The sequence below is a fragment of the Phenylobacterium sp. genome, from assembly GCF_035309685.1.
Taxonomy (GTDB): Bacteria; Pseudomonadota; Alphaproteobacteria; order Caulobacterales; family Caulobacteraceae; genus Phenylobacterium.
The window spans coordinates 1-54452 of sequence record NZ_DATGEX010000052.1; the positions used below are offsets into that span (position 1 = coordinate 1).

Genomic DNA, 54452 nt, shown 5'->3' on the forward strand with positions numbered 1-54452 from the left:
CGAGGCCTTCCCATGCTGCTGCACCTCTCGACCTGGCAAGAGATCGAGGACTATCTGAAGCGCGACAAGACGGTGGTGATCCCCATCGGCTCCAACGAGCAGCACGGTCCGACCGGCCTGTTGGGCACCGACTGGCTCTGTCCCGAGATCATCGCCCACCAGGCGCAGCGCCAGCACCCCGACCTGCTGGTCGCGCCCACCTTCAACATCGGCATGGCGCAGCACCACCTGGGCTTCCCGGGCACCATCGCGCTGCGCCCCTCGACCTTCATGGCGGCGATCGGCGACTGGTGCCGCAGCCTCGGCCTCGCCGGCTTCGAGAAGCTCTATTTCCTCAACGGCCACGGCGGCAATGTCGCGACCATCGACGCGGCCTTCTCCGAGCTCTACGCAGAGGCCACCTACAGCCAGCGCAACCGGGGCTTCGCCTGCAAGCAGAAGAACTGGTGGGAGCTTAGCGGCGTGCTCGCGCTCGCCAACCGCCAGTTCCCCACCGGCCACGGCAGCCACGCCACGCCGTCCGAGATCGCGGTCACCCAGTGGGCCTATCCGGACAGCATCAAGTCGGCCAACTACGCCCCGCAGATCGCGCCCACCGGCCCGATCCGCGAGGCGCTCGATTTCCGCGCCCGCTATCCCGACGGCCGCATGGGCTCCGACCCCGGCCAGGCGACCCCGGACAAGGGCGGCGAACTGGTGGCGACCGCGGTGAAGGCGCTCGTCGAGGACGTGGCGGCGTTCAGCAACGAGGCGATGCCGGGGTGATAGATGCTCCCCCTCAGGGGGAGCTGTCTGCGGAGACAGACTGAGGGGGTTAAAGCCCACCGGTCTGTCCGCCGCGGGTGAAACCCCCTCCGTCTCGCCGCTCCGCGCCGAGCCACCTCCCCCTGTCGCGCGCTAAGCGCGCTGGTGGAGGATCTTTCACGCCGTCCAGACCTCGCCCTCGCGGACTTCCACCGGCCACGCCGTCAGGCGCTCGCCGAGGCATGGCGTCGTCACGCCCTCGCCGGTCAGGCTGAACAGCGCGCCGTGGCCGGCGCAGAGGATGTGGTCGCCGGCTCGCGTCAGGTAGCGGTCGTCGAAGCCCAGCGGCCAGCCGGCGTGCGGGCACTGGTCGACGTAGCCGGCGAGAAGGTCGCCGGCGCGCACCACGAAGCCCGCGAACAACCGCGTGTCGACGCGGAACCGGAAGCCTTTCGACCCCGGGTCGGCGATCTCGTCGAGCGCGCAGAGGTGCACGCCCGCCGGCGGCCTCGCCGGATTGTCGCTAGAGCGATCCAATGGTCGCCCGGAAGCCGCGGGCCTCGACGCGCTCGAAGACGCCGGCCAGTTGATAGGGATCGGCCGCGTTGAAGGCCTTGGCGGCGGCCAGGTCCGCCACATCGAGGATGAACAGCGACCCGGCCATGGCCTCGGTCTCGTCCAGCATGGGCCCGGCGACCTTCACCGCGGCGATGTGCTCGCGGACATAGGCCAGATGCGCCTCGCGGGTGGCCATCCGCAGGTCGAGCGAATTGGGCTTGTCGAAGCAGGCCAGCATGAAGAGCGCCATGTCTATTCCTCGCGGAGCGGTCGGGAGAGCAGGCCACGGATCGCGTCGTCGACGCCGACCTCGCCGGCCAGGATGGCGGCGACAGCCTCGCAGATGGGGACGTCGACGCCGAGCTTGCGGGCCAGCTGTCGCACGGCGGGCGCGGTCGCGACGCCCTCGGCGACCGACAGCTTGCCGGAGAGCGCGTCCGCCAGCGTCTGGCCGCGCCCGAGCGCCAGGCCGACGCTCATGTTGCGCGACTGCGGGCTGGAGCAGGTCAGCACCAGGTCGCCCAGGCCGCACAGCCCGGCCACGGTCTCGGCCTGGCCGCCCAGCGCCACGGCGATCCGGGTGAGTTCGGAGAAGCCGCGGGTGATTAGGGCGGCGTGCGCGCTGCGCCCCAGGCCGCGCCCCTCGACGATGCCGCAGGCGATGGCCAGCACGTTCTTCACCGCCCCGCCAGCCTCGGCGCCGATCACGTCGGTGGCGAAGTAGGGCCGAAAGGTTGGGGTGGCGATCAGCTCGGCGAGCGCCTCGGCGCAGCCGGGGTCGGGACAGGCCAGCGTCACCGCCGTCGGCAGGCCGCGCGCCACCTCGCCGGCGAAGCTTGGGCCCGACAGCACGGCCGGGGCGGCCTGGGGGATGGTCTCGGCCAGCACCTGGGTCATCAGCTTCAGCGACCCCTGCTCGATCCCCTTGGCGCAGAGCAGGATCGGCAGGCCCTCGCGGGCGTGGGGCGCAAACGCGGTCAGGGCCGCGCGCAGATGCTGCGCCGGCGCCACCGCCAGCACCACGTCGCAGCCTTCCATGTCCACAAGGTCGGTTGTGGAAACGATTCCCGGATCGAGCTCCACGCCCGGCAGGAAGCTGGTGTTCTCGTGGCTGGTGTTGATCGAGGCCACGACGTCGGCCTCGCGGGCCCATAGGATCGTCTCCAGCCCGGCCCGCGCGCAGACCTGGGCGAGCGCCGTCCCCCAGGCGCCGCCGCCGATGACTCCGGCTCTCTGGCTCATGCTTTCGCGCCCTTGCGGCCGGGCGCATGCGTCGGGTTGGCGCTGGCCGCGGCCTCATCCAACGGCCAACGGGGTCTCGCGGGTGCATCGAGCGGATCGGACATGCCCAGCGCCAGCCGCTCGGCGCCGGCCAGAGCGATCATGGCGGCGTTGTCGGTGCAGTAGGCAAGTGGCGGCGCGGTAAAGGAAAATCCGCGCGTCTGCGCGACCGCCTGCAGCCGAACGCGCACCGCGCCGTTGGCCGCGACGCCGCCGGCCACCACGAACCGCAGGCCCTGTCCCGCATGCTCGGCCGCGTAGAGCCCCATGGCCCGGTCGCTCCGCTCGGCGAGCTGCGCGGCGATGGCCGCCTGCGCCGCCGCCGCCAGATCGGCGCGCTCGGCCTGCGTGCTCAGCCCCTCCGCGATCCGCGCCGCCGCGGTCTTCAGGCCGGAAAACGAGAAATCGCAGTCCTTCCGCCCGAGCAACATTCGAGGAAGCTCGAAATGTGCCGGATCGCCCGCTTCGGCCAGGGCCTCCAGCGCCGGGCCGCCCGGATAGGGCAGGCCGAGCGTCTTGGCGATCTTGTCGAAGGCCTCGCCGGCGGCGTCATCGATGGTCGAGCCGAGCCGCCGGCAGGCGCCGATGCCCTCGACCGCCAGCAGCTGGCAGTGCCCGCCGCTGACCAGCAGCAGCAGGAACGGATAGCCGACCTGCGCCGCCAGCCGCGCCGAGACCGCATGCCCCTCCAGATGGTTCACCGCCACCAGCGGCAGGCCGCGCGCCAGCGCGATCGCCTTGCCGAACGACAGCCCGACCATGACGCCGCCGACCAGGCCCGGCCCGGCGGTCGCGGCGACGCCGGTCAGGCCGTCGAACCCGACCCCCGCGTCAGCCAGGGCCTGGGCGGCGATGGCGTCGATGCTCTCCACATGCGCCCGCGCCGCGATCTCCGGCACCACGCCGCCGAACGGCGCGTGGGCGGCGATCTGGCTGGCGATCACCGAGGAGAGCACCTCGACGGTCCCGTCAGCGTCCAGGCGCACGACCGCGGCCGCGGTCTCGTCGCAGCTCGTCTCCAGGCCGAGGACGGTTTGGGTCTTGCTGTCGGGGGTCATCCGGTTGCCGGGGGGCGCCCGCTCCTGTAGCAGGCGCATCTTGCAGTCCGCTCCGAGGTAGCCCTCCCACCGTGCCTACGCAACCAATCCGCATCGGCGCCCGGGGCTCCAAGCTCAGCCTCGCCCAGGCCGGCCACATGCAGCGCCGCATCGCCGCCGCCCTGGGCGCCGACCCGGAAAAGCCCGGCGAGGTCGCGGCCGCCGCCCCCTTGATCGTCATCACCACCACCGGCGACCGCGTGCAGGACCGCCGGCTGCTGGAGATCGGCGGCAAGGGCATGTTCACCAAGGAGATCGAGGAGGCCCTGCTGGAGGGCCGCATCGACTGCGCGGTGCACTCGCTGAAGGACATGCCGGCGCTGCTGCCGGACGGCCTCTGCATCGCCGCCATCCCCGAGCGGGAGGACCCGCGCGACGCCTTCCTCAGCCTCAAGGCCGAGCGGCTGGAGGACCTGCCGCAGGGCGCCGTGCTCGGCACCGCCAGCCTGCGGCGCCAGGCCCAGATGCTGCATCGCCGCCCCGACCTCGACGTCCAGATGCTGCGCGGCAATGTGGATACGCGCCTGGCCAAGCTGCAGGCCGGCGACGCCGACGCGATCCTGCTGGCCTATGCGGGCTTGAAGCGCCTGGGCCTGGGCGACCGCGCCCAGAGCCTGATCGATCCGGTCGAGTGCCCGCCGGCGCCGGGCCAGGGCGCGCTCGCCATCGAGACCCGCGTGGGCGACTGCGACGCCGCCTGGGTGCAGGCGATCCGCCACGTTCCGACGGTGGTCGCTGTGGCCGCCGAACGCGGCGCCCTGGCCGCGCTCGAAGGCTCCTGCAAGACAGCCATCGGGGCGCATGCCTGGTTCGAGGGCGCGCACCTGAAGCTGATCGTCGAAGCGCTGTCGACGGACGGCGCCCGGCGTTTCCGCCACGCAGGCGAGGCCGACCTCACGGAACTCGCGGATGCCGAGGCCTCCGCTCGGGCGCTCGGCCTCTCCCTGGGCCTGGCGGTCAAGGCCGAGGCCGGCGACGCGATCGACCTCAGCTAGCGCGACATCCAGGGCTTGGACTTCGACGAGGCGTGGGCCGCGGCGGCCTGCTCGCGCTGGAACTTGCCGCCGCGGGGCGGCTTCGGCCGCGCGGCGATCTTCTCGTTCTTCAGGCGCAGGGCCCGCTGGATCGGGGTCTCTTCGGGTTTGTCAGTCATCAGAGGTCTCTGCGCGGTGCGGCCACTGCCGACCTAACACGGTTTGCAGAAGGTTAAGGCAATGGGCTCTAATTGGACCCATGGCCCGTCGTCGTCAGAAGATCTGGATCACCCGCGCCCAGCCCGGCGCCGACGCCACGGCTGAGCGGGTGCGGGCGCTGGGGCATGAGGCGGTGATCGCGCCGCTGCTGATGGTGCACGCGCTGCCGGACGTGCAGATCGACCTGCATGGGGTCGCGGCGCTGGCCTTCACCAGCGCCAATGGCGTGCGGGCCTTTTCCGACATCTCGCCGGAACGCGCGATCCGGGTGTTCGCTGTGGGCGCGGCGACCGCGCAGGCGGCGCGGGCCGCCGGGTTCAAGCTGGTGCTCTCGGCCGACGGCGATGTCGAGGCGCTCGCCGAAGGCATCGGCCAGCGGCGCGGCGAGCTGCGCGGCGCCGTGCTGCATCCGGGCGCCGTCGACCTGGCCGGCGACCTGGCTGGCGCGCTGGAGAAGCATGGCGTCGAGGCGCGGCGCCTGACGCTCTATGAAACCCTGCCGCTCAAACTGGACGCCGAGGCGGCGAGCCAGCTGGTCACCAGCGACGCGGTGCTCCTGCATTCGCCGCGCGCCGCCCAGGTGCTGGCGGCGCTTGTCAAGGCGCATCCCGCGCCGAAACTGCGCGCGCTCGGCCTCTCCAAGGCGGTGGTCAAGCCGTTGGCGCGCGCCAAGCTGGCGGCGCGGGTGTTTCCCTCCATGCCTCTCGAAGGGGCGCTGCTAAATCTGATAGACCGCACCTCATGACCTCGCCGCCCGTCCCCGAGCTCAGCCCGCCGAAGGATCCGGCCGCCTATCGGCCCAAGCCCCTGCTGGGCGCGACCTTCTGGGCGATGATGGTGCTCATGCTGCTCTGCGTGCTGGCCGGGGTCGGCATCGCCGACTTCGGGCCGAAGCTGTTCGCGCCCAAGCCCGCGCCCGCCGCGGCGAAGACCACCATCGATACGCCCGCGCCGGGCGAGCGCGAGGCCCCGGCCGCAGCCTTCCCGCCTGCGCCTGCGCCCGCCGTCGCGCCCGCGGCGCCGTCGGCCGATGTCGGCCGGCTGAGCGCCCGGGTCGCCACGCTGGAGGCGCAGGAGAGCCACGCCTCGCAGGCCGCCGCGGCGGCGCTGGCCGCCGCCGCCGTCGTCGAGGCGAGCCAGGGCACGGGCCCCTTCGCCGACGAGCTGTCCAGCCTACGCGCCATCTCGCCGCCCTCGCCGGAGCTGCAGGCCCTGGCGCGCCTCGCCCAGGCCGGCGCCCCCAGCCGCACCGCGCTCGCGGCGACCTATCCAGACTACGCCGCCCGCGCCGCCAGCGCCGCGCGCGCGCCGGGTTCCAAGGCGGGGCTTGGCGAACGGATCGTCTATGAGCTTTCCCGGGTCGTGAACCTGCGCCGGATCGGCGAGCAGGCCGGCGACAGCGTCGACGCCCTCCTGGCCCGCGCCGAGCGGCAGGTGGACGATGGCGACCTCGACAAGGCCTTGCGCACGCTGGATCGCTTGCCGCCCGGGGCGCGGGACGCCATGGCGGCCTGGCGGGCGCGCGCCGAGCGGCGCGCCGAGATCGACCGCAACGCCGAGGCGCTGCGGGCCCGCGCGCTGCAGACCCTGGCCGCGCAGGCCAGAGGCGGCGCGTGAGGACGGGCCGATGATCAGGGCCAGCCTCGTCGTCCTGTTTGTCGCCGCCGCCGCGGTCGCCGCCCTGGCGCTGACCGGCGACGCTGGGCGCGCGAGCGTGGTCTGGCTGGGCTGGCGCGCCGACATGACGGCCGCGGTGATGGTGCTGATCGTGCTCTTGGGCGCGCTCCTCACCACGGTCTTCTGGCGCACGCTATTGTGGGTCCTGGCTGCGCCGCAACGGACGGCCCGCGCCCGCGCCGAGGCGCGGCGGCGCCAAGCCAACGAGGCCCTGACCCGCGGTTTCCTGGCCGCCGCCGCCGGCGACGGCTCCGAGGCCCGCCGCCTGGCGCAGAAGGCGGCCGACCTCGCCGACGAGACGCCGGGCCTGGTCCGGGTGCTGGCCGCCCAGGCCGCCGAGGCCGCCGGCGATGTGGCCGCGACCCAGGCCGCCTATTCCGCCATGCTGGGCTTCCCGGAGATGCGGCTCGCCGGCCACAAGGGGCTGATGCAGCTGGCGCTGGCGCAGGGCGAGCGCGAGACCGCGCTGCGTCACGCCCAGGAGGCCTTCAGCGAGACCCGCAGCGCGCGCTGGGCCTGGCGCGCGCTCCTGGAAAACCGCCTCGCCGCCGCCGAATGGAGCGCGGGCCTCGAGCTGGTGAAGAACGCGCTCGACCGCAAGATCGTCCCGCCGGTCACCGCCGAGCGCGCCCGCGCCGCCCTGCTGGCGGCGCTCGCGGCGCAACAGGAGACCTCCGCCGACGCCAAGACGCGGGCGCAGGCCCTGGACAGCGCCGTCGAGGCCGCCAAGCTGCAGCCAGGCTTCGCGCCGGGCGTCGTCATGGCGGCGCGCCTCTTGGCCGCCGACGGCAAGCTCGGCCGCGCGACCCAGACCCTGGAGAACGCCTGGAAGGTCGCGCCGCACCCGGCGCTCTGGCTCGCCTACCGCGACCTGAAGACCAACGAGACCCCAGCCGAGCGGGCGCGCCGCCTGACCGACCTTGCCGCCCAGAACCCCGGCCACCGCGAGAGCCGCATCCTCAATGTCGAGCGCGCGCTGATCGTCAACGACGCCACGGGCGCCCGCGAAGCGACCGTGAGCCTGGAGACCGAGCCGCTCACCGCCCGGCTGGCGGGCCTGCATGCCCGCGTCGCCTACGCCTGCGGCCAGCCGGACGAGGCGCGGCTGTGGCTCGCTCAGGGGATGAACGCCCCGCAGGAGCCCGACTGGTCCGACCTCGACCCCGAGGGCCGCGCCTTCGCCTACCAGGCGCTGGACTGGGCGCGGCTGGTGATGACCTTCGCCGAGAGCGGCGAGCTGATCCATCCGCGCCACGAGCGCGCGGAGCGCGTGATGAACGCCCTGCCGGAGCTGCCGATCGCCTATGCGGACGCCCCGTTCCTCAGCGCCGACGGCCGCGCGCCACAGCTCTATGCGCTGGATGACGAGCGCTACGGCGAGGAGGACCAGACCACCGCCGACCCCGGTCCGGCGCCGGCGCGGCGCGGCGCAAATCGAGGCTCTGGCCGTGGCCGCTTGGCGAGTGCGCCGAGAGCCGCTAAATAGGCCCTCCTTCGCGGCGGGGGTTGTTCGCGCCGCACCAAGACCAGGCCTTCTTGGGCCGCCTTAGCTCAGCTGGTAGAGCGGCGCATTCGTAATGCGTAGGTCGGAGGTTCGAGTCCTCTAGGCGGCACCATCTTCCCGACAGCAGAAAGCCCCAGCAAAGCAAAAACCCCGGCGCCTGGCGGCGGCCGGAGCTTTGCCTATCCGCGACGACCTGGACCGAGGTCTCGGAGTCAGACGGCGGCGGGTGCCTGGCGGCGGCGGTTGCGCAGCGTCGCGCCGACGCCGCCGAAGCCCAGGATCATCAGCGCCCAGGTGGCGGGTTCGGGCACGCCCAGGTTGGCCGCGAGCGTGTCGAACTCGAAGGAGTTGCCGGCCGACCCGAAGATGATCTTGTCCACCGGGTTGGACCCGAAGTCGTAGCGGATGCGCAGGCCGATCGACTGGTCGCCGTTGCCCGGCGGCACGCCGCCCCAGATGGCGTCGCCCTGGAGCGTCCAGTCGTAGCCCCCGGGCCCGAGCAGCTCGACGCTGTTGTAGGAGTCCGGCGAGCCCAAGAAGAAGCTGAAGCTGGTCATCGGCGTCGGCGAGGTAAACACCGCCTGCTCGCCGCCCAGCACCGTCTCGTAGTTGGTCAGGTCGCCCGGCGGCGGCGCGCTGACGCTGGGGTCGAGGCCGAGCGCGCCGGAGCGCACATAGCCGCCGGCGAAGCCGAAGCCCGGCGCGTTCGGATGATCGAAGTCGACGACCGTCTGCTGGTCGACGGGCACCCCCGGGTCGGTGTGCGTCAGGTTGCTGAGCCGGGTGATGGTGGGCGCGGTCGCTGGCGGCGGGAAGGCGGCGTTCTGCAGGACGACGTTGTCCAGGAAGGCGGTCTCGTCGCTGCCGGTCAGGCCCTGGAAGCCCAGGGTGTAGCTGTCGCCCGCGGTGAGGCCGGAGAGCGTCAGGCTGTTGAAGCCGAAGTTCGAGCCGCTGACGGTGGTGAAGTTGGAGCCGACCTGCGTTCCGTTCACGGTCACGTCGTAGGTCTCCGCGCCGCCGCTGCAGCAGGCGCGGCCGGCGCTCAGCCAGCCGAGGTGCTCGGTGGACGCCGCGGCCGTGAAGCTCTGGGTGATGGTGCTCGCGCCCTGCAGGGAGGCGAACTGCACGCCGTCCTTGCCGCTGGGACCCGAGCCGCCGTACCAGGCGCTTGAGCCCGAGGCGTTGACGAGCGCCGCGCCGTTGTAGGTCCAGGCGTTGGCCACGGGGGTCGCGCCGATCGGCGAGATGGTGCCGAAGGGCAGGCCCGGATAGGTGTAGTTGCCGGTCCCGATGTTGTAGGCCTCGAAGCTGCCGTCGTTCAGCAGATTGGCGGCCTGCGCCACGCCGCCGGACAGCAGCACACCGGTCGCCGCGGCGGTCAGTAGAATCTGGTTCAGCCTACGCATCTCAACTCGATCCCCTGCAAGACAATCGCGCCGAAGCGTGCCATCTCGCCAATTGCCGCCGAATATTCGGCTGTCATCTCGGCTTGCACAGGTTTCGCGCCGGGGAGGGCTTGACCTGCAAAAGCGAGACACCGGTACATATCAGCGGTTTTTCAAAGGGGTTATTATGCGAGAATTATCAAGGGGGTTGGCAGCCCTGTCGTTGCTGGTGTTCGCCCTGCCCGCGACTGCCGCGCCACAGGCGAAAACTTCGCCTGTCGCGGGTATTGCCGGTTCGTCGGCCGTGAGCGGCGACGTCCGCTGCCTGCTGACCATGTACGCGCTCGGCCGCGACAAGCAGCGACAACAGGCCGCACTCCTCGGGGTCTACTTCTTCATCGGCCGGATCAGCGCCAGGTCCCCCGGCATCGATCTGCCGGCGGCGGTGAAGACCGAAGCCGCCAAGCTGCAGGGCAAGCCGCTGAACGACGAGGCCAAGCGCTGCGGCGCGATGGTCGAGGGCGGCATGCGCGCCCTGCAGGCCAGTTTCGGCCCTCCGCAGGCCGCGCCGGGAGCTTCCCCCAACCCTGGCGGGCCCGGTCCGGCGGCGGCGCCCACAGCGTCAGGCCTGCCGCCGGCCATCCCCCAGGCGGCGCCGCCGAAGTAGGCTAGTTGGCCGGCGCCGCGGCGGTCATCGCTGGGCCGATCTCGTCGCGCAGCACGAGGTCGGCGTAGGCGTCCAGGTCGGTGGGCTCGCGGTTGACGATGGCCAGCTTCGCGCCGTTCTGCTTGGCCATCAGCGGGAAGCCGGCCGCCGGGTGGACGACCAGCGACGAGCCCAGCACCAGGAACGTGTCGCAATCGAGCGTCGCGGCCTCGGCCCGCGCCATGGGCTCGAGCGGCATGGCCTGGCCGAAGGAGATGGTCGCGGTCTTCACCAGCCCGCCGCAGCGGCGGCAGTAGGGAATCTCGCCGGCCTTCAGGAAGCTCTCCTTCAGCTCGTCCAGTTCGTGCCGCTCGGCGCATTCCAGGCAGGTGGCGTAGCTGGCGTTGCCGTGCAGCTCGATGATCTTGTCGGCCGGCACGCCGGAGGCCTGGTGCAGGTTGTCGACGTTCTGGGTGATCACCGCGGTGGCCTTGCCCTGGGCGACCAGACGGGCGACCGCGAAATGCCCGGCGTTGGGCTCGCGGCCCACCCAGCCGGCGCGGCCGGAGAAGGCCCGCTCCCAGGCCTCGCGGCGCCTGGCCGGGTCGGAAACGAAGTCCTGGAAATAGATCGGCTTCATCTTGCTCCACACACCGCCCGGGCTGCGGAAGTCGGGAATGCCGGATTCGGTGGAGATGCCGGCGCCGGTGAACACCACGAGGCGCCGCGCGTCGGCGATCAGGCGGGCGAGGTCGGCGCGGGGCTTGGAGGTAGGCTGCGACGGGGGCTGCGACGAGGGCATGGGCGCATATTTGGCCCGGCTCCGGCGCGTCCGCTAGAGGAGAAGGGGGAGGCCGGCCCGACGCTTTGGTCGGGGGGATGCCAGGGTGTTCGCCGGGCCGGCCCATGATCTGCTCGGCGGGGGGAGGGCCGAGGGATCGCAGCCCATAACCGGCCGCCGAACGATAGGTTCCGAACGGCCTCGCGAAATCGCGCCGGGGGCCCCGTGCGCCTAGTGCAGCACCGCGATGATCGGTCCAAAGGCCAGCGGCAGCAGATAGATGCGGATGCCCTGCAGGACCAGCAGGACGATGATCGGGCTGATGTCGACGCCGCCGATCGGCGGAATGACCTTCTGCACCGGCCGCAGGATCGGCCGGGTCACCGCGTCCAGGAAGCGGGCGATGTTGTAGACGAACTGGTTGCGCAGGTTGATCACGTCGAAGGCCACCAGCCACGACAGGATCGCGCTGACGATGATCGCGATGACCAGCAGGTTCAAAAGCGCGTCGATGATGAAGAGCAGAAAGGATCCCATGACGCGGTTCTAGCGGCCTTTGCGGACCTGACAAGGCTGCGCCGTGGCCGTCTGAGGCGCCTGGGGCCTCGCGGCGGCTTGACAGAGGCGGGCGCAAAAGGGTTATTCCGCGCCTTCCTGGTCATCCCCCGTGGTTTCTAGGGGGCCGTAGCTCAGATGGTAGAGCGCCTCGTTCGCAATGAGGAGGTCAGGGGTTCGATTCCCCTCGGCTCCACCAGGACCCCCAAACTGGCCGCTAGGCGGGGCTGCTGAACGCCTGTTCCGGGCGGATCGGGCGATACCAGGCCTCAATGAAGGCGAAGGCGCCGAAGGCTGCGACGCCTAGGGAGACCAGACCCATCATCTCGTCGCCGAACGCTTGGGCGTGCAGGGCGCCGAGCGCGCCGCCGACCCCGCGCGCCTCGGTGGCGCGCTCGTGCCAGCCGGCGCGCAGCATGAAGAAGCCCACCGGCAGCATGGCCAGGCCGCGCCCCAAATAGCCGATCCGCGCCAGCCAGCAGGCCCAACTGGCCACGCTCGGCCGGCACTTGAGCGTCGAGCCGAAGTTGTCGAACGCCGCCCGCACCGCGTTGCCGACGCCGCAGGCGATGATGAACAGGCCGAGCAGGATCACCAGCTTCGGGCCGAGCGGCCAGGCCATCACCTTGGCGACCCGTTCGCTGGTCTTCTCGAGCTCGGCGTGACGCAGGTCGTGCAGGGTGTCGATGACCCCGAAGATCGACACCGCCAGGCTGCCGTAGATGAAGCCGCTCAGCGCCTGGCCCAGGCGGCTCGCCAGCGCCTTGGGGCGGGTCCCCTGATTGTCGGCGTCGAACACCGCCTGCAGGGCGCGCCAGCCGGCGAAACCGTAGAGGCCGACGCCCGTCACCCACAGCAGCAGCACGCCCAGCGGCCACCGGGCCCAGGCCTTGAGCGCGCCGATCGCGCCGTGCGGATGCGGCGTCAGGCCCATCGCGGCCAGGAGGGCGATGGCGCCGACGCTCAGGTAGACCATGCCGCGCGCCATGTAGCCGAGGCGCGCGGTCATCTCCACGGCGGCGGCCCAGGGCGAGACGGAGAAGCGGTGGCGCAGGCGCGCGAACACCCGGATACGCGGCGCCGCGTCGACAATGGCGGCCGCATTCCCATCCATCGCAGACGCTCTCCTAGTGCGCGTCGTCCCAATTGGCCGCCGCACGGGCGTCCACAACCAAGGGAACGGTCAAGGCGACCGCAGGTTCAGGCGCCTTCTCCATGATCCGCTTGGCGACCGCGATCACCGCGTCGGCTTCCGCCTCCGGCGCCTCGAAGATCAGTTCGTCGTGCACCTGCAGCAGCATCTTCGCCGTCAGGCCCGCGTCGCGCAGCGCTTGCGGCATGCGCACCATGGCGCGGCGGATCACATCGGCCGCGGCGCCCTGGATCGGGGCGTTGATCGCGGCGCGGTCGCCAAACGCCCGCTCGGCCGGGGATTTCCCCTGGGCCGCCGGGATGTAGATCTTGCGGCCGAAGATGGTGGTGACGAAGCCCTCGGCGCGCACCTGGCGCTGCATGCGGTCCATATAGGTGCGGATGCCGGGGAAGCGCTCGAAGTAGGTCTTGATGTAGGCGCCGGCTTCTTCGCGCGGGATCGACAGCTGGTTGGCGAGGCCAAAGGCCGAGATGCCGTAGACGATGCCGAAGTTGATCGCCTTGGCGCGCCGGCGCGTCTCGGCGGGCATGCCCTCCACCGGCACGCCGAACATCTCCGAGGCGGTCATGGCGTGGATGTCCAAGCCTTGGGCGAAGGCGGCCTTCAGCTGCGGGATGTCGCCGATGTGAGCGAGCAGGCGCAGTTCGATCTGGCTGTAGTCGGCGCTGATCAGCACATGGCCGGGCTCGGCGATGAAGGCCTTGCGGATCTTGCGGCCTTCCTCGGTCCGCACCGGGATGTTCTGCAGATTGGGGTCCGAGGAGGCGAGGCGGCCCGTCGTCGCCGCCGCCAGCGAGTACGACGTGTGGACACGGCTGGTCCTGGGATCGATCGCGGCGACCAGGTTGTCGGTATAGGTGCCCTTCAGCTTCGAGAGCTGGCGCCAGTCCAGCAGGATGCGCGGCAGCTCGTGGCCCTGGGCGGCCAGGTCCTCCAGCATCGAGGCGTCGGTGGACATGGCGCCGGTGGCGGTGGTCTTGCCGGACGCGATGCCCATCTCGCCGAACAGGATGTCGCCGATCTGCTTGGGCGAGCCCAGGTTGAACGGCCGGCCGGCGACGCGGTGGGCGTCCAGCTCAAGCTCGCCCATCCGCACGGCGAAGTCGTTGGAGAGCCGGCGCAGGGTCTCGGGGTCGACCTTGACGCCCGCCAGCTCCATCTCGACCAGCACCTTGGGCATCGGCCGCTCCAGGGTCTCGTAGACCGTGGTCAGCTTCTCGTGGGTCAGGCGGGGCTTGAGGTGCTCATAGATCCGAAGCGTGACGTCGGCGTCTTCCGCCGCGTAGCAGGTCGCCGCCCCCAGCTCGACGTGCTTGAAACTCTTCTGCCCCTTGCCGGTCCCGGCGACGGTCTTGAAGCTGATCGGCTCGTGGTCCAAGAGGCGTTTGGAGAGCTCGTCCATGCCGTAGCTCTTGTGCAGGCCGCCTTCGAGCGCGAAGGCGATCAGCATGGTGTCGTCGATCGGCCCGACGCTGATCCCATAGCGCGACAGCACCGCCATATCGTACTTGCCGTTCTGCGCGACCTTCAGCACGCCCGGCGCTTCCAGCAGCGGCTTCAGCTTGGCGATCACCGTCTCCAGCGGGATCTGGTCGAGGGCTGCGGGCGCGTCGAGCTGCAGGCCGCCCTCGTGCTCATGCTCGTGGCCGACGGGGATGTAGCAGGCCTCGCCGGGCGCGAGGGCGAGCGACACGCCGCAGAGGTTGGCCGCCGAGGACGAAAGCGCGTCGGTCTCGGTGTCGAAGGCCACCAGCCCCTTGGCGAAGGCCTTGGAGATCCAGGCGTCGAGGGTCTCGACATCGCGGACGCATTGGTAGGCGTTGACGTCGATGGCGCCGTGCTTCGGAGCCTCCGGCGCGGCCTTGGGCTCCGGGGTCGGCGCCGCGCTGGGCGCCGTGGCGCCGCCCAGCACCTCGGCGACGCGCCGCGCGATGGTGCGGAACTCCATCTTATCCAGGAAGGCGGCGAGCACCTCGGGGTCCGGCGGTCGAACCGCCAGCTGATCGACCGGCTCGGGCAGGGGCGTGTCGCAGTCGAGCCTCACCAGCTGCTGCGAGAGCCGGATCTGGTCGGCGAAGTCGATCAGGGTCTGGCGGCGCTTGTCCTGCTTGATCTCGCCGGCGCGGGCCAGCAGGGTCTCCAGGTCGCCGTATTCGTTGATCAGGGCCGACGCCGTCTTGATGCCGATGCCCGGCGCGCCCGGCACGTTGTCGACGCTGTCGCCGCACAGGGACTGGACGTCCACCACCTTGTCCGGCGTCACCCCGAACTTGTCGAACACCTGCGCCTCGCGGATCACCAGGTTGGGCGTCTTCATCGTATCCAGCATCGAGACGCGGGGTCCCACCAGCTGCATCAGGTCCTTGTCGGAGGAGACGATCACCACCTCGCCGCCGGCGTCGCGCACCTTGCAGGCGTAGGCGGCGATCAGGTCGTCGGCCTCATAGCCCGGCAGTTCCAGGCAGGGCACGCCGAAGGCCTTGGTGGCGTCGCGCACCAGGGGGAACTGCGGGATCAGGTCCTCCGGCGGCGGCGGACGGTGGGCCTTGTACTGATCGTAGAGCTGGTTGCGGAAGGTCTTCTCGGAATGGTCGAAGATCACCGCCAGGTGGGTTGGCGCCTCGGCCTGGGCCTTCATGTCGACCAAGAGCTTCCACAGCATGTTGCAGAAGCCAGACACCGCGCCCACCGGCAGGCCGTCCGACTTGCGGGTCAAGGGCGGCAGCGCATGGAAGGCCCGGAAGATGAACCCCGATCCGTCGACCAGATAGAGCCGCACGTTCGGCCCATCCTGCGTCGTGGCGCGGGGGATTTCGTCCAGGGTCTGTGGAGCGGTGTCGAGGGTGTCGGTCATGCGAGGAAGATAGGCGCGAGACGGGGCGAGGTCATCCCGCTACCGCGCTCAGGTCTTCACGCCGAGCACGCCCAGATATTTCGCGAACGCGCCGCCCGCGATCTGACCGGCGACCTCGAGGCGGGCGATGATATGGCCGGCCAGGTCGGGGCTGTCGTAGCAGGCGTGGGCCAGGAGCGCTGTCTTCTTCAGCAGGGTGGCGTCGAGCCCAGGGTCGATCAGGTCGCGGGCGTAGACGATGTCGGCCTCGAGCAGCTGGTTGAACGGGGTGCGGATGTCGCTGTTGCGGGTGATCGGCGACACCGACCAGCGCTTCACCTCGGTGAACCGGTGCGGGATGAAGCCGTGCGCCCGCATCCAGACGTCGATCTCCCCAAAGCTCGGCTGGCCCTCGTAGAGCGGCACGAAGGAGACCTCCAGGTGGATCATGGCGCAGCGCGCCAGGCGCGCCTGGCCGTGCTCCAGCGCCTGCAGCTCGCCGCCCTGGATGTCCATCTTCAGGAAGTCGAGGTCCGGCAGGCCGGCGACATCGTCGAGACGCGTGGTCTGCACCGGCTCCGTGCCCTGGACCTGGCCGAAGACGTCGAAGCCGTTGAAGAACTCCAGGCGCCGGGCGTCCGGCTTCAGCAGCGAGGTCATGCCGGACGCGGGCGAGGCCAGGTGCAGGGTCTGCTGCGTCCCATCGCCGATGATGTCGGTGAACAGCGCCAGCGCCTCGCCGTAGGTCGCGCGCAGCTTTTCGTGCTGGCGGACGTCGGCGTCGAAGGCGTTGAGCCGCGCCAGCCCCGCGTCCAGCAGCACGCGGTAGGGCGGCGCCTCGGCGATGTCGGCCGCGCCGATATCGGCCACCTGCAGCGGCGTATCCAGGCCGAGGATTTCGGCGAGCGCTTTCGGGTCGGCGGGCATGCGGCGACGTTAGCCGCCACCCACACTCAGTGTCATCCCGGTTTGGCGGTACGCCAAGACCGGGACCCATCGACGCGGGCTGCGGGGATTTAGATCGACCGTCGCCGCGGCGCTTCGCCTTCGGACCCGGTGTCTATGGGTCCCGGACATCGGCTGCGCCGATTCCGGGATGACACGGGAGTTAGCTTGTCCAGCTCTCGAACCGCTTGTTGAGATTGCCCAGCCGGGTCGCATCCGCCGCGAAGGCCGCCGGATCGCCGTCGCTAAGGAAGGCCGCGGTGGCGTTGGCGACATTGGCGTAGGCCATGCGGAAGGGCGCGGTGGCCGAGCTCACGCGCCGCACGCCCAGGGCCTGCAGCTGGGCGGCCTTGGCGAGCCCCGGCAGCAGCATGATGTTGAGCGGCAGCTTGATCTCGTCGGCCAGCCTGCCGATCAGGTCCGGGTCCGAGGGCCCCGGCACGAAGACGCCGCTGGCCCCGGCGTCCCGGTAGCGCTCGGCCCGGGCGACGGTCTCCACATAGGCCGCGTGGCCCTCGGCCAGGCCCTTCAGATAGACGTCGGTGCGCGCGTTGATGAACAGTGGCACGCCCGCCGCATCGGCCGCCTTTCGCGCCGCCTCGATCTTGCGGGCGTGCAGGTCCGGGGTCCGCGCGCCGTCTTCGAGATTGATGCCGACCGCGCCCGCGCCGATCACCGCCCGGACGGTTTCGGCGAGCCGGTCGAGGTCGTCGGTGTAGCCGCCCTCGATGTCGGCGGTCACAGGCGTGTCGCCGGCCGCGCGGGCCACCGCGGTGATGGTCTCCAGGAGCAGGTTGAGCGGCAGCAGGTCGCCGTCCGGATAGCCGTGGCTCCACGCCACCGCCGCCGAGGACGTCGCCACCGCCTTGGCGCCCGCGTCGGCCATCACCGCCGCGCTCGCGCCGTCCCAGGCGTTGGGCAGGATCAGGATCTCGCCGGTGTGGTGCAGGGCGGCGAACGCCTCGGCCTTGGTCTTCTGATCCATGATCCCCTCCGTCCGGTCTGCAGGCTAGACGTAGGGTGCGTGGGCCCTGTGACAACTGCTCGCCTGGCGGTTTCCGGACCTCGACGTGCTTCGCGCCGAACTGCGAAACCCTGTATGACCCCGCGGTGACCGCCCACGCCCACACTCATACGGCCCTTTCCCGCCTGACCCTGACCGACTTCCGCTCCTATGCGCGGGCGGACCTGATGCTGGATGGGCGCCCGGTCTATCTGGTCGGGCCGAACGGGGCGGGGAAGACCAACCTGCTGGAGGCGGTCAGCCTGTTCACGCCGGGGCGCGGCCTGCGCGGATCGCCCTTGGCCGAGGTCGGCCGGCGGCTGCCGGGCGAGGCCCTGGGCCGCGCCTGGACTGTGGCCGCCGTCGTGTCGGCGGACGGCGAGGAGACCCAGCTTGGCACCGGCGTCGAGACCCCCGGCGCCGCCCGGCGCACGGTCAGGATCGCCGGCGAGACCCTTCCGCCCGGAAGGCTCGCCGACCACCTGCGCCAGGTCTGGCTCACCCCGGCGCAGGACCGCCTGTTCCTGGAGGGCGCCAGCGATCGGCGCCGCTTCTTCGACCGGCTGGTGTTCGCCGCCATCCCGCGCCACGCCGCCCACGCTCAGGCCTACGAGAAGTCGCAACGGGAACGCATGCGCCTGCTGACCGATGAAGCGGGGCCGCCCGACGCGGCCTGGCTCGACGCGCTGGAGGCGAGGCTCGCCGAATCCGGCGCCCTGATGGCCGAGGCTCGCGCGACGACGCTCACGGCGCTTCAGGCTGAGATCGACGGGCGGGGCGAGCGGCCGTTCCCACAGGCGAGGCTCACGCTGACCGGCGAGTGGGAGCAGATGGCCGCGGCCGGGGCCGAGATCGCCGACATCGAGGCGAAACTGGCCGCCGCGCTCGCCGCCGCGCGGCCCCGCGACGCCGCCGCCGGCCGGGCGCTGACCGGTCCGCACCGGGGCGATCTGGCGGTGATCCACGCCGAAAAGGACCGTCCGGCCGCGGAATGTTCGACCGGCGAGCAGAAAGCGCTGATTTTGAACCTGGTCCTGGCTCAATCCGCGCGCCTTTCGCGTGCAGAATCAGCGCCAAGCCCTATATTGTTGCTGGACGAAGTCGCAGCGCATCTGGACCGCACCCGGCGGGCCGCGCTGTTCGACGAAATCGAGGCGCTCGGGCTCCAGGCCTTCCTGACCGGAACCGATGAGCACCTCTTCGAAGACCTGAAAGGACGGGCTCAGGGCGTGCGCGTAGACGCTTCAGGCCTGACTCAGCTGGATCCTAAATGAGCGAAGACATCGACGACCCCCACGGCCCCAAAATTTCAGGGGACGGCCCGACGCCCGAGAACAACGGCCAGGACGACTATGGCGCGGAGAGCATCAAGGTCCTGAAGGGCCTGGACGCGGTGCGCAAGCGGCCGGGCATGTATATCGGCGACACCGACGACGGCTCGGGCCTGCACCACATGGTCTATGAGGTGGTCGACAACGCCATCGACGAGACCCTGGCCGGCTGGGCGACGCGGGTGGAGGTGATCCTCAACGCCGACGGCTCCTGCACGGTGACCGACGACGGCCGCGGCATCCCGGTGGACATCCACGAGGGCGAGGGCATCTCGGCGGCCGAGGTCATCATGACCCAGCTGCACGCCGGCGGGAAATTCGACCAGAATTCCTACAAGGTCTCCGGCGGGCTGCACGGCGTGGGCGTATCGGTGGTCAACGCGCTCTCGCAATTCCTGAAGCTGAAGATCTATCGCGGCGGCAAGTCCTACGAGATGGAATTCCGGCACGGCGACGCGGTCGCGCCGCTCAAGGAGACCGGCGTCGCGCCGATGCGCGAGAACGGCGAGCCCCTGTCAGGGACCGAGGTCACCTTCCTGCCGTCGACCGACACCTTCGCCTTCATCGATTTCGATGTGAAGACGTTGGAGCACCGCCTGCGCGAGCTCGCCTTCCTGAACTCCGGCGTCACCATCTGGCTGAAGGACAACCGGGGCGCCCAGCCGTTCGTCGAGGTCATGCACTACGAGGGCGGCATCGAGGCCTTCGTGCGCCACCTGGACGCCGCCAAGACCTCACTGCTGAAAGAGCCGATCGTCATCCGCGGCAAGCGTGAGAACGTCGAACTCGACATGTCGCTGTGGTGGAACGACAGCTACCACGAGAACGTGCTGTGCTTCACCAACAACATCCCGCAGCGGGATGGCGGCACCCACCTGGCGGCCTTCCGCTCGGCGCTAACGCGGATCATCACCGGCTATGCCGAGAGCTCCGGCGCGGCCAAGCGCGAGAAGGTCTCGGTCGGCGGCGAGGACGCGCGCGAGGGCCTGACCTGCGTGCTTTCGGTCAAGGTGCCGGACCCCAAGTTCTCCTCCCAGACCAAGGACAAGCTGGTCTCCTCCGAGGTGCGCCCGGCCGTGGAAGGCCTGGTCGGCGAGGGCCTGGGCTCCTGGTTCGAGGAGCATCCCAACGAAGCGCGGCTGATCGTCCAGAAGATCGCCGAGGCGGCGGCGGCCCGGGAGGCGGCGCGCAAGGCCCGCGAGCTGACGCGCCGCAAGTCGGCGCTGGACATCTCATCCCTCCCCGGCAAGCTCGCCGATTGCGCCGAGAAGGACCCGGCCAAGTCGGAGATCTTCATCGTCGAGGGCGATTCCGCCGGCGGCTCGGCCAAACAGGCCCGCAACCGCGACAACCAGGCGATCCTGCCCCTGCGCGGCAAGATCCTCAACGTCGAGCGCGCCCGTTTCGACAAGATGCTGGGGTCCGAGCAGATCGGCACCCTGATCACGGCGTTGGGCGCCGGCATCGGCCGCGAAGACTTCGATATCGAGAAGATCCGCTACCACAAGATCGTCCTGATGACCGACGCCGACGTGGACGGCGCGCACATCCGGACCCTGTTGCTCACCTTCTTCTACCGGCAGATGCCGGAGGTGATCGAGCGCGGCTACCTCTATATCGCCCAGCCGCCGCTCTATAAGGCCTCGAAGGGCAAGTCGGTCCGCTACCTCAAGGACGACGCCGAGCTTGAGATCTATCTGATCGACGAAGGCGTCGACGGCGCGACGCTCGACCTCTCCGACGGCCAGAGGATCACCGGCGCGGACCTGCTCGCCATGGTGCAGACCGCGCGCGGGGCCAAGGCCAACGTCGAGCGGCTGGCCGCGCGCGCGCCGGCCTTCGCCATCGAGCAGTCGGCGCTGGCCGGCCTGCTCGCGCCCGGCGGCGATCCGATGAAGGCGGCCGCCCGCCTCGACCTCTATGCCGAGGAGGGCGACGGCCAATGGACCGGCGCGCCGGGTGAGGCCAACAGCTACGTCTTCAGCCGGGTGAAGCGCGGGGTTTCCGAGCGCATCGTGCTGGACGAACTGCTGCTGCACGCCGCCGACGCGCGCCGCCTGGCGGAACGGTCGAAGGAGCTGGCGGAGATCTTCGCCGGCCGGGCGACCTTCACGCGGCGCGACCGCGCCACCGTGGTCCGCGGCCCCATCGACCTGGTCAATGCGGTGATGGACAACGGCCGCCGCGGCCTCGCGATCCAGCGCTACAAGGGCCTGGGCGAGATGAACGCCGACCAGCTGTGGGAAACCACGCTCGACGCCGACGCGCGCACCCTGCTGCAGGTCAAGGTCAATCACCTGGACGACGCCAGCGACATGTTCAGCCGCCTGATGGGCGACCTGGTCGAGCCGCGCCGCGAGTTCATCCAGGAAAATGCGCTCGACGCGGAGGTGGACGTCTAAAACTCGCCATCAGAGGCTCCCATATTGGCTATAGCCAAGCTTGGGAGCCTTCGATGCGCCGGACCTGCATCGCCCTCATCGCCGCCGCCCAGTTCGCCGTAGCCCTGGCGACGCCGACCTTCGCCCAATCACCGACCGCGGCGCCGGCTCAGCCGCCGGCCACCGACGAGGCGCTCGCCGCGAAGCTGGCGAGCGCCGCCGAGCTCGCCGACCAGAACCGGCGCTCCAACGCGCTCAACGTCGAGGTCAATCGCAAGAACCGCGAGGTGCAGGCGCGCAACGACGCCGCCACGGCCGCCTACGCCAAATCCATGGCGGACTATCAGGCCCAGATCGCGGCCCAGAACGCGGCCAACGCCAAGTCCCAGGCGGACTACGACAGGCAGGTCGTGGCCTGGAAGGCCGACGTGGCGGCGTGCAAGGCCGGCGAGGTCAAGCGCTGCGGCCCGCCGCCCCCGCCACTGCCTTCAGCCAAGGCCGCCCAGCCCTAGGCGAAGGCCCCCACCACCTCCAGGACCGCCTCGCCGTAGCGGGCGAGCTTGCCTTCGCCGACGCCGTTGACGCGTTCCAGGGCCGCGCGGGAGCCCGGCTTCACGGCGGCGATCTCGGCCAGGGTCCGGTCGTGGAAGATGACGTAGGGCGGCACGTGCTGGCTCTTGGCCTCGCGGGAGCGCCAGGCGCGGAGCGCTTCGAACAGGGCTTGATCTGAAGGCGCGGTGACCAGCGCCTCGCGGGAGGTTTTTCTGGCCTTGCGGGTCCGGCTGGCCGGCGCCTCGTGGCGGGTCTGGATCTGCACGCGCCGCTCGCCGCGGAAGACCGCCTTCACCGCCGCCGCGTCGCCCACGCCGACCAGCGGGCGGCCGTCGTTGGGATCCTCGCGCAGCAGGCCCTCGAACAACAGCTGCTCGACCAGGTCGCGCCAGGCGTTGGCGGAAAGGTCCTGCCCGATGCCCCAGGTGGAGAGCGACGTCTCGAAGTCGGATGCGTCCTTGGTCTTGGCCAGCAGGTGGTCGACCAGCCGCCCACGCCCATAGCGCCCGCCCAGGCGATGCGCCGCCGACAGCGCCTTCTGGGCGGCCTCGGTGGCGTCGGAGAGCTCCACCTGTCCCGTGCAGAGGTCGCACTGCCCGCAGGCCTCGACGCCCTCTTCGCCGAAGTAGCGCCGCACCGTCGCCGCGCGGCAGCCGGTGCCGTCCAGCAGCGCGTAGAGCTGGCGCACCTTGCCGACCTGAACCTGCTTCACCGCCCCATCGACATCGCGCTCGGCGATGCGGCGGAGCGCCCAGCTCATGTCGGCCGCGCCGTAGAGGGTGATGCCTTCGGCGAGGTCGCCGTCGCGGCCGGCGCGGCCGATCTCCTGCCAGTAGGCCTCGATCGAGGCTGGCGGATCGGCGTGGATCACGAAGCGGACGTCGGGCTTGTCGACCCCCATGCCAAAGGCGATGGTCGCCACCATCACCGCCTCGTCGGCCTGCAGGAACTGCTCCAGGCGGTCGATGCGCAGCTGGCGGTCTAGGCCGGCGTGATAGGCCAAGGCCGGCACGCCGGCGTCGCGCAGGGCCTGGGCGAGCTTTTCGGTGTTGTCGCGGCTGCCGGCGTAGACGACGCCCGAGCGGTTCGGCCGCGCGGTCACCAGTTCGACGACGCGTTTGTGGGCTTGGCCGCGCTTGCGTTCCGCCGACAGCACCAGCTCCGGCCTGGCGAAACTGGCGACGAATTCGGCGGACTGTTCGAGCCGCAGTTCGCTGCGGATATCCTCCCGCGTGCGGGCGTCGGCGGTGGCGGTCACCGCCAGGCGCGGGACGTTGGGGAAGAGGTCGGCAAGCCGCCCCAGCATGCGGTAGTCGGGCCGGAAGTCGTGGCCCCATTGGCTCACGCAATGGGCCTCGTCGATGGCGATCAGGGCTAAGTGGACCTGGCTCAGCCGCTCCAGCATCCACGGTTGCATCAGGCCTTCGGGCGACACGTAGAGCAGGTCCAGTTCGCCGGCCTCGATGCGCCGCCAGATCTCGCCCTTTTCCGCCGGGTCGATGTTAGAATCGAGCCGCGCGGCGGCCACGCCCGACTGTTGCAAGGCGGCCACCTGATCGGTCATCAGCGCGATCAGCGGCGAGACCACCAGGCCCAGACCGGGGCGGATCAGGCTGGGGATCTGGTAGCAGAGGCTCTTGCCGCCGCCGGTCGGCAGCACCGCCATGGCGCTGCGCCCCGCCAGCACCTCGACGATGACCTCGCCCTGCAGGCCGCGGAACTCCTGATGCCCAAAGGTGCGCCGCAGGATCTCGCGCGCGTCGTGCAGGGGATCGGTCTCGGCTTCGGCGACGGCGGACGGCATGGGCCGGTTATGGGGGCGACTCACGCATATTGCTATGGGGCGAAGGGCCCTAGGTCGCCGCGTCCATCCGGCTGATGGTCGGTTTCTTCGCCCAGTGCTTGCCCATGTGGTTGGTGAAGATCTTCGGGCGGTCGGCGAGCACGTCGGTCTCCAGCCACAGGCGCTTCAGGTGCCGGATCTGGCCGGTCGCGCGGTCGTCCTCGTAGGGCTCGCGGCCGTGCAGCACGTGGTAATTGTTGATGAACTGCATGTCGCCGGGCTGGAAATCCATGATCACCGAATAGTCGCCGCCCTCGGCCATCTCCTGCATCCAGGTGAGCGCCGCGATGGCCTTCTTGGTCAGGCGCGGCGCGTCCTTGTGGCGCTGGGAGGCCAGCACGTAGGGGCGGATCAGGCGGATGAACAGGCGGTCGCCGTGGCGGGTGAAGATCGGCATCAGGTACCAGCCGGGCTTCCCGGGCGCCTGTTCGCCCCGGTAGTCGAAGGGCTGCGGCTTGTAGAGCTCGGCGGCCAGGTCCGGCCGCTCGCGGACCAGCCGGTTGTGCAGGGCGACCGAGTTGCAGACCGCAGAGCGGCCGCCGGAAATACCGGTCCTGAGGCACATCAAACCCACAAGGTCGGAGCCGTCGCAGTGGAAATCGAGGCCGACGAGGCCGATCTCGTTGCCGCGCGCGGTGGGGTCGTCCTTGGCCTTGCCGTGGTCGGTGACGTCGCCCAGCAGATGGCCCTTGGCGTTCTGCGGCCATGGGCGGCCGAGGTGCGCGCCGACGCCCCAATAGGCCATGCTCATCTCGTCGTTGGACCAGCGCTCGCGGGGCAGCCCGCGGATCAGCACGAAGCCTCGCCCATCCATCAACTCGCGCTCGATCGCCTTGAGCCGGGCGCCCAGCGTCGGCAACGGGAACTGATCCTTGCCGATCGCCAGGAAGTCGTCGGAGACGCCGAAGGCGTGATCCACCGCCGCTTCCAACTCGTCGACCTCGGCGGGCGACAGGTGCTCGGTCCAGCGCGAAGGGTCGGCCACGTCGCGCGCGGTCCATTCGCAGGCGGTCTCCAGGACCTCCGGCCGGAAGGGCGTCACGTCGTTCATGGCGCCTACTCCGCCGCCATCGCCGTCGGCGCCGCCTGCGCGCCGCGCAGCAGGCGGCCCGGCAGGGCGTCGGTGGGCTCGCCGTCGCGGTAGGTGACCTGGCCGGCGACGATGGTCGCGGTATAGCCCTCAGCCCGCTGGATCAGCCGCCGGCCGCCTGACGGCAGATCATAGGCCACCTGCGGCGCCTTCAGCTTCAGCCGGTCGTAGTCGATGACATTGAGGTCGGCGCGGTAGCCGGGCGCGATCAGGCCGCGGTCGAACAGGCCGACGGTCTCGGCGGTGTCGCGGCACTGGGCCTTGACCATCTTCTCGATGCTGAGCTTCGGGCCCCGGGTGCGGTCGCGGGTCCAGTGGACGATGTTGGTGGTCGGGAAGCTGCCGTCGCAGATCATGCCCACGTGCGCCCCGCCGTCCGACAGGCCAGGCACCACGCAGTCGTGCTGCAGCATCTGGTAGGCGGGGTCGAGGCTGTTCTGGGCGTAGTTGAGCAGCGGCAGGTAGAGCATGCCGCGCCCGCCGCCGGCCCCGCCGTCCAGCATGTGGTCGAGCGCCACCTCGCGCGGATCGAGGCCGCGGGCGGCGGCGATAGCGGCGACGGAAGTCTCCGCCGTCGGCTCGTAGTCCGGGCTCTCCAGGCCCATAGGGAAGATGCGCTCCCAGGCCCGCGCCGGCGAGAGGCCCGGGGCCCGCGCACTGTCCGGATCGTCGGCCAGCAGGCGGGCGCGGAAGTCCGGGTCGCGCAGGCGGGCGATGCGCTGGGCGAACGGCAGGTCCTTGATCTCGCGGTAGGTCGGATAGGTGCTGAACGGGTTGGCGGTCAGCTCGAAGCCGAACAGCACGCCCACGGGCCGGGTCGCGACCTGGGCCCGCATCGAAAGGCCGGCCGCCTTGGCGGCGGTCATCCGCTCCAGCATGTAGCGCCACTGTTCCGGATCGCGCGGGCTCTGCAGCAGGGAATAGGAGAGCGGCCGGCCGGAGGCGGCGACGATCCGCTGCAGCATGTCGAACTCGGCCTCGGGATCGTTGAAGTCGCTGACCACCTGCAGGACGCCCTTGCCCGCGCCGTTGTTGGCCGCGGCCATGCCTAAGGCGATGCCGGTCAGCTCGTCCTCGCTGGCCGTCAGCGTGGCGATCGGCGAGCCGTCGGAGGAGCGGTGGTTCAGCGTCCGCGAGGTCCCGAAACCGATGGCGCCGGCCTCCATGGCCCGCTTGGCGATCGCCGCCATGGCGTGGATATCGGCCTGCGTCGCCGGCTCGCGGTTCACGCCGCGTTCGCCCATCACGAACACCCGCAGCGCCGCGTGCGGCAGCTGGCTCGCCACATCGACGTCGAAGGACCGCGAGGCCAGGCCGTCGAGATAGTCAGGATAGCTCTCCCAGTTCCACGGCAGGCCCTCGGAGAGCACCGGGAAGGGAATGTCCTCGACGCCTTCCATCAGCTGGATCAGCCGGTCGTGGTCGGCGGGCTTGCAGGGCGCGAAGCCGACGCCGCAGTTGCCCATCACCACGGTGGTGACCCCGTGCCAGGACGAGGGCTGCATCCGCTGGTCCCAGGTCGCCTGGCCATCGTAGTGGGTGTGGATGTCGACGAAGCCGGGGGTCACCAGCTGGCCGCGGGCGTCGATCTCTTCCGCGCCAGCGCCGCTCACGCGCCCGACCGCGGCGATGGCGCCATCCTTCACCGCCACGTCGCCCTCGAAGGGCGCGGCGCCCGAGCCGTCGACCACGCTGCCGCCGCGGATCACCAGGTCGTAAGCCTTTTCCATCGCGCATTCCCTCAGGTGGAGGCCGTCTCCGCGGTCCTTATCCCATTTTGCCGCTTCGCAGGGCTGGTCGGTCAAGCGGGATCGCGGCGCCCCCGGCGCCGGTCACCAAGGATTCAGCATGCCTGTTCCGCGGAATTTAACCGCGACAAGCTAGACCATGGGCCCGCGTGAGATCGGTTGAGGGACCCATCATGGCGCTTAAGATGTTTCTGGCCGCGGCCGCCGCGGCCTCGGTCGCCGTCGGCTTCTGCCTGCCGGCGACCCATTCGCACACCGAGCCCAGGTCGCAGATTCAGCAGCTCGAGGTCGGGCGGCGCTAGGGCTTTGCCGGCGTGGCCGCCGCCGAAGCCGCCGGGGGTCCGGCGCAGCCGCTGAGCGGGGTGGCGTCTGGGAGCGTCACCTCCGCGGAATAGCCATAGGTCGCGCCGCTCGACGCGTCGGTGCAGCTGCTCGCATAGAGGCTGACCTTCATCGTCTGGCGGTCGGCCAGGGCCACGGTCCAGGTCGCCGAATGGTCCGTGATCGCCGCGCCCGGCGCGGTTCCCGCCAGGTCCGGCTGGCCCGCGCGGGTCAGCGTGATCTGCCCGCCGCGGATTTTCAGCCCCCACTCAGGATCGAAGCCCCGCGCGTCGAACGGCTGGGCGAAGTTGCTGGCGGTATCGGGCGGCGGCGCGGTGGACGGCGGTTTGTCATTGCCGCAGGCGCTGAGCGCCAGGGCCGCGAGCAGGGGAGCGGCGAGAGAGATCGGCCGGGGCATGGGCGTGTTTCGGGTCCTCTAGGGGTCCGCCAGCAGACTTCGTCTTCTGGGGTCTTCGCCTTTGGTATCGCGCGACGCAGGTTAGACTAAGGCGCGATGAGTCGGGCGCCCTTCTCCTTCTACGAATTCTTCGCCGGCGGCGGGATGGCCAGGCTGGGCCTTGGCGAAGCCTGGACCTGCGCCTTCGCCAACGATTTCGACCCGGTGAAGGCCGCGACCTATCGGGCCAATTTCCCCGATGCGGCCGCCCCTGATCTTGGGGGGCATTTCCACGAGGGCGATGTCTGGCGGCTGGCGGCCGATGGGTTGCCGGGCCAGGCGGACCTCGCCTGGGCGTCGAGCCCTTGCCAGGATTTCAGCCTGGCCGGCGCGCGGGCGGGCCTGGCCGGCGGGCGCTCCGGCGCTTTCTTCGGCTTCTGGCGGCTGATCGAGGGCCTGTCCGGCGAGGCGCGCGCGCCACGTGTCATCGTCATCGAGAACGTCAGCGGCCTGCTGACCTCGCACGGCGGGCGGGACTTCGCCGCGCTCGGCGCGGCGCTGGCGGCCCAGGGCTACAGTTTCGGCGCTCTGGAGGTCGACGCGGCGGCGTTCGTTCCGCAGTCACGGCCGCGGATTTTCGTGATCGCCACCCGTGAGGCGGTTCCGCCGGGACTGACCGGCGCAAGCCCCTTCCACACCCGGGCGGTGAAGGCCGCCGCGGCGAACCTGCCGGCCGACCTCGCCGCCCGCTGGGTCTGGTGGCGAGCCGCCGCGCCGCCGCCGCGCAACACCGACCTCGCCGCCCTGCTGGAGCCGGACGCCGACGTCGATTGGCATTCGGCGGCGCGCACGGCCCGCTGGCTGGAGCTGATGGCGCCCCTGCATCGCGCGCGCCTGGAGGCGTTCCGAACGCGCGGCGACCGCGCCGTGGGCGCCGTCTATCGGCGGATGCGGGTCGAGGAGGGCCGCCGCGTGCAACGGGCCGAGGCGCGGTTCGACGGCCTGGCGGGCTGCCTGCGCACGCCGCGCGGCGGCTCCTCGCGGCAGGTGATCGTGGTGGTGGAGGACGGCGGCGTCCGCACCCGCCTGCTGACCGCGCGGGAGGCGGCGCGGCTGATGGGCCTGCCCGACAGTTACGTCCTGCCGCGCGCCGCCACCGCCGCCCTGCACGTCGCCGGCGACGGCGTGGCCGCGCCGGTGGTGCGCTGGCTGGCGCGGGAGATCCTGGAGCCGTTGCTGGCGCGCGCCGCCGTGCTGGCGGCCGAGTAGCCGCGCCGGGCTCTTCCAATCCTACCCGGAAGTCTTAGGGTCGCCCCGAAACCAGGGGCGGATCGCCCCGCCAAGAGGTCCCAGCATGGCCGACGCCACCCCCGACAAGATCTACGACGCCGCCCGCTTCCGGCGGGCCGGCCGGGGCAAGATCTTCGACTCCATCCTCGACACCGTCGGCGACACGCCGCTCGTGCGCCTGCCGCGGCTGACCGCGGCGCTGAAGCCCAAGGGCGAGGTGGTCGCCAAGCTCGAGTTCTTCAATCCGATCGCCTCGGTGAAGGACCGCATCGGCGTGGCCATGGTCGAATATATGGAGGCCAAGGGCGACCTGAAGCCGGGCGGCATCATCGTCGAACCGACCAGCGGCAACACCGGCATCGCGCTGGCCTTCGTGGCCGCCGCCAAGGGCTACCGGCTGATCCTGGTGATGCCGGAGAGCATGTCCATGGAGCGGCGCAAGATGTTGCTGATCCTGGGTGCGAAACTGGAACTCACGCCCGCCGAGCGCGGCATGGCCGGCGCCGTGGCCCGCGCCCGCGAGATCGTCGCGGCGACGCCGGGCGCGGTGATGCCGCAGCAGTTCGATAATGTCGCCAACCCGCTGATCCACCGGGTCTCCACCGCCGAGGAGATCTGGAACGACACCGGCGGCGCCGTCGACGCCGTCGTGTCCGGCGTGGGCACCGGCGGCACCATCACCGGCGTCGGCCAGGTCCTGAAGAGCCGCAAGCCGTCGGTGCGGATGATCGCCGTCGAGCCGGAAACCTCCGCCATCCTCTCCGGAGGCCCGCCCGGACCGCACAAGATCCAGGGCATCGGCGCGGGCTTCGTCCCCTCGATCCTCGACCGCCAGATCATCGACGAGGTGGTGCAGGTCTCCAACGACGACAGCTTCGCCATGGCCAGGCGCGTGGCCGCCGAGGAAGGCATCCCGGTCGGCATCTCGTCGGGGGCCGCGCTCACCGCCGCCTTCGACGTCGCCAGCCGCGAGGACATGAAGGGCAAGCTGATCGTCACCATCATCCCCAGCTTCGCCGAACGCTACGTTTCGACCCCGCTGTTCGAAGGGCTGTGATTGAAGACGGCGGTCGTCGGCTGCGGCGTCGCGGGCCTCGCCGCGGCGCTGGCGCTTCACCGTCGCGGGCATAGGGTAACCCTCCTTGAGGCCTTCGAGCAGCCGCGCCCGATGGGTTCGGGCCTGTTGCTGCAGCCCTCGGGGCTAGCCGCTCTGCGGAGTCTGGGTCTGTTGGACCCTGCCCTGGCGCTGGGCGCACGGGTTGAACGCCTGGACGGCCGCGACCTCAATGGGCGCCGGCCCATGAACATGTCCTACGGCGCCTGGCGCCCGGGCGGTTTCGGCCTTGGCATCCACCGCGCCAGCCTCTTTGGACTGCTGCATGACGCAACCAGGGCTGAAGGGATCGAGATTCGCACCGGCGCCGAGGTCACCGGCTTCGACCGCCTTGAGTCGCCATCTCTGACGGACGCCGTCGGACGGGCCCACGGACCGTTCGATCTGGTCGTGGTCGCCGACGGCTCGGCCTCCCAATTGCGCGGCCTGCTTCGGCCCCGCAGCCGCGCGCCGCTCTATCCGTGGGGCGCGGTCTGGGCCAACGCCCGCGATCTCGATGGCCGCTTCTCCGGCGCGCTCCATCAGCGTTACGACCGCGCCTCGACCATGGTTGGCGTGTTGCCCATCGGCGCGGGTCCCGATGGCGCGCGGGACCTCGTCAGCGTCTTCTGGTCCCTGCCGCGATCGCAGATGGACGATTTCTTCGCCGGCGACCTGACGGGCTGGCAGGCGCGGGTTCTGGTCATCTGGCCGGAGACCGAGCCCCTGTTGGCGCAGTTCGCGGGGCCGCTGGACTTCTCGCGCGCCACCTATCGCGATGTTAGCGTCGGCCGCTGGTCCGCTGGGGCCTTCGTCCTCATCGGCGACGCCGCCCATGGGACCAGCCCGCAACTGGGCCAGGGCGCCAACCTTGGCCTCGTGGACGCGGTGGAGCTGGGCCTGAGGGTCGAGGCGCCCGAGCATCTGGCCCGCTATCAAAGAAGCCGGCGGGGGCAGACGGCGCCCTACCAGCTGATGTCGCGGGCGCTGACGCCGCTCTTCCAGTCGCATGGCTGGCTGGGTCCGGCCGTTCGCCGCTGGTTGTTCGCTCCGCTCGCCCAAGCCCCGGCCCTGCGGCGGGTCGCGGCCCATGTGCTGACCGGCGTGTTTCGTCTGGGGCCGACCCCCGAAGAGCTCCGGCCAGACTGAGCCATAGAACCCATGGCAGCCAGTTTGCCCCCCGGGTTCAGCAACTCAAGGACGCGCCGGAGGCGCGCCGCGGCGCGGGCGGCCAAGGGCCGCTCCTTGACTTGCTGAACCCGGCGGGCTCGCATCAACCATGAGATCAATGAACGGGAAGCACCTCACGGTGCTCCTTCCACTCCGCTCATCCCCGCGAAAGCGGGGACCCAGGCGTTTTTCGTGACCGACGTCTACTCCCCAGAGAAGCGCTCGGCGGTGATGCGCCGGGTGAAGGGCAGGGACACCTCGCCGGAGATCGCCGTCCGCAAGGCCCTGACCAAACTCGGCGTCCGCTACCGCCTGCACCGCAAGGACCTGCCGGGAAAGCCCGACATCGTCATGCCGGGCCGGCGGCTGGCGATCTTCGTGCATGGGTGTTTCTGGCATGGCCACGACTGCGCCCGTGGCGGCAGAGTCCCAAAACAGAACCGAGATTATTGGCTCGGCAAGGTCGCGCGCAACCGGGACCGCGACGCCAAGGCGCGCGAGTCGCTGGCGGCGCTCGGCTGGCGCGTCGAGACGATCTGGGAGTGCGATCTGAAGGATCAGGCGGCGCTGACCGCTCGATTGACGGCGTTCCTTCGGAAGGGCTCGCCGCCCGTGACACTGAGCAGCTAGATGAAGTCGTTGACCGGTGAGACGTCACGCCTGACGACGAGCCCCTGGGAGTCGAATCGCACCTGGATCAGGATCCGCGACTTGAAGACCAGGCGGGCGAACAAGCTGGGCGCTGGGAGGTATGATTCAATCTCCGAGAGCTGTCGCGAGTAGGCGTGGGACACGTGGCTCCTGTCCAGCAGGCCCGCGACATCGTCATAGGTCATGCCCAGCGGGACGCACCGATCGATGACCGATCGCACCTGGGTCCAATCCATTCTGCGGGTCAAAAGGCAGTCGCCGGGAGCCGGCTGCGCCATGGCGGACCCGGGAAGGCTGACCAGGGCTGCGGACGCGAGAAGCGCGGCGGCTCTCACGCGCTGACCTTCTCCTCCACCACGATCTCAGTCTTCACCGAATTGGCGATGAAGCAGATGTGGTGGGCCTCGTGGTGCATCTCGTCGCGCTCGGCGGGGGTTGGCGCCCGGCCCTCGTAGGTCACCTGCGGGCGCAGGGTCACCTTGCTGACCCACATCTCGCCGTCTTCGCGCCTGGTCATCTCGCCCACCGCCTCGTCGCGGTAGCGGGTGACCTTGAAGCCGGCCTCGCGGGCGATGTGAAGGAAGCTCAGCATGTGGCAGGTGTTGATGGCGCCGACCAGCATCTCCTCGGGATCGACGGCGCCCGGGACCGACCATTTGTTGCCGACGATCTGGTGGCTGGCTGTGCCGGGCGCTTCGAAGCCGGAGCCGAACACCACCGCGTGGCCACGGCTGTAGCGGCCGGTGGCGAAGTCCTCGCCGTCCTTCAGGCTCCAGTCGGCGGTGGCGCGGTAGGTTCCCATCGTGCCTCTCTCAGAAAGCTTCGGCCGGCAAGGCCATCAGGGTCTCGGCGCCGGTCTTCAGCTTGGTCAGGCGCGAGCTGGTTTCGGGCAGGACGCGGGCGATGTAGTAGCGGCCGACGGCGAGCTTTTCCGCATAGAGCGGGTCGCTCGACCCGGCGGCGATCTTGGCCTGCGCGGTCTTGGCCATCATCGCCCACATGTAGGCAAGCGCGGTCAGGCCGAAAAGGTGCAGGTAGTCGGTGGACGCGGCGCCCGCGTTGTCGGGGTTGGCGAGGCCGTTCTGCATCAGCCACATAGTAGCCTCCTGCAGCTCGCCCTTGGCTTTCGCCAGGGCCTCGGTGAAGGGCTTCAGATCCTCGTCGGCGTCGTTGGCGGCGATGAAGCCGTCGAGCTCGGCGAAGAACCCCATGACGCCTCGCCCGCCCTCGGCGGCGAGCTTGCGGCCCACCAGGTCCAGCGCCTGGATGCCGTTGGTCCCCTCGTAGATCAGCGCGATGCGGCAATCGCGAAGGTACTGGCTGACGGGGAAATGCTCGGTGAAGCCGGACCCGCCGTGCACCTGCATGGCGTCGGAGCAGACGGCGAAGCCGCGGTCGGTGAGGAAGCCCTTCAGCACCGGCGTCATCAGCGCCATGTAGTCGTGGCCCTTCTGGCGCACGGCCTCGTCGGGGCTCGCCTCGGCCAGGTCGCCGTGCAGAGCGGTCCAGAACAGGAAGGCGCGGCCGCCCTGGACGATCGCCTTGGCGTCCATCAGCATCCGCCGCACGTCGGGGTGGACGATGATCGGATCGGCCGGTCCGTCGGGGTTCTTCGGCCCGGTGAGCGAGCGGCCCTGCAGGCGGTCCTTGGCGAATTCGGCGGCGGCCTGGTAGGCGGCCTCGGCCTGGGCGATCCCCTGCATTCCGACGCCGAGGCGGGCCTCATTCATCATGATGAACATGATCGAGAGGCCCCGGTTCTCCTCGCCGATCAGCCAGCCGGTCGCCTCTTCGTGGCTGATCACGCAGGTGGCGTTGCCGTGGATGCCCATCTTCTCTTCCAGGCCCAGGCACTTGACCGAATTGCGCACGCCCGGATTGCCGTCCGCATCCGGAATGAACTTGGGTACGATAAAGAGACTTATCCCGCGCGTGCCGGCCGGCGCCCCTTCGATGCGGGCCAGGACCAGGTGGACGATGTTCTCGGTGAGGTCGTGCTCGCCGCTGGAAATCCAGATCTTCTGGCCCGAGATCCTGTAGGTCCCATCCACCTGGGGAACCGCCTTGGTGCGCAGCAGGCCCAGGTCCGTGCCGCACTGCGGCTCGGTCAGGTTCATGGTCCCGCCCCACTGGAACGAGGCGAGCTTGGGCAGGTAGAGGTCCTTCTGCTCCTGGGTCCCCGCCGCGTGGATCGCCGAATAGGCGCCGTGCGTCAGGCCCGGATACATGGAAAACGCCATGTTGGCCGCCGAGCTCATCTCCGAAAAGGCGAGGTTGACCACATGCGGCAGGCCCTGGCCGCCATAGGCCGGGTCCGACCCCAGCCCAGGCCAGCCGCCGTCGACCAGCTGGCGGTAGGCTTCCTTGAAGCCCTTGGGCGTGGTGACGCTGTTGTCTGCCGCCCAGTGGCAGCCTTCCTTGTCGCCGACGCTGTTCAGCGGCGCCAGGACCTCGGCGGTGAAGCGCGCCGCCTCCTCAAGGATCTGGTCGACGGTGTCCATCGACGCGTCGGCGAAGGCCGGCAGGTTCGCATACCGCTCAAGCTCGAGCAGGTCGCGCAGGACGAAGGCGTAGTCGCGGACGGGCGGCTGATAGGGCATCGCGGTCTCTTTTCCTGAGCCGCGATGGGAGCGCGGCTACTTCGCTTCGCTATGTTCCACGCCATCGAGCCTGCGGCGCAACATCTGATCGTAGTCCGCCGCGCGGGGCAGCAGGTCCGGCCGGGTTTGCGTCAGCCGCGCTTCCAGGACTTCGCAGCCGTCGCGCAGCTCCTTGATGGCGTTGTCGATGTCGACCTTCTGGTGCTCCAGCGCAATGATCCGCTCCTGGAATTTGCGCAGCGACTTGGCCGCCTGCTGGGCGCCGCCGTCGTCGACCTCGTAGAGATCGAGGATCTCGCCGATCTCCGCCAGCGCCAGGCCGACCCGCTTGCCGCGCAGGATGAGCTGCAGGCGGGCGCGGTCCTTATAGGAATAGACGCGGTTCAGGCCGTCGCGGGCGGGCGCGAGCAGGCCCTTGTCCTCGTAGAAACGCAGCGCCCTGGGCGTGCATTTGAACTCCAGGCACAGCTGGCGGATCGTGAAGGTGCGGTTGGGGCGGCGTAGGTCCGTGGGCATCGAAGTCCTCCCGGGGACGCTGGGCTGTAGGTGGAAAGGCTTACACTGTAATTGACACCGTAAAGGCACCTTTCCGTTTACGTCAAGGCGGCTGACGCAGCGTCGCCCCTCACGTTTCCTTGCCGAACGAGAGGGCTGGTGGCTTGGCCGCGGGCGAAGCCTGCGCCTAGTGTGCGCGCTCAAGGTTTTTCGGGGGATGGGTTTCGTGAAGCGTGGACTGTTCGGCGCGGCGGCGGCCGCCGCTCTTCTGTTGGCCGCGGCGCCGGCCTTGGCCTTTCAGGCGCCCCAAGGCGCAGGGGGCAAGCCCGCCGATGCGGTCGCGGGCCTGGCCCGTCAGGACGGCCTGCTGCCGACCTATGTCGACAAGGAGAAGGGCCGCATCCTGGTCGCCCTGCCCGCGCCCGACGCCGACGGCGTCAGCGGCCGCTTCCTCTATGTGACCGCCTTGAAGACCGGCCTCGGCTCGGCGCCCATCGGCCTCGACCGGGCCCGGGTCAGCCAGTCGAAGATCCTGGTCTTCCGCCGGATCGGAGCCAAGGTGATCGCCGAATACGAAAACCCGCGCTTCGTCGCCCACGGCTCGGCCGACGAGGCCGCCGCCGCCCGCGACGCCTTCGCCGTCTCCACGGTCTGGGCCGGCAAGGTCGAGGGCCTGACGGCCGACGGCCGGGTGCTGGTCGACCTCTCCACTTTCCTGACCCGCGACGTGGAGGACATCGCCGGCGACCTGCAGCGCAACGGCGAGCGCGGCTTCAAGCTGGTCCCCGACCTGTCGGTCGCCGACCCGTCGGCCGTGAAGGTCTTCCCGCTGAACCTGGAGTTCGAGGCTCGCCAGACCTTCGCCTCCGACACCCCGGGGCCGGAGGTGCGCAATATCGCCCCGGAGGCCAAGTCGATCACGCTCACCGTGCGCCACAGCCTGATCAAGCTGCCGGAGCCGGGCTACGTGCCGCGCATCGCCGACCCGCGCACCGGCGGCTTCAATTCGATCGTCTACGACTATTCGATGCCGCTGGATCAGGACATCGCCATCCGCCTGGCGCCGCGCCACCGGCTGGAGAAGACCGACCCGGGCAAGGCGCTGTCGCCGGTGAAGAAGCCCATCGTCTATTACGTCGACCGCGCCGCGCCGGAGCCGGTGAAGACCGCCCTCCTGCAGGGCGCGTCGTGGTGGGCCAAGGCCTTCGAGGCCGCCGGCTTCAAGGACGCCTACCGCGTGGAGATCATGCCGGAGGGCGCCGACCCGCTGGACGTCCGCTACAACGTCATCAACTGGGTGGACCGCGCCACCCGCGGCTGGTCCTACGGCCAGTCGATCACCGACCCGCGCACCGGCGAGATCGTCAAGGGCTCGGTGCTGCTGGGGTCGCTGCGCGTGCGGCAGGACATGCTGATCTTCGAGGGCCTGGTGGGCGCCGACCAGGACGGCAAGGGCGGGCCCAACGACCCGGTGCAGGTCTCGATTTCGCGCCTGCGCGAGCTCTCGGCGCACGAAGTCGGCCACACGCTGGGCTTCGCCCACAACTTCGGCGCCTCGACCCAGGGGCGCACCTCGGTGATGGACTACCCGCCGCCGCGCGTGAAACTGACCAACGGCAAGATCGACCTCTCCGACGCCTATGGGAAGGACATCGGCGAGTGGGATAAATTCATCGTCGACTGGCTCTACAGCGAGGTCCCGGCGGGCGCGGCGGGGCGCAGGATTCTCGACGACAAGGCCAAGGCCGCCGCGGCGAAGCTGCGCTTCGTGCAGGACGACGACGCGCGGCCGGTCAACTCCGGCCATCCGGACGGGGCGATCTGGGATGATGGCGCCGACCCCATCGCCGAGCTCGACCGGATGATGGCGGTGCGCCAGGTCGCGCTGGACCAGTTCGGCGAGCGCGCGCTTAGGCCTGGCGAGGCGCTGGAGGCGTTGCGCCGCAAATATGTGCCGATCTACCTCCTGCACCGCTACCAGGTCGAGGCGGCGTCGAAGTCGGTGGGCGGCGTCGATTTCGGCTACGGGATCAAGGGCGACGCCAGCGCCGTGGCCAAGGTGGTCCCGGCCGATCGCCAGCGGCAGGCCATTGCTGCGCTGCTGGCCGCCATGACGCCGGAGGCGCTGGACACGCCGGAGCGGCTGGTCGCGATCCTGTCGTCGGGCCAGTCGGGGCGGCCGGACCGCCAGACGACCATCGAAACCATCCCGACCGCCGCCGGCTCGATCTACGACAGCCTGGCCGCCGCCGATGTGGGCGCGGCCGTGGTGTTGGACGCGCTTACCTCGTCCGAGCGGCTGAACCGCCTGGTCGACCAGCACCGCCGGGACGCCAACCAGCCGGGCGTCGGCGAACTGGCGGGGCGGATGCTGGACGCCGCCTTCAAGCCCGCCGCCGGCCGCTACGCCGAGATCGCCCGGCGCGTACAGGTCCGCACGGTGCTGGAACTGGCCGCCGCGGCGCGCCAGGCCGCCACCTCGCCGGGCGCCGCCGCCGAGATCGACCAGGCGCTCGACGACCTGGCCGGCAAGCTGAAGGCCGCGCCGGGCGCCGACCCCTCCGACCGGGCGACCCGGCTCTACCTGACCCGCCTGATCGGCGACAAGGAGGAGCTGAAGCGCGTGCTCGCCGATCCGAAGATGCGCGTCGAGGTTCCGCCCGGCATGCCGATCGGCGAGGACGACGACGGGGATTTCTAGGGTTCCGCGCCCATGCGGCTGACGCCGGTCGGGGCGCCCTTCGCGCCGGGCGATGGGCCAGATCCGCTGGTGGCGTTCCAGTCGATGAGCATGTCCTGGATCACCGTTTCCGGGCCCAGCAGGTCGACGTTGCCTGGGGGCAGTCCGAGGATTCGATTTGTGATCGCCTCCTCGGCGCGCACCCGCTCGACGATCATCTTGAGGGCCGCGTCGACGTCGGTCTCGGCGGTCGCCATCGCCGTGATCACCAGGCCCCGGCGGCCGTTGCTCAGCCACAGCAGGGTGTCGGCCGCCGTGCGCGGATCGCCGGCGTCGAACACGCCCTCCGCCTCGCCCTGGGCGATGATGCTGGCGAGCGCCGGCGCGAGCACGGCGAAGGCGGCCTCGACGATGCGGTGGTAGAGCACCGCGTTCTCGGGTTTGAGCAGGGTGGTGAACATCGCCTTCAGCTCGGCGAGGTGCCCGCGCTTCCAATCGCGCCCCAGCGCGAGCAGCCGGTTCAGCCGCTGCAGCGCGTCCAATCCTGCGTCGGTCTGCAGCCCGTGAATAAAGCCCAGGCTCTCGCGGGCGAACCGCTGGGCGATCGCCTCCAGCAGATCCTCCTTGGCGCGGAAGTGGTGGTAGAAGGCGCCCTTCGACAGGCCGGTCGCCGAGATCACGTCGTTGATCGTCGTGCGCTCGTAGCCGCGGGTCAGGAACAGGCCCTGCGCGCAGTCGATCAGCTCCGCCCGCCGCACGGCCGGCGCTTTTAGAACACGCCGCCCAGACGCCTCGCCCATCCGCCTCGTTCCGACGATCAAATCAGGCTCGCACTTTACAGACCGACCGTCGGTCGGTAAAGAGTCATCCGGTCATTCGGCGCTCTTTTGGAAGGTCACGTCATGACCCACGCGTCCACCAGCCAAGCCTTTGCCGACCCGCGGCCCGCTCGCCGCCTGGCCCATCCGCTCAGCTTCGACATCACCACGGCGGCCTTCAAAGCCGATCCGCTCCCGACCTACGCGGCTATGCGCGCCGCCGGACGGGTGGTGCCGGTCAAGGTTCCGTTCCTGGGCAGCGTCTGGGCCACTACCTCCCACGCCGCAGCGCTCGCCATGGTCAAGGACAACGGCCTGTTCGTTCAGGAAGGCGAGCATGCCGGCAAGTCGGGCGTCGCCGGTTTCCAGTGGTGGATGCCCAAGTCGCTCAGGGCGCTGGCCAACAACATGCTGCAGAAGGACGAGCCGGATCACCGCCGCCTGCGCAAGCTGGTCGACGCCGCCTTCGCCCGCCGCGACGTGCTGGCCATGCGCGCGAGCATCGAAACCATCGCCGAGCGCCTGCTCGACGGCTTCGAAGGCCGCGATAGCGTCGACCTCGCGGCGGAATATTCGCGGCGCCTGCCGCTGGCGGTGATCGCCGACCTGCTGGGCCTGCCCGACCGGGAACGCGATGAGTTCGCCGAAATGGCGCGGCGCGCGCTCTCGCTGACCAATAGCTTCAGCCTGGTCCTGGCCATGGGCTCATTCAGCAAGATGATCGGCTATGTGAAGGGCCAGGTCGAAGCGGCCCGCCGCGATCCACGGCCCGGCCTCATCGGCGAGCTGGTCCGGGCCGAGCACGAGGGCGACAAGCTGGATGAGAACGAGCTCATGTCGATGATCGTGCTGCTGTTGATCGCCGGCTTCGAGACCACGACCCACCTGATCTCCGACGCCGTGGTCGCCCTCGAACAGCATCCCGACCAGAAGGCCTGGCTGCTGGCCGATCCGGCGGCGCGGATGGAGCGCGCCGTGGAGGAGCTCGCCCGCCATGCCTCGCCGGTGCAGCTCACCAAGCCCCGCTACGTCGCGAGCGACACCGAGTTCTTCGGCCAGCCGCTGCGCCGCGGCGAACTGATCGTCGCCCAGGTGGCCGCGGCCAATTGCGACCCCGCCGAATTCGATCATCCCGAGCGGCTGCAGCTCGACCGCTTCCCCAATCCGCATCTGGTGTTCAGCTCGGGCATCCACTTCTGCCTGGGCCAACAGCTGGCCCGGGTGGAGACCCAGGTCGCGCTCACCGCGCTCTACGCCCGCTACCCCGATCTGGCGCTGGCGACGCCGGACCGCGTCGAATGGATCGAGCGCCTGGGCATTAGGGGTCCGAAGACCCTGCCGCTGCGGCTGAACGGCGCCTCGCGTCGCTTGGCGGCCTAAGCGCTGAGCTCGCCGGCCAGCGCCTTCTCGATCAGCGCCAAGGTCCGCTCGACGCCGAAGATCGCCACGAAGGAGCCGAAGCGTGGGCCCTGGCTCTGGCCCAGCAGCACCTCGTAGAGGGCGGAAAACCAGGCACGCAGCGGCTCGAACCCGGCGGCCTTGCCGACCTCGAACACCTCGTTCTGGATGGCTTCGGCGTCGGCGTCGGCCGGCAGCGCCTTCAGCTTGGCGGCCAGCGCCAGAATCGCGGCGCGCTCCTGATCGGTCGGCGCGCGGAACACCTTCGAGGGCCGCACGAAGTCCTCGTAGTAGTTGATCGCATAGCCGGCCAGGTGGTCGAGCAGCGGCTCGCTGGCCGGCGTAGCCCCCGGCAGATAGCGCGACAGGAATCCCCAGAGGATCTCCTTGGTCGAGGCGTCGGCCGCGGAGACCAGGTTCAGAAGCAGCGCGAAGGTGACCGGCGAGCCATGCTCGGGCGGCGCGCCCCGGTGGACATGCCAGGCGGGATTGTCGATCTGCGTCTCGTTCGATCCCTCGACCTTCTTGCGGTTGAAGGCCTCCAGCTGCTGCAGATATTCGTCCGCCGCCTTGGGCGCGACGTCGAAATAGAGCCGCTTCGACGAGCGCGGCGACTGGAACATGTAATAGGCGAGGCTCTCCGGCGTGGCGTAGCGCAGCCACTCCTCCATGGAAAAGCCGTTGCCCTTGGTCTTGCTGATCTTCTGGTTGTGCTCGTCGAGGAAGAGTTCGTAGTTGAACCCCTCCGGCGCCTCGCCGCCGAGGATGCGGGTCAGCCGCCCCGACAGCTTCACCGACTCGATCAGGTCCTTGCCGGCCATCTCGTAGTCGACGCCCAGCGCCGCCCAGCGGGTGGCCCAGTCGGCGTACCACTGCATCTTCACCGCCCCGCCGGTCACCGGGACCTCGGTCGGGCCGCCGTCAGGGTCGTCGAAGGTGATGGTGCCGGCGTCCACGTTGTAGCTGAGCGTCGGGACCTGCAGCACCTTGCCGGTCTTGGGGCTGATCGGCAGGAACGGCGAATAGGTCGCCTGCCGCTCCTCGCGGAAGGTCGGCAGCAGCACCTTCAGGAGCTCATCGTGCCTGGCCAAGGCCCGCAGCAGCACGGCGTCGAACTGGCCGGACCGGTAGCATTGCGTCGCCGAATAGAACTCGTATTCGAAGCCGAAAGAATCCAGGAAGGCGCGCAGCCGTGCGTTGTTGTGCGCCCCGAAGCTCTCGTGCGTGCCGAACGGGTCGGGGACCACGGTCAGCGGCATCTCCAGATAGGGCTCCAGCGACTCCGGGTTGGGGATGTTGCCTGGGACCTTCCGCAGCCCGTCCATGTCGTCGGAAAAGGCGATCAGCCGGGTCGGGAGGGCGTCTTCAGTCAGCGCCCGGAAGGCGGTCCGCACCATGGTCGTGCGCGCCACTTCGCCAAAGGTGCCGACGTGCGGCAAGCCCGACGGGCCATAGCCGGTCTCGAACAGCACGGGCTTGCCCAGCGCCGGCAGGGTCTGCACGGCTTGCGCGAACTCGCCCCTGGCGAACAGCGTCGCGGCCAGGTCGCGCTCGGCGCCGTTGAGCCGCAGACGCGTGATGCGCTCAAGCAAAAGCCGCGCTTGCTCGAACGGCCAGCTCTTGGCGTCGCGGGCTTGGGTGGAAAGACCTTGCAGGGTGGACTGGGACGACATGGCGCTGCGGGTAACGTCCCGACAGCGGCCTGTCGAGGCCTGCGGTCCTGAACGGACCGCGCCTTAAGTCCATGGCGGCCAGATTCGCTTGGTCCTCTCGGCAACTCAAGGACTGGCGCAGCCAGCCGCTGCGCGGCGCGGCCAGGGCCGCGTCCTTGACTTGCCGAGAGGACCAAGCTTGCAATCAACCATGGGCTTCAGGGCTATCCAGCATCCTGAAGGATGCCGGCTGCGACCCTGATTCGACCTTCGCTCGCCTGTCGCAAAAGCTGCGCTATGGTCGGGCCATGAAACGCATCGCTCTCGCCGCCGCCTTCCTCCTCGCCCTCGCCGCCTGCGGCAAGCCCGCGGAGAAGCCCGCCGCCTCCAACACCCTGACCTTCTCGATCGTCTCCACCGAGGCGACCCAGACCCAGATGCAGGAGTGGGGTCCGTTCCTTAAGGACATGGAGAAGGCCACCGGCCTCACCGTGAAGCCGTTCTTCGGCTCGAACTACTCGGCGCTCATCGAGGCGCTGCGCTTCAAGCAGTCGGACCTCGGCTGGTTCACCAACCAGTCGGGCCTGGAGGCGGTGCGCCGCGCCGGCGGCGAGGTCTTCGCCCGCACCACCCACCCCAACGGCCACGACGGCTATCAGGGCGTGATCATCGTCAAGAAGGGCTCGGGGATCACGCTGGATAAGCTGCTCAAGTGCGGCCAGACCCTGGAGTTTGGCATGGGCGATGCGAAATCGACCTCCGGCACCTTGGCGCCCAACACCTATCTCTTCGGGCCCAAGGGCATCGATCCGGTGAAGTGTTTCAAGACGGTGCGCTCGGCCAGCGCGGAAGCGAACCTGTACTCGGTGGCCAATGGCGTCCTGCCGGCCGCGACCGACAACACCCGCTCCATGGATCGGCTGGCGGCGATCAACACCGACCAGTCGAAGAAGGCGCTGGACAGCCTGCAGGTGATCTGGACCTCGCCGACCATTCCGGAGGATCCGATGGTCTGGCGCGCCGACCTGGATCCGGCGGTGAAGAAGAAGGTCGCCGACTTCATCTTCGCCTATGGCGTCGGCGACAGCGACGAGGCCAAGCGGCAGCGCGCGATCCTCGAACGCATCCAGACCGGCCCCTTCAAGCACGCCGACAACACCCACCTGCTCCCCGTGCGCGAGATGGAGGCGACCGGCGAGGTGGTGCAGGCCAAGGCCAAGGGCGACCCCGCCGCGCTCGCCGCGGCGCAGGCCAAGCTCGACCAGGTGAAGAAGGAACAGGCGGCTCTGCCGAAGTGATCCTTCTCCCCGGGGAGAAGGTGGCCGCGAAGCGGTCGGATGAGGGCTCAGCCCTGGGCCAGCAGGAAGTGGCCCCTTAACGCCGCGAAGGGCTTGTCGCGGTCGTCCTGCCAGGCCTCGACATGGACGTTGGCGATCCGCCGGCCAACCTTGCGCAGGTCCGCCCGCGCGTAGGAGGTCAGCCCGCCGCGCCCGGGGCGCAGATATTCGATGGTCACGTCGATGGTCTTGGGCAGCCGCCGCGCCGGCTCGGCGACCGAGAGCTGGGCCAGCGCCGTCATCTCCAGGAACGCCCCGATCACCCCGCCGTGCAGGGCCGGGATGTAGGTGTTGCCGATCAGCTCCGGCTTGGCCGGCAGGATGGCGGTCATCTCATCGCCCGCCAGCTCGGCCTGCATGCCCAGGAACCGCACGTAGGGCACTCGCTGCAGGAAGGCCTCAAGCTGTTCTGCGGCCGTGGTCATGTGTTCGGCCGGTTGAGGATGAAGGCCGCCTGGGCGGTGGCGACCAGGTCTGCGCGGTCGACGTCCCAGGCCTCGGCCCGCACAAAGCCGACCGAGCGGGTGAGCTTGTAGCAGTGCGCCTCGCAGGTGACGCCGGTCCGGGGCGCGGCCGGGCGCATGTAGTCGATGCGCAGGTCGAGCGTCGCGGTCGAGAACGGCTCCTGGCCCGCCGCCGCGCCCATGGCCAGGCCGCAGGTGTGGTCGAGCAGGGTGGTGACCACGCCACCCGCGATCACTTGGGTGTCCGGATCGCCCACCAAGTCCTCGCGCCAGGGCACCGACAGGGAGCCCCGCGCCGGCGCCACCGAGACGAAGCGCATGCCGAGCGCCGCCGCCTGGGGCGTCACCTGCACCATGCGCTCGGCGATCTCGCGGAATTCCGGGGCGACGTCGCTCATCCTTGAAGGCGGTAGGACCGCGGCCAGCCACCGTCAATGTGGAGTCTGTGGGCGGAGCCTTCGCCGCTGCACTACATTAGCCCTCGATGATCCGGCCCCAGGACCTGCTCTGCCCAAAGCCTGAGGGCCTCTATTGCGCCCCGGGCGACTTCTACATCGACCCGGTCAGGCCGGTGGCGCGCGCGGTGATCACCCATGGCCACGCCGACCATGCCCGCGCCGGCCACGGCGCGGTGCTCGCGACCCGGGAGACGCTCGACATCATGGGCGAGCGCTATGGCGCTGCGTTCGCCGGGTCGATGCAGGCGGCCGCCTACGGCGAGGCCGTGCCGCGCGACGCCGTCGAGGTGACCCTGGTTTCGGCGGGCCACGTGCTGGGCTCGGCCCAGGCGGTGGTGCGCTGGAAGGGCCTGACCATGGTGGTCAGCGGCGACTTCAAGCGGCGGCGCGATCCGACCTGTCCGCCCTTCGAGCCGGTCCCCTGCGAGGTCTTCATCACCGAGGCCACCTTCGGCCTGCCGGTGTTCCGCCACCCGCCGGACCACGAGGAGATCGCCCGGCTGCTGCGGTCCGTGGCCCAGTTTCCGGAGCGCTGCCACCTGGTCGGCGCCTATGCGCTCGGCAAGGCGCAGCGGATCATCCGCCTGCTGCGCGAGGCCGGGTGGGACCGGCCCATCTACGTCCATGGGGCGCTGGAGCGGCTGAACGCGCTCTATGAGCGGCACGGCATCGACCTCGGCCCGCTGGAGCCCGCCACGACCGGCAAGAAGGCCGATTTCGCAGGCCAGATCGTCATCGCCCCGCCGTCCGCCACCCAGGACCGCTGGAGCCGCCGTTTCCCCGATCCTGTCACCGCCTTCGCGTCGGGCTGGATGCAGGTCCGCGCCCGGGCCCGCCAGCGGGGTGTGGAATTGCCGCTGGTCATCAGCGATCACGCCGATTGGGACGAACTCACCGCCACCGTCGACGAGCTACGGCCCGGCGAACTCTGGATCACCCACGGCCGCGAGGAGGCGCTGGCCAGGTGGGCCGAGATGCACGGCGTGCCGGCCCGCGCGCTGGCGCTGGTGGGCTACGAGGAAGAGGACGACGGCTGATGCGCGCCTTCGCCGAACTCCTCGACCGCCTGTCGCTGACGGCCTCGCGCAACGCCAAGCTGACCCTGGTCACCGACTATCTGCGCGAGACGCCGGACCCGGACCGCGGCTGGGCGCTGGCGGCGCTGACCGGCGACCTCTCCTTCGACGCCGCCAAGCCGGCCTTCATCCGCAAGGCGGTGGAAGAGCGGATGGATCCGCAGCTGTTCTGGTGGTCCTACGACTATGTGGGCGACCTCGCCGAAACCGTCGCCTTGGTCTGGCCGGCGCGGCCGGGCGCCAACCGCGAACCGGAACTCTCCGAGGTGGTCGACGCCTTGCGCGGCGCCACGCGGGCCGAGGTGCAGACGCTGATCGAAGGCTGGCTCGACGCCCTGCAGCCCACCGGCCGCTGGGCGCTGTTGAAGCTGATGACCGGCGGCCTGCGCGTCGGCCTCACCGCCCGCCTCGCCAAGCGGGCGGCCGCCGAGATGGGCGCCGAACCCGTGCCGGTCGCCGAGGTCGAGGAGATCTGGCACGCGCTGCACCCGCCCTACGAGGACCTGTTCGCCTGGCTGGAAGGCCGCGGCGAGCGTCCGTCGTCGGAGAACCCTGGCCGCTTCCGCCCCGCCATGCTGGCCCAGGCGATCGACGAGGCGGTCGATTTCGCCAAGCTCGATCCGGCCGACTACGCCGCCGAATGGAAATGGGACGGTATCCGCGTCCAGGCGGTCAACGAGGCCGGCGTGCGCCGCCTCTACACCCGCACCGGCGACGACATCTCAAAGTCGTTCCCGGACGTGGTCGACGCCCTGCAGGCCGAAGGGGTCATCGACGGCGAACTCTTGGTCATGCGCGATGGCAAGGTCGCCGCCTTCGCCGACCTGCAGCAGCGCCTGAACCGCAAGACGGTGGACGCCAAGGCGCTGGCGGCCTTCCCGGCCGCCATCCGCGCCTACGACCTGCTGGCGGAAGGGCCCGAAGACACCCGCGTCCTGTCCTTCGCCGAGCGCCGCAAACGCCTGGAGGCCTTCGTGGCCAGGGAGGCGAGCCCGCGCATCGACCTGTCGCCGACCCAGCCTTTCGCGACCTGGGCGGAGCTCGCGGCCCTGCGCGCCCACCCGCCGGCCGGCGACCCGCAGATCGCCGAGGGGTTGATGCTGAAGCGCTGGGATTCGGTCTACGAGGCCGGCCGCCCCAAGGGGCCCTGGTTCAAGTGGAAGCGCGACCCGTTCCTGATCGACGCGGTGCTGATGTACGCCCAGCGCGGCCACGGCAAGCGGTCGAGCTTCTACTCCGACTACACCTTCGGGGTCTGGACGCAGGATGACGCCGGCGCCCGCGTCCTGACGCCGGTGGGCAAGGCCTACTTCGGCTTCACCGACGAGGAGCTGAAGGCGATCGACAAATACGTCCGCGACAACACGATCGAGCGCTTCGGGCCGGTGCGTTCCGTCCGCGCGGAGCCGCGCCACGGCCTGGTCTTCGAGGTCGCCTTCGAGGGCCTGCAGCGCTCCACCCGCCACAAGTCCGGCGTCGCCATGCGTTTCCCGCGCATCAACCGCCTGCGCTGGGACAAGCCGCCCGGCGAGGCCGACGAGCTTGCGACGCTGGAACGGATGCTGGCGCAGATGGAGGGGCGCTAGGCGGGCAGCAGCGCCTCGTCCCTGAGGAACTGCATGAGGTCGCCGCCCGTGAACAGGGCCGCGCGGACGCCCGCCCGTTCCGCCGCCTCCAGGTCGCTGGGCTTGTCGCCGACCAGCAGCGAGGCCTCGCGGTCGATCGGCCACTCGGCGAGCGCGCGCAGGATCATGCCGGGGTTGGGCTTGCGGTCCGGCGGGTCGGGGTGGCGATAGGCGTCGAGCGGGGCGTCCGGGTGCTGCGGCGCGTGGTAGAAGGCGTCGATGTGGCCCCCGGCCTCGGCAAGGTCCTCAGCCATCCGCGCGTGCAGGGCGCGCATGTCGTCCTCGCTGTAGAAACCGCGTCCGACGCCGGACTGGTTGGTCACCACGATCACCAGCCAACCGGCCCGGTTGAAGGCGGCCACCGTCTCCTTCGCGCCTGGGATCCAGCGGAAGTCCTCCCAGCGGAAGACATAGCCGTGGTCCTCGTTCAGCACCCCGTCGCGGTCGAGGAAGAGCGCGGGCTTTGAGGATTGGGTTTCGGGCACGGGCCGACTATAGCGGCGCACCTTGTGGCGAGGCGATTTCAAAAAGGCCGAACCCCTGGTCTAAGGTCGCGCCATGGCGAAGATCACCCCCGTCCTGATGTCCGGCGGCGCAGGAACCCGGCTCTGGCCCCTGTCGCGGCAGGCCAAGCCCAAGCAATTCCATACGCTGGGCGGCGAGCGCACCCTGATCCAGGACACCGCCCTGCGCTTTGCGACCGACGCCTTCGCCCCGCCGGTGGTGATCTGCAGCCTTGCGCACGCGGAGCTGGTCCGCACGCAGCTGGCGGAGGTGGGTGTGACGCCCTCGCTGGTGCTGGAGCCGCAGGGCCGCAACACCGGCGCCGCCGCCGTGATCGCGGCGCTGACCGCCGCGCAAGCCGGCGCGGAGCTCGTCCTGCTGCTCAGCGCCGACGCGCGGGTGGACGATCCGCAGGCGCTGCGCGACGCCATCGCGGCCGGGGCGCCGGCGGCCCAGGACGGCGCCCTGGTGATCTTCGGCATCAAGCCCACCGCGCCCGAGACCGGCTACGGCTATATCCGCGCGCAGACCGGCGATGGGTCCGGCGAGGGCCCGGTCCGCAAGGTCGCCGCCTTCGTGGAAAAGCCCGACCTCGCCACCGCCCAGGCCTATCTCGCCGACCCGGCCTACAGCTGGAACGCCGGGATCTTCCTCTTCGCCCCGGCCGCCTTCCTGGCCGAGGCGCGCCGCCTGGCGCCCGAGCTCACGGCGGCGGCGGAGATCGCCTTCGCCGAGGCGGCGCGCTCGGCGGGCGATCTCCAGCTTGGCCAGGCCTTCGCGCGCACGCCGGCGGCGCCGGTCGACGTCGCGGTCTTCGAGAAGACCGACAAGGCCGTGGTGGTCTCCGCCGACATCGGCTGGAGCGACGTGGGCGTCTACGCGGCGCTGTGGGCCCAGGCCGAAAAGACCCCGTCCGGCGACGTGTTGCAGGGTCCGGCGGTCACGGCCGGGACCTCCGGAAATCTCGTGATCTCCGACGGGCCGACGGTGGCGCTGAGCGGCGTCGAGAACCTGGTGGTCGTGGTCGAGGGCGGCGTGGTGATGATCGCCCCGAAGGACGATCCCGCCGCCATCCGAGCCCTCGTCGAGCGCCTGAAGGCCGAAGGGCGTGGCGACCTAGTTTGATTGGCCTTTGAGCACGGCCAGGATCTCGTCGGTCCGCAGCGGCGTTGGCCGCAGTTCGGCGGGCGGATCGGACGCGATCCGTGCCTCCAGGGCGTCGAGGAACGCTTCCGGCTGGTCGATGGGCAGGGATTCCAGCACCTCCGGCCCAAAGCGCCACCACTGCACCCGCTGGAAGCGTTCGATCAGGGGGTCGGGGAAGCGCATCCGCAGCACCCTGGCCGCGGTCCCTCCGACGATGGCGTAGGGCGGCACGTCCTTCACCACGAGCGCCCGAGACCCGACGATAGCGCCGTCGCCGATCGTCACCCCGCGCGCGATCGCCGCCTCCTCGCCGATCCAGACGTCATGGCCGATGGCCACATCGGGCGGGGCCACCTCGAACGGGAGGGGCGGCGCGGTCAGGCCGTGGACCCTGCGGTAGGCTCCGATGGCCAGGGAGTCGTGCTCGTGGAACACCGGCGAGGTGGTCGCCCAGGTGGTCGCGTGGTCGCCGCCCAGCCATCGGACGCCGCGGGCGATCGAGCAGTATCGGCCCACCCGCACGCCGGAGCTGAACGGGCTGGCGCTGTAGGAAAAGCAGCCGATGGCCGCGGGCAGCCACGCGCCGTCCAGGGTTTGGGTGAAGGGCTCCAGGACGCAGTCGTCGTCCATCATCAGGCGGTCGCCCACCTGCCAGCGTTCGCTCTTCAGGCCGTGGAACACCCGGCGCGTCCACAGGAGCTCCAGCAGCGGCTTGGTGAGGTCAAACGTCCACATGGGGCCGCTCCATATCACACCGCCGCGTCCTGCAAGCTCGGCCTTCGCCGGCTCCCCACGCTGCTGCATTGCGGCAAGGCGCCTCCGCCGTTAGGTTGCGCGCCTTTTCCGCCGCCCATTCCCAGCCAAGCAGTCCGTCATGACCCTCGCCTTCGATGACATCCTCGCAGCCAAAGACCGGCTGCAGGGTCATATTGAGCGGACGCCCTGCCGCCGCTCGCGGACGCTCTCGGAGATCACCGGCGCGGACGTCTGGGTGAAGTTCGAGAACCTGCAGTTCACCGCCGCCTACAAGGAGCGCGGCGCGCTCAACAAGCTCCTGCAGCTCACCGAGTCCGAGAAGAAGCGCGGCGTGATCGCGGCTTCCGCCGGCAACCACAGCCAGGGGCTGGCCTACCACGCCGCGCGGCTGGGCATTCCGGTGACCATCGTCATGCCCAAGGCGACGCCCTTCGTGAAGGTGCAGCAGACGCGCGCCCACGGCGCCGAGGTGGTGATCGACGGCGAGGGCTACGACGAGGCCTCGGCCTTCGCCATGAAGCTGCGCGACGAGCGCGACCTGGTGTTCGTGCACCCTTTCAACGACCTCGACGTCATGGCCGGCCAGGGGACGGTGGCGCTGGAGATGCTGGAGGACGCGCCGGACCTGGAGGTCCTGCCGATCCCGATCGGCGGCGGCGGGCTGATCGCCGGCATGGCGACGGCGGCCAAGCACGTGAAGCCGGACATCAAGATCGTCGGCCTGGAGCCGGCCATGTACCCCTCGTTCACCGCCAAGATGCGCGGCGTCAACGCCGGCGTCTCCGGCGGCGGCGCGACCATCGCCGAGGGCATCGCGGTCAAGCAGGTGGGCGACCTTTCCTATTCCGTGGTCCGGCCGCTGGTCGACGAGGTGCTCCTGATCGAGGAGCCGTTCTTCGAGCGCGCGGTGGCCCTCTACTGCAATGTCGAGAAGACCGTGACCGAGGGCGCCGGGGCCGGATCGCTCGCCGCCCTCCTGGCCTATCCGGAGAAGTTCCGCGGCAAGCGCTGCGGCCTGGTGATCACCGGCGGCAATATCGACACCCGCCTCCTGGCCTCGGTGCTGACCCGCGAGCTGGTCCGCGAGCAGCGGATCGTCAGTCTGCGGATCATCGGCGACGACCGCCCGGGCCTGCTAGGCACGGTCTCGGCGATCATCGGCCGGATGGGGGCCAACATCATCGAGGTGGCGCACAACCGCCTGGCGCTGGACGTGCCGGCCAAGGGCGCGGAGTTCGATATCCTGATCGAGACCCGCGACGCCCAGCACACCCAGGAAATCATGGACGCCCTCCGGGACGCCGGCTATCCCCCGCGCGCTGTTTGAGAGACATCGAACAAATGATCCGTAAACTGATGATTGTGGCGGCGATTCTCTCCCTGGCCGCCTGCCAGCAGCAGAAGAGCGTCGTGGCGGGCGACAAGCCCGAGGGCCCGCAGGCGCCGGCCGCCGCCGACCAGAGCGCGGCCTCCAAAGCCTTCCTGGCCAAGAACGCCAAGGAACCGGGCGTCGTCGTCCTGCCGGACGGCCTGCAGTACAAGATCGTCAGCTCCGGCCCGGCCACGGGCCTCAAGCCGCACATCAACGACGAGGTGAAGGTCAATTACGAGGGCAAGCTGATCGACGGCACGGTCTTCGACAGCTCCTACGAGCGCGGCCAGCCGGCGGCCATGCCGCTGAAGGGCCTGGTCAAGGCCTGGCAGGAGGCCCTGCAGAAGATGAAGCCCGGCGACGTCTGGATGCTCTATGTGCCGCCGGAGCTGGGCTACGGCGCCGAAGGCCAGGGCCCGATCCCGCCGGGCGCCGCGCTGATCTTCAAGATCGAGCTGATCGATTTCCTGCCGGGCCCCGGCAGCGTCGCCGCGGGCTAGAGCGACCGCTTCATGCCCACGTGGCTCTTCGCGAACCCCAGCCGCTCGTAGAAGCGGTGCGCGGCGTCGCGGCTGGCGTGGCTGAGTAGCTCCATCTGGGTGCAGCCCCGCGCGCGGGCCTCGTCCATCGCCCAGGCCATCATCGTCTCGCCCAGTCCCTGACCGCGAAGCCGTGAATCCACCCGCACCGCCGAGACCAGCGCCTGTTTCGCCCCCTGGTTCGACAGCCCGGCGATGAAGGTCAGCTGCAGGGTCCCGACCACCGCGCCGTCCGCAGTCTCGGCCACCGCCAGCAGGGCGCGTGGGTTGGCGGCGAGGTCGTCGAAGGCTTCCAGGTAGCCGGGCGCCGGCGGATCGCTGACCACCTCGCGGCCCGCGCCCAGGCCGTCATCGGCCAAGAGGCGCACGATGGCGGCCACATCCTGGCGGCGCGCCGGACGGCAGACGATCGCGGGCGCCTGCGCCAAGCGGCTAGGCGGCCTTGGGCCGGCCGGCGGTGGCCACCATGGTGGCGATCGCCACCCCGATCGCGCCGCCGACCACCAGGCCCTGCAGCCAGAACATCGGCGGCGGGGTCTTGAAGAACATCGACGACGCATTGGCCAGCGCCGCGCCGGGCAGGGCGCCGGCCAGGAACATGTAGACCGACAGCCGGGCGGTGGTGATCGGCTTGGCCGGCACCGCGTCGGCCTTGGCCACGTCGGCCTGGATCGTCCAGCGGCTGGCGAAGAAGCAGAGCATGGCCAGCGGGATGATCGCCGTCGACAGATAGACCGTGATCTTGATGCCGTGCGCCGAGGCGGCGGCGCAGGCGACCTTGGCGGCGCCGGCGGCGGTCTTGCAGGCTAGGACGTCCAGGCCGGTCCCTGCGAGGTAGTGGTTGGTCATCAGGTCGGTGGTCATGCCGAACGCGGTGGGCCCGCCGCCCAGGCCGATGATGTTGATCGCGAACAGCAGCACCGCGGCGGCGATCGCCCGCATGGCCGGCGGCGCCATGGTCTGCACCCCGCCGTAGACCGGGCCCCACCAGGCGCCGACCCCGATATTGGGGATCAGCAACAGGATGAGCGCCAGCAGCATGTTGTCCGAGCCCGCCACATACCAGAGCACCGGCAGGCTGACGAAGGGCACCAGCAGCGGGAAGAGCGCATAGTTGCGCACGTCCTTGGCCCCCCACCGGTCGGCCAGCACGCCGCCCAGCCAGGAGCCGAAGGCGCCGCCGAAGCCCGCGCCCAGGCCGAGCGCCAGGCTGATGAAGCCAAGCGGCGGCTTGCCGGGCGCCGGCGCCATGCCGAACTGGCCGGCCAGCACCGTCAGCTCATGGGCGTGGTTGCGCAGGAAGAAGGGCGTGAAGAACTGGCCATGCGCGTAGCTGACGAAGGAGGTCAGCGCCCCGCCCATGGCGAACAGCCAGAAGGTGGGCCGCTGCTCCAGCGTGGAGAACACCATCAGCAACGGGATGTGGCTCGACGCATTGGCCGCCGCCTGGGCGTCGCGGGAAAGCTGGCTGCGCGGCTCGCGCAAGGTGAAGATCGCCAGCAGGGCGAAGACCAGGCCCGGCGCGCCGGCCACGAAGAAGGCGCTCCGCCAGCCGTAGTGCTCGGCGACGATCCCGCCGATCGCCATGCCCAGCAGCGTGCCGATCGAAATGCCCATGGAATAGATGGCCAGCGCGGTCGCCCGCTTGTTCGGCGGGAAATAGTCGGCGAGCAGGGAGTGCGCCGTCGGCGAACAGCCGGCCTCGCCGATGCCGACGCCGGCCCGGGCGAAGGCCAGGACGGCGTAGCTGCGGGCGACGCCGGAGACGACGGTGAAGCCGCTCCACAGCGCGAGCGAAATGGTCATCACCCAGGGGCGGTTCGACTTGTCCGCCACCCGCGCGATGGGGATGCCCAGGATGGTGTAGACCGCCGCGAAATAGATGCCGCCGAGCGCCCCCATCTGGCTGTCGGTGAGGCGAAGGTCGTTCTTGATGCTCTCGCCGATGGTGGTGATGATCTGCCGGTCGAGGAAATTGACCGTGTAGATGGCCACCAGCAGCGCCAGCGCATAGCGCCCGTAGGCGGCGCTCACCGGTGCGAAACGCGGCTCCGAAGGCGCGACGGCCCCCGGCTCAAGGACGATATCCGCCACCCTGATCCTCCCAACTCTTTTTCTCGTTGCGGCTATGTAGCCATGGCCCGGCGCGGCGCGCACGCTTTCCTTTGAGGCTGTCCGCCGCCGGGTCTATGGCTGTCGCCCATGACCGACCTCGCCGCCGCCCGCGCGATTCTGGAAACCCTGGTGGGGTTCGACACCACCTCGCACCTCTCGAACCTCGCGCTCATCGAATGGGTCGAGGCCTATCTCGACCGCCACGGCGTGCCGCACCGCCGGGTCGCCAACCACGAGGGGACCAAGTCCAATCTGCTGGCCACCGTCGGCCCGACGGTGGAGGGCGGGGCGGTGCTCTCCGGCCACACCGACGTGGTGCCGGTGGACGGCCAGCCCTGGACCAGCGACCCCTTCGCCATCGTCGAACGCGACGGCCGCCTCTATGGCCGCGGGACCTGCGACATGAAGGGGTTCCTGGCGCTCGCGCTGGCGGCCGTGCCGGACCTCGTCGCCGCCAACCCGCGCAAGCCGGTGCACCTGGCCTTTTCCTATGACGAGGAGATCGGCTGCCTGGGCGCGCCCGGCCTGATCGAGGTGATCCACCGGGAACTCCCCAAGCCCGCCTTCGTGGTGGTCGGCGAGCCCACCGACATGGTGGCGGTGAACGGCCACAAGGGGATCACCTACTATTCGGTGCGCGTCACCGGCCACGAGGCCCACTCCAGCCAGACCCAGCTCGGCGTCTCGGCGATCATGGAGGCGGTGAAACTGATGTCGTCGCTGAACGATCTGGCGGCCAAGCTGGAGCGTGAGGCCGACCCCACCTCGCCGTTCACGCCCAAGGGCGCGACGCTCACCATCGGCCTGGTCAACGGCGGCACCGCCGGCAACATCCTGGCGCGGGAGTGCAACTTCCTGTTCGACCTGCGCTGCCCGCACACCCTCGATGCGCAGGTGGTGCTCGCGCCCTTCTTCGCCGAAGCCGCCGCCATGGACGCGGCGCTCAAGGCGCGTCACCCCGAGGCCGGCGTCAGCCTGCGGCTACAGTCCAACGTGCCGCCCTTCGCGCCGGAGCCGGACGGGGCCGCGGAATCCTTCGCGCGCCGCCTGGCCGGCGACAACGGCCCGCCGCGCGCGGTCTCCTTCGCCACCGAAGCCGGCCAGTTCCAGCGCTCCGGCCTCTCCACCGTTCTCTGCGGCCCGGGCTCCATCGCCCAGGCGCATCAGCCCGACGAGTTCGTCGAGATCTCCCAGATGGAACGCGGCGTGAATTTCATGCGCCGGCTGACGGAATGGGCGGCTTCGGGGGACTAGCGCTTGCGTTGCACGAACGCCCGCCGCAGCAAGAGGTCCAGCGGGTTCCAGGTCATGGCGCGGGCGATCTGCCAGGCGCTGGCGGTGCGCGTCGCCTGGGCCTCGCGGCGGGCTTCCAGCGCCACCCGCACATTCCGGATCCCTGACGCCAGCCCACGCACCGGCGTCGCCACCTCGCCCCGCGTCGCATGCCGCGCGAACAGCACCAGCGTCGCGGCGATGTGCAGCGGGAGCGTCAGCCAGAACAGCACCGTGGGCGTGTCCTTCACGAACACCCAGAAGCGGTTGCGGGTGCCGTGGAACACCGCGAAATCGCTGCGCCGCCCGCCGGTCGACGCCGAACCCACGTGGCGCACGACGGCGTCGGGGACCAGCAGGGTCGGTTCGCCGATCAGCCGCAGGCGATAGCCCAGGTCCACGTCCTCGCAGTAACAGAACAGCCGCTCGTCAAAACCGCCGAGCCGCAGGAACAGCTCGCGCTCGACCATCATCGCCCCGCCGCAGGCCGAGAACACCCAGCCCGGCGCGAGCTCGCCGGGGTTGGGGTGCGTGTAGCCGCCGCGGAACGGATAGCCGGCCAGCGACATCACATCGCCCAGGCCATCGAGCTTGGTCGGGTCTTCCGCCATCAGCTGGCGGGAGGTGAAGCAGTGGACGCCTGGGTTCGCCTGCGTGGCCGCGACCAGCCGCGCCAGCCAGTCCGCATCCGCGTAGGCGTCGGGGTTGAGGAGCGCGAGCCAGCGTCCGCGCGCGGCCTTGGCGCCCTGGTTCACGGCCGCCGCGAACCCCAGATTCTCGCCGTTCTCGATCAGCCGGATCGCCGGGTCGGCCTTGGCCGCGGCCTGCGCCTCGTGGCCGCTGGAGGCGTTGTCGACCAACAGGATCTCATAGTCGGGATAGGTCTGCGCCCGCATCGCCGCCAGGCACTCGGCGAGCGTCGG

General features: G+C 70.2%; 50 protein-coding genes, 2 tRNA genes and 2 pseudogenes (1 of these 54 running past the window's edge). 25 read left to right on the plus strand and 29 right to left on the minus strand.

The window, feature by feature from the left end:
* The first annotated feature begins 12 nt into the window (after nucleotides 1-12).
* Nucleotides 13-765, plus strand: coding sequence for a creatininase family protein (locus tag VKQ35_RS16400; RefSeq protein WP_324363699.1), 753 nt, complete (start codon nucleotides 13-15; stop codon nucleotides 763-765).
* A gap of 156 nt (nucleotides 766-921) precedes the next feature.
* Here VKQ35_RS16400 and VKQ35_RS16405 read toward each other — a convergent pair whose 3' ends face one another.
* From VKQ35_RS16405 to tsaD, 4 genes are read right to left on the minus strand one after another with little or no spacing between them, the layout of a single operon-like run.
* Nucleotides 922-1281, minus strand: a complete 360-nt coding sequence (locus VKQ35_RS16405; protein WP_324363538.1) for a Rieske (2Fe-2S) protein — start codon at nucleotides 1279-1281, stop codon at nucleotides 922-924.
* A complete protein-coding gene (locus tag VKQ35_RS16410; RefSeq protein WP_324363540.1) occupies nucleotides 1268-1552 on the minus strand; it encodes a YciI family protein in 285 nt (94 codons plus the stop codon). The genes VKQ35_RS16405 and VKQ35_RS16410 overlap by 14 nt, the downstream gene beginning before the upstream one ends.
* A gap of 2 nt (nucleotides 1553-1554) precedes the next feature.
* Nucleotides 1555-2544: an NAD(P)H-dependent glycerol-3-phosphate dehydrogenase gene (locus VKQ35_RS16415; RefSeq protein WP_324363542.1), complete on the minus strand. Its 990-nt coding sequence runs from the start codon at nucleotides 2542-2544 to the stop codon at nucleotides 1555-1557.
* Nucleotides 2541-3641 (minus strand): tRNA (adenosine(37)-N6)-threonylcarbamoyltransferase complex transferase subunit TsaD, encoded by a 1101-nt coding sequence (tsaD, locus tag VKQ35_RS16420; RefSeq protein ID WP_324363701.1) that lies wholly within the window; start codon nucleotides 3639-3641, stop codon nucleotides 2541-2543. Before tsaD ends, VKQ35_RS16415 begins: the two co-directional genes overlap by 4 nt.
* A 71-nt stretch (nucleotides 3642-3712) precedes the next feature.
* On the opposite strand from tsaD, the gene hemC reads away from it, so the two are divergent.
* Nucleotides 3713-4675, plus strand: a complete 963-nt coding sequence (gene hemC, locus VKQ35_RS16425) for a hydroxymethylbilane synthase (protein ID WP_324363544.1) — start codon at nucleotides 3713-3715, stop codon at nucleotides 4673-4675.
* Here the strand turns inward: hemC and VKQ35_RS16430 are convergent.
* Nucleotides 4672-4833 carry a hypothetical protein gene (locus tag VKQ35_RS16430; RefSeq protein ID WP_324363546.1) on the minus strand — a complete coding sequence of 54 codons (162 nt, stop codon included), beginning with the start codon at nucleotides 4831-4833 and terminating at the stop codon, nucleotides 4672-4674. The genes hemC and VKQ35_RS16430 overlap by 4 nt on opposite strands.
* Before the next feature lie 80 nt (nucleotides 4834-4913).
* Between VKQ35_RS16430 and VKQ35_RS16435 the strand changes: the two genes are divergently transcribed.
* The 4 genes from VKQ35_RS16435 (at nucleotide 4914) to VKQ35_RS16450 (ending at nucleotide 8166) form a co-directional block, all read left to right on the plus strand.
* Nucleotides 4914-5618: a uroporphyrinogen-III synthase gene (locus tag VKQ35_RS16435; RefSeq protein WP_324363548.1), complete on the plus strand. Its 705-nt coding sequence runs from the start codon at nucleotides 4914-4916 to the stop codon at nucleotides 5616-5618.
* Nucleotides 5615-6490, plus strand: a complete 876-nt coding sequence (locus tag VKQ35_RS16440; protein ID WP_324363550.1) for a hypothetical protein — start codon at nucleotides 5615-5617, stop codon at nucleotides 6488-6490. Before VKQ35_RS16435 ends, VKQ35_RS16440 begins: the two co-directional genes overlap by 4 nt.
* A gap of 10 nt (nucleotides 6491-6500) precedes the next feature.
* On the plus strand, nucleotides 6501-8036 hold the full coding sequence (locus VKQ35_RS16445; protein ID WP_324363552.1) for a heme biosynthesis protein HemY: 1536 nt from the start codon (nucleotides 6501-6503) through the stop codon (nucleotides 8034-8036).
* A 54-nt stretch (nucleotides 8037-8090) separates the two neighbouring features.
* Nucleotides 8091-8166 (plus strand) — tRNA-Thr (locus tag VKQ35_RS16450).
* A 100-nt stretch (nucleotides 8167-8266) separates the two neighbouring features.
* On the opposite strand, the pseudogene VKQ35_RS22085 reads toward VKQ35_RS16450, so the two are convergent.
* A pseudogene (locus VKQ35_RS22085) lies at nucleotides 8267-8365 on the minus strand (PEPxxWA-CTERM sorting domain-containing protein); the annotation flags it as partial.
* A 1378-nt stretch (nucleotides 8366-9743) separates the two neighbouring features.
* Between VKQ35_RS22085 and VKQ35_RS16460 the strand changes: the two are divergent.
* A complete protein-coding gene (locus VKQ35_RS16460; RefSeq protein WP_324363556.1) occupies nucleotides 9744-10106 on the plus strand; it encodes a hypothetical protein in 363 nt (120 codons plus the stop codon).
* Nucleotide 10107: 1 nt separating this feature from the next.
* Here VKQ35_RS16460 and VKQ35_RS16465 read toward each other — a convergent pair whose 3' ends face one another.
* The gene (locus VKQ35_RS16465; protein WP_324363558.1) at nucleotides 10108-10887 is read right to left on the minus strand and encodes a Sir2 family NAD-dependent protein deacetylase; all 780 of its coding nucleotides are present in this window, start codon (nucleotides 10885-10887) and stop codon (nucleotides 10108-10110) included.
* Nucleotides 10888-11097: 210 nt separating this feature from the next.
* The gene (locus VKQ35_RS16470) at nucleotides 11098-11403 is read right to left on the minus strand and encodes a YggT family protein (protein ID WP_324363560.1); all 306 of its coding nucleotides are present in this window, start codon (nucleotides 11401-11403) and stop codon (nucleotides 11098-11100) included.
* 141 nt (nucleotides 11404-11544) lie between these two features.
* On the opposite strand from VKQ35_RS16470, the gene VKQ35_RS16475 reads away from it, so the two are divergent.
* A tRNA-Ala gene (locus VKQ35_RS16475) sits at nucleotides 11545-11620 on the plus strand.
* 18 nt (nucleotides 11621-11638) lie between these two features.
* Here VKQ35_RS16475 and VKQ35_RS16480 read toward each other — a convergent pair.
* The 4 genes from VKQ35_RS16480 to VKQ35_RS16495 all read right to left on the minus strand — a co-directional run bounded on the left by VKQ35_RS16480 (nucleotide 11639) and on the right by VKQ35_RS16495 (nucleotide 17337).
* Complete coding sequence (locus tag VKQ35_RS16480; RefSeq protein ID WP_324363562.1) at nucleotides 11639-12535, minus strand: DUF1206 domain-containing protein; 897 nt, start codon at nucleotides 12533-12535, stop codon at nucleotides 11639-11641.
* Nucleotides 12536-12548: 13 nt separating this feature from the next.
* A complete protein-coding gene (gene polA / locus VKQ35_RS16485; protein WP_324363564.1) occupies nucleotides 12549-15428 on the minus strand; it encodes a DNA polymerase I in 2880 nt (959 codons plus the stop codon).
* A gap of 48 nt (nucleotides 15429-15476) precedes the next feature.
* Nucleotides 15477-16334 (minus strand): FkbM family methyltransferase, encoded by an 858-nt coding sequence (locus VKQ35_RS16490; RefSeq protein WP_324363566.1) that lies wholly within the window; start codon nucleotides 16332-16334, stop codon nucleotides 15477-15479.
* A gap of 181 nt (nucleotides 16335-16515) precedes the next feature.
* Nucleotides 16516-17337: an isocitrate lyase/phosphoenolpyruvate mutase family protein gene (locus tag VKQ35_RS16495; protein ID WP_324363568.1), complete on the minus strand. Its 822-nt coding sequence runs from the start codon at nucleotides 17335-17337 to the stop codon at nucleotides 16516-16518.
* Nucleotides 17338-17462: 125 nt separating this feature from the next.
* Here VKQ35_RS16495 and recF point away from each other — a divergent pair, with 125 nt between their 5' ends.
* Genes recF through VKQ35_RS16510 form a run of 3 tightly spaced genes read left to right on the plus strand, consistent with a single transcriptional unit; the run spans nucleotide 17463 to nucleotide 21579 of the window.
* Nucleotides 17463-18629, plus strand: coding sequence for a DNA replication/repair protein RecF (recF, locus tag VKQ35_RS16500; RefSeq protein WP_324363570.1), 1167 nt, complete (start codon nucleotides 17463-17465; stop codon nucleotides 18627-18629).
* The gene (gene gyrB / locus VKQ35_RS16505; protein WP_324363572.1) at nucleotides 18626-21088 is read left to right on the plus strand and encodes a DNA topoisomerase (ATP-hydrolyzing) subunit B; all 2463 of its coding nucleotides are present in this window, start codon (nucleotides 18626-18628) and stop codon (nucleotides 21086-21088) included. Before recF ends, gyrB begins: the two co-directional genes overlap by 4 nt.
* Before the next feature lie 53 nt (nucleotides 21089-21141).
* The gene (locus VKQ35_RS16510; protein ID WP_324363574.1) at nucleotides 21142-21579 is read left to right on the plus strand and encodes a hypothetical protein; all 438 of its coding nucleotides are present in this window, start codon (nucleotides 21142-21144) and stop codon (nucleotides 21577-21579) included.
* Here VKQ35_RS16510 and recQ read toward each other — a convergent pair.
* From recQ to VKQ35_RS16525, 3 genes are read right to left on the minus strand one after another with little or no spacing between them, the layout of a single operon-like run.
* The gene (gene recQ / locus VKQ35_RS16515) at nucleotides 21576-23423 is read right to left on the minus strand and encodes a DNA helicase RecQ (protein WP_324363576.1); all 1848 of its coding nucleotides are present in this window, start codon (nucleotides 23421-23423) and stop codon (nucleotides 21576-21578) included. The two genes, VKQ35_RS16510 and recQ, sit on opposite strands and share 4 nt — an antisense overlap.
* Before the next feature lie 49 nt (nucleotides 23424-23472).
* A complete protein-coding gene (locus VKQ35_RS16520; RefSeq protein WP_324363578.1) occupies nucleotides 23473-24513 on the minus strand; it encodes a TauD/TfdA family dioxygenase in 1041 nt (346 codons plus the stop codon).
* 5 nt (nucleotides 24514-24518) lie between these two features.
* Nucleotides 24519-26282, minus strand: coding sequence for an N-acyl-D-amino-acid deacylase family protein (locus VKQ35_RS16525; RefSeq protein ID WP_324363580.1), 1764 nt, complete (start codon nucleotides 26280-26282; stop codon nucleotides 24519-24521).
* Between the two features lie 191 nt (nucleotides 26283-26473).
* Here VKQ35_RS16525 and VKQ35_RS16530 point away from each other — a divergent pair, with 191 nt between their 5' ends.
* Nucleotides 26474-26602 carry a hypothetical protein gene (locus tag VKQ35_RS16530; RefSeq protein ID WP_324363582.1) on the plus strand — a complete coding sequence of 43 codons (129 nt, stop codon included), beginning with the start codon at nucleotides 26474-26476 and terminating at the stop codon, nucleotides 26600-26602.
* On the opposite strand, the gene VKQ35_RS16535 is transcribed toward VKQ35_RS16530, so the two are convergent.
* Nucleotides 26599-27039, minus strand: a complete 441-nt coding sequence (locus VKQ35_RS16535) for a hypothetical protein (RefSeq protein WP_324363584.1) — start codon at nucleotides 27037-27039, stop codon at nucleotides 26599-26601. The two genes, VKQ35_RS16530 and VKQ35_RS16535, sit on opposite strands and share 4 nt — an antisense overlap.
* A gap of 96 nt (nucleotides 27040-27135) precedes the next feature.
* Here VKQ35_RS16535 and VKQ35_RS16540 point away from each other — a divergent pair, with 96 nt between their 5' ends.
* The 4 genes from VKQ35_RS16540 to VKQ35_RS16555 all read left to right on the plus strand — a co-directional run bounded on the left by VKQ35_RS16540 (nucleotide 27136) and on the right by VKQ35_RS16555 (nucleotide 31201).
* The gene (locus tag VKQ35_RS16540) at nucleotides 27136-28287 is read left to right on the plus strand and encodes a DNA cytosine methyltransferase (protein WP_324363586.1); all 1152 of its coding nucleotides are present in this window, start codon (nucleotides 27136-27138) and stop codon (nucleotides 28285-28287) included.
* 85 nt (nucleotides 28288-28372) lie between these two features.
* The gene (gene cysK, locus VKQ35_RS16545) at nucleotides 28373-29365 is read left to right on the plus strand and encodes a cysteine synthase A (protein WP_324363588.1); all 993 of its coding nucleotides are present in this window, start codon (nucleotides 28373-28375) and stop codon (nucleotides 29363-29365) included.
* A complete protein-coding gene (locus VKQ35_RS16550; protein WP_324363590.1) occupies nucleotides 29366-30550 on the plus strand; it encodes an NAD(P)/FAD-dependent oxidoreductase in 1185 nt (394 codons plus the stop codon). It abuts the gene before it with no gap.
* Between the two features lie 213 nt (nucleotides 30551-30763).
* Complete coding sequence (locus tag VKQ35_RS16555) at nucleotides 30764-31201, plus strand: DNA mismatch endonuclease Vsr (protein ID WP_324363592.1); 438 nt, start codon at nucleotides 30764-30766, stop codon at nucleotides 31199-31201.
* On the opposite strand, the gene VKQ35_RS16560 is transcribed toward VKQ35_RS16555, so the two are convergent.
* From VKQ35_RS16560 to VKQ35_RS16575, 4 genes are all read right to left on the minus strand, one after another.
* Nucleotides 31198-31458 (minus strand): hypothetical protein, encoded by a 261-nt coding sequence (locus tag VKQ35_RS16560; RefSeq protein WP_324363594.1) that lies wholly within the window; start codon nucleotides 31456-31458, stop codon nucleotides 31198-31200. The genes VKQ35_RS16555 and VKQ35_RS16560 overlap by 4 nt on opposite strands.
* 95 nt (nucleotides 31459-31553) lie before the next feature.
* Entirely contained in the window at nucleotides 31554-32024 is a 471-nt protein-coding gene (locus VKQ35_RS16565) for an OsmC family protein (RefSeq protein WP_324363596.1), read from the minus strand.
* A 10-nt stretch (nucleotides 32025-32034) separates the two neighbouring features.
* The gene (locus VKQ35_RS16570; protein WP_324363598.1) at nucleotides 32035-33822 is read right to left on the minus strand and encodes an acyl-CoA dehydrogenase C-terminal domain-containing protein; all 1788 of its coding nucleotides are present in this window, start codon (nucleotides 33820-33822) and stop codon (nucleotides 32035-32037) included.
* Nucleotides 33823-33858: 36 nt separating this feature from the next.
* Nucleotides 33859-34338, minus strand: a complete 480-nt coding sequence (locus tag VKQ35_RS16575) for a MerR family DNA-binding transcriptional regulator (protein WP_324363600.1) — start codon at nucleotides 34336-34338, stop codon at nucleotides 33859-33861.
* Nucleotides 34339-34534: 196 nt separating this feature from the next.
* Here VKQ35_RS16575 and VKQ35_RS16580 point away from each other — a divergent pair, with 196 nt between their 5' ends.
* A complete protein-coding gene (locus tag VKQ35_RS16580; protein WP_414692357.1) occupies nucleotides 34535-37018 on the plus strand; it encodes a zinc-dependent metalloprotease in 2484 nt (827 codons plus the stop codon).
* On the opposite strand, the gene VKQ35_RS16585 is transcribed toward VKQ35_RS16580, so the two are convergent.
* The gene (locus VKQ35_RS16585) at nucleotides 37015-37755 is read right to left on the minus strand and encodes a TetR/AcrR family transcriptional regulator (RefSeq protein WP_324363604.1); all 741 of its coding nucleotides are present in this window, start codon (nucleotides 37753-37755) and stop codon (nucleotides 37015-37017) included. The two genes, VKQ35_RS16580 and VKQ35_RS16585, sit on opposite strands and share 4 nt — an antisense overlap.
* Before the next feature lie 144 nt (nucleotides 37756-37899).
* On the opposite strand from VKQ35_RS16585, the gene VKQ35_RS16590 reads away from it, so the two are divergent.
* Entirely contained in the window at nucleotides 37900-39195 is a 1296-nt protein-coding gene (locus VKQ35_RS16590; protein ID WP_324363606.1) for a cytochrome P450, read from the plus strand.
* Here VKQ35_RS16590 and VKQ35_RS16595 read toward each other — a convergent pair.
* Nucleotides 39192-40886, minus strand: coding sequence for a lysine--tRNA ligase (locus VKQ35_RS16595; protein ID WP_324363608.1), 1695 nt, complete (start codon nucleotides 40884-40886; stop codon nucleotides 39192-39194). The genes VKQ35_RS16590 and VKQ35_RS16595 overlap by 4 nt on opposite strands.
* Before the next feature lie 287 nt (nucleotides 40887-41173).
* Between VKQ35_RS16595 and phnD the strand changes: the two genes are divergently transcribed.
* Complete coding sequence (gene phnD, locus VKQ35_RS16600; protein WP_324363610.1) at nucleotides 41174-42163, plus strand: phosphate/phosphite/phosphonate ABC transporter substrate-binding protein; 990 nt, start codon at nucleotides 41174-41176, stop codon at nucleotides 42161-42163.
* A gap of 47 nt (nucleotides 42164-42210) precedes the next feature.
* Here phnD and VKQ35_RS16605 read toward each other — a convergent pair whose 3' ends face one another.
* Nucleotides 42211-42627 carry a PaaI family thioesterase gene (locus VKQ35_RS16605; protein WP_324363612.1) on the minus strand — a complete coding sequence of 139 codons (417 nt, stop codon included), beginning with the start codon at nucleotides 42625-42627 and terminating at the stop codon, nucleotides 42211-42213.
* Nucleotides 42624-43064 (minus strand): PaaI family thioesterase, encoded by a 441-nt coding sequence (locus VKQ35_RS16610; protein WP_324363614.1) that lies wholly within the window; start codon nucleotides 43062-43064, stop codon nucleotides 42624-42626. The genes VKQ35_RS16605 and VKQ35_RS16610 overlap by 4 nt, the downstream gene beginning before the upstream one ends.
* Before the next feature lie 86 nt (nucleotides 43065-43150).
* On the opposite strand from VKQ35_RS16610, the gene VKQ35_RS16615 reads away from it, so the two are divergent.
* Both VKQ35_RS16615 and VKQ35_RS16620 read left to right on the plus strand, forming a co-directional pair.
* Nucleotides 43151-44161 (plus strand): ligase-associated DNA damage response exonuclease, encoded by a 1011-nt coding sequence (locus VKQ35_RS16615; protein WP_324363615.1) that lies wholly within the window; start codon nucleotides 43151-43153, stop codon nucleotides 44159-44161.
* On the plus strand, nucleotides 44161-45786 hold the full coding sequence (locus VKQ35_RS16620; RefSeq protein ID WP_324363617.1) for a cisplatin damage response ATP-dependent DNA ligase: 1626 nt from the start codon (nucleotides 44161-44163) through the stop codon (nucleotides 45784-45786). The genes VKQ35_RS16615 and VKQ35_RS16620 overlap by 1 nt, the downstream gene beginning before the upstream one ends.
* Here VKQ35_RS16620 and VKQ35_RS16625 read toward each other — a convergent pair.
* Nucleotides 45783-46310: an HAD family hydrolase gene (locus tag VKQ35_RS16625; RefSeq protein ID WP_324363619.1), complete on the minus strand. Its 528-nt coding sequence runs from the start codon at nucleotides 46308-46310 to the stop codon at nucleotides 45783-45785. The genes VKQ35_RS16620 and VKQ35_RS16625 overlap by 4 nt on opposite strands.
* A 73-nt stretch (nucleotides 46311-46383) precedes the next feature.
* On the opposite strand from VKQ35_RS16625, the gene VKQ35_RS16630 reads away from it, so the two are divergent.
* On the plus strand, nucleotides 46384-47454 hold the full coding sequence (locus tag VKQ35_RS16630; RefSeq protein ID WP_324363620.1) for a mannose-1-phosphate guanylyltransferase: 1071 nt from the start codon (nucleotides 46384-46386) through the stop codon (nucleotides 47452-47454).
* Nucleotides 47455-47648: 194 nt separating this feature from the next.
* On the opposite strand, the pseudogene VKQ35_RS22090 reads toward VKQ35_RS16630, so the two are convergent.
* A pseudogene (locus tag VKQ35_RS22090) lies at nucleotides 47649-47817 on the minus strand (type B chloramphenicol O-acetyltransferase); the annotation flags it as partial.
* A gap of 532 nt (nucleotides 47818-48349) precedes the next feature.
* Here VKQ35_RS22090 and VKQ35_RS16640 point away from each other — a divergent pair.
* Entirely contained in the window at nucleotides 48350-49558 is a 1209-nt protein-coding gene (locus VKQ35_RS16640) for a threonine ammonia-lyase (protein WP_324363621.1), read from the plus strand.
* Nucleotides 49559-49572: 14 nt separating this feature from the next.
* The gene (locus tag VKQ35_RS16645; RefSeq protein ID WP_324363622.1) at nucleotides 49573-50103 is read left to right on the plus strand and encodes an FKBP-type peptidyl-prolyl cis-trans isomerase; all 531 of its coding nucleotides are present in this window, start codon (nucleotides 49573-49575) and stop codon (nucleotides 50101-50103) included.
* Here VKQ35_RS16645 and VKQ35_RS16650 read toward each other — a convergent pair.
* Both VKQ35_RS16650 and VKQ35_RS16655 read right to left on the minus strand, forming a co-directional pair.
* Entirely contained in the window at nucleotides 50100-50570 is a 471-nt protein-coding gene (locus tag VKQ35_RS16650; protein ID WP_324363624.1) for a GNAT family N-acetyltransferase, read from the minus strand. The genes VKQ35_RS16645 and VKQ35_RS16650 overlap by 4 nt on opposite strands.
* A gap of 4 nt (nucleotides 50571-50574) precedes the next feature.
* The gene (locus VKQ35_RS16655; protein WP_324363626.1) at nucleotides 50575-52236 is read right to left on the minus strand and encodes an MFS transporter; all 1662 of its coding nucleotides are present in this window, start codon (nucleotides 52234-52236) and stop codon (nucleotides 50575-50577) included.
* 108 nt (nucleotides 52237-52344) lie between these two features.
* On the opposite strand from VKQ35_RS16655, the gene argE reads away from it, so the two are divergent.
* On the plus strand, nucleotides 52345-53511 hold the full coding sequence (argE, locus tag VKQ35_RS16660) for an acetylornithine deacetylase (RefSeq protein WP_414692358.1): 1167 nt from the start codon (nucleotides 52345-52347) through the stop codon (nucleotides 53509-53511).
* On the opposite strand, the gene VKQ35_RS16665 is transcribed toward argE, so the two are convergent.
* Nucleotides 53508-54452, minus strand: partial view of a glycosyltransferase family 2 protein gene (locus VKQ35_RS16665; RefSeq protein ID WP_324363627.1) — the 3' portion only. The gene runs 90 nt beyond the window's last position; 945 of the gene's 1035 nt are visible here — the last part of the coding sequence; its start codon lies beyond the right edge, outside the window — the gene reads right to left on this strand; the stop codon is at nucleotides 53508-53510. The two genes, argE and VKQ35_RS16665, sit on opposite strands and share 4 nt — an antisense overlap.

What these genes read in the sequence shown, in the direction of transcription:
- VKQ35_RS16400 (WP_324363699.1), top strand. Translation starts at nt 13, where the DNA reads ATGCTGCTGCACCTCTCGACCTGGCAAGAGATCGAGGACTATCTGAAG.
- VKQ35_RS16410 (WP_324363540.1), bottom strand. Translation starts at nt 1,552, where the DNA reads ATGGCGCTCTTCATGCTGGCCTGCTTCGACAAGCCCAATTCGCTCGAC.
- VKQ35_RS16415 (WP_324363542.1), bottom strand. Translation starts at nt 2,544, where the DNA reads ATGAGCCAGAGAGCCGGAGTCATCGGCGGCGGCGCCTGGGGGACGGCG.
- tsaD (WP_324363701.1), bottom strand. Translation starts at nt 3,641, where the DNA reads ATGACCCCCGACAGCAAGACCCAAACCGTCCTCGGCCTGGAGACGAGC.
- VKQ35_RS16430 (WP_324363546.1), bottom strand. Translation starts at nt 4,833, where the DNA reads ATGACTGACAAACCCGAAGAGACCCCGATCCAGCGGGCCCTGCGCCTG.
- VKQ35_RS16435 (WP_324363548.1), top strand. Translation starts at nt 4,914, where the DNA reads ATGGCCCGTCGTCGTCAGAAGATCTGGATCACCCGCGCCCAGCCCGGC.
- VKQ35_RS16440 (WP_324363550.1), top strand. Translation starts at nt 5,615, where the DNA reads ATGACCTCGCCGCCCGTCCCCGAGCTCAGCCCGCCGAAGGATCCGGCC.
- VKQ35_RS16445 (WP_324363552.1), top strand. Translation starts at nt 6,501, where the DNA reads ATGATCAGGGCCAGCCTCGTCGTCCTGTTTGTCGCCGCCGCCGCGGTC.
- VKQ35_RS16465 (WP_324363558.1), bottom strand. Translation starts at nt 10,887, where the DNA reads ATGCCCTCGTCGCAGCCCCCGTCGCAGCCTACCTCCAAGCCCCGCGCC.
- VKQ35_RS16470 (WP_324363560.1), bottom strand. Translation starts at nt 11,403, where the DNA reads ATGGGATCCTTTCTGCTCTTCATCATCGACGCGCTTTTGAACCTGCTG.
- VKQ35_RS16480 (WP_324363562.1), bottom strand. Translation starts at nt 12,535, where the DNA reads ATGGATGGGAATGCGGCCGCCATTGTCGACGCGGCGCCGCGTATCCGG.
- polA (WP_324363564.1), bottom strand. Translation starts at nt 15,428, where the DNA reads ATGACCGACACCCTCGACACCGCTCCACAGACCCTGGACGAAATCCCC.
- VKQ35_RS16490 (WP_324363566.1), bottom strand. Translation starts at nt 16,334, where the DNA reads ATGCCCGCCGACCCGAAAGCGCTCGCCGAAATCCTCGGCCTGGATACG.
- VKQ35_RS16495 (WP_324363568.1), bottom strand. Translation starts at nt 17,337, where the DNA reads ATGGATCAGAAGACCAAGGCCGAGGCGTTCGCCGCCCTGCACCACACC.
- gyrB (WP_324363572.1), top strand. Translation starts at nt 18,626, where the DNA reads ATGAGCGAAGACATCGACGACCCCCACGGCCCCAAAATTTCAGGGGAC.
- VKQ35_RS16510 (WP_324363574.1), top strand. Translation starts at nt 21,142, where the DNA reads ATGCGCCGGACCTGCATCGCCCTCATCGCCGCCGCCCAGTTCGCCGTA.
- recQ (WP_324363576.1), bottom strand. Translation starts at nt 23,423, where the DNA reads ATGCCGTCCGCCGTCGCCGAAGCCGAGACCGATCCCCTGCACGACGCG.
- VKQ35_RS16520 (WP_324363578.1), bottom strand. Translation starts at nt 24,513, where the DNA reads ATGAACGACGTGACGCCCTTCCGGCCGGAGGTCCTGGAGACCGCCTGC.
- VKQ35_RS16525 (WP_324363580.1), bottom strand. Translation starts at nt 26,282, where the DNA reads ATGGAAAAGGCTTACGACCTGGTGATCCGCGGCGGCAGCGTGGTCGAC.
- VKQ35_RS16530 (WP_324363582.1), top strand. Translation starts at nt 26,474, where the DNA reads ATGGCGCTTAAGATGTTTCTGGCCGCGGCCGCCGCGGCCTCGGTCGCC.
- VKQ35_RS16535 (WP_324363584.1), bottom strand. Translation starts at nt 27,039, where the DNA reads ATGCCCCGGCCGATCTCTCTCGCCGCTCCCCTGCTCGCGGCCCTGGCG.
- VKQ35_RS16540 (WP_324363586.1), top strand. Translation starts at nt 27,136, where the DNA reads ATGAGTCGGGCGCCCTTCTCCTTCTACGAATTCTTCGCCGGCGGCGGG.
- cysK (WP_324363588.1), top strand. Translation starts at nt 28,373, where the DNA reads ATGGCCGACGCCACCCCCGACAAGATCTACGACGCCGCCCGCTTCCGG.
- VKQ35_RS16560 (WP_324363594.1), bottom strand. Translation starts at nt 31,458, where the DNA reads ATGGATTGGACCCAGGTGCGATCGGTCATCGATCGGTGCGTCCCGCTG.
- VKQ35_RS16565 (WP_324363596.1), bottom strand. Translation starts at nt 32,024, where the DNA reads ATGGGAACCTACCGCGCCACCGCCGACTGGAGCCTGAAGGACGGCGAG.
- VKQ35_RS16570 (WP_324363598.1), bottom strand. Translation starts at nt 33,822, where the DNA reads ATGCCCTATCAGCCGCCCGTCCGCGACTACGCCTTCGTCCTGCGCGAC.
- VKQ35_RS16575 (WP_324363600.1), bottom strand. Translation starts at nt 34,338, where the DNA reads ATGCCCACGGACCTACGCCGCCCCAACCGCACCTTCACGATCCGCCAG.
- VKQ35_RS16580 (WP_414692357.1), top strand. Translation starts at nt 34,535, where the DNA reads ATGGGTTTCGTGAAGCGTGGACTGTTCGGCGCGGCGGCGGCCGCCGCT.
- VKQ35_RS16590 (WP_324363606.1), top strand. Translation starts at nt 37,900, where the DNA reads ATGACCCACGCGTCCACCAGCCAAGCCTTTGCCGACCCGCGGCCCGCT.
- VKQ35_RS16595 (WP_324363608.1), bottom strand. Translation starts at nt 40,886, where the DNA reads ATGTCGTCCCAGTCCACCCTGCAAGGTCTTTCCACCCAAGCCCGCGAC.
- phnD (WP_324363610.1), top strand. Translation starts at nt 41,174, where the DNA reads ATGAAACGCATCGCTCTCGCCGCCGCCTTCCTCCTCGCCCTCGCCGCC.
- VKQ35_RS16605 (WP_324363612.1), bottom strand. Translation starts at nt 42,627, where the DNA reads ATGACCACGGCCGCAGAACAGCTTGAGGCCTTCCTGCAGCGAGTGCCC.
- VKQ35_RS16610 (WP_324363614.1), bottom strand. Translation starts at nt 43,064, where the DNA reads ATGAGCGACGTCGCCCCGGAATTCCGCGAGATCGCCGAGCGCATGGTG.
- VKQ35_RS16615 (WP_324363615.1), top strand. Translation starts at nt 43,151, where the DNA reads ATGATCCGGCCCCAGGACCTGCTCTGCCCAAAGCCTGAGGGCCTCTAT.
- VKQ35_RS16620 (WP_324363617.1), top strand. Translation starts at nt 44,161, where the DNA reads ATGCGCGCCTTCGCCGAACTCCTCGACCGCCTGTCGCTGACGGCCTCG.
- VKQ35_RS16630 (WP_324363620.1), top strand. Translation starts at nt 46,384, where the DNA reads ATGGCGAAGATCACCCCCGTCCTGATGTCCGGCGGCGCAGGAACCCGG.
- VKQ35_RS16640 (WP_324363621.1), top strand. Translation starts at nt 48,350, where the DNA reads ATGACCCTCGCCTTCGATGACATCCTCGCAGCCAAAGACCGGCTGCAG.
- VKQ35_RS16645 (WP_324363622.1), top strand. Translation starts at nt 49,573, where the DNA reads ATGATCCGTAAACTGATGATTGTGGCGGCGATTCTCTCCCTGGCCGCC.
- argE (WP_414692358.1), top strand. Translation starts at nt 52,345, where the DNA reads ATGACCGACCTCGCCGCCGCCCGCGCGATTCTGGAAACCCTGGTGGGG.